General features: G+C 60.0%; 52 protein-coding genes and 1 pseudogene (1 of these 53 running past the window's edge). 21 read left to right on the top strand and 32 right to left on the bottom strand.

Features of this window, described 5'->3' with window-relative positions:
• The 10 genes from AC5WEY_RS00265 to AC5WEY_RS00220 form a co-directional block, all read right to left on the bottom strand.
• Positions 1-549, bottom strand: the 5' end (the start) of a protein-coding gene (locus tag AC5WEY_RS00265; RefSeq protein ID WP_495644200.1) for a hypothetical protein. 1,626 nt of this gene lie to the left of the window's left edge; only the first 549 of its 2,175 coding nucleotides appear in the window; the start codon lies at positions 547-549; the stop codon falls past the left edge of the window.
• 8 nt (positions 550-557) lie between these two features.
• Positions 558-1,292 carry a DUF8175 domain-containg protein gene (locus AC5WEY_RS00260; protein WP_495644199.1) on the bottom strand — a complete coding sequence of 245 codons (735 nt, stop codon included), beginning with the start codon at positions 1,290-1,292 and terminating at the stop codon, positions 558-560.
• Between the two features lie 72 nt (positions 1,293-1,364).
• The gene (locus tag AC5WEY_RS00255) at positions 1,365-1,778 is read right to left on the bottom strand and encodes a hypothetical protein (RefSeq protein WP_495644198.1); all 414 of its coding nucleotides are present in this window, start codon (positions 1,776-1,778) and stop codon (positions 1,365-1,367) included.
• A 58-nt stretch (positions 1,779-1,836) separates the two neighbouring features.
• Positions 1,837-2,427, bottom strand: coding sequence for a hypothetical protein (locus AC5WEY_RS00250; protein WP_495644197.1), 591 nt, complete (start codon positions 2,425-2,427; stop codon positions 1,837-1,839).
• On the bottom strand, positions 2,424-4,121 hold the full coding sequence (locus AC5WEY_RS00245) for a peptidoglycan DD-metalloendopeptidase family protein (RefSeq protein ID WP_495644196.1): 1,698 nt from the start codon (positions 4,119-4,121) through the stop codon (positions 2,424-2,426). The genes AC5WEY_RS00250 and AC5WEY_RS00245 overlap by 4 nt, the downstream gene beginning before the upstream one ends.
• 142 nt (positions 4,122-4,263) lie before the next feature.
• Positions 4,264-6,366, bottom strand: a complete 2,103-nt coding sequence (locus AC5WEY_RS00240; protein ID WP_495644195.1) for a cutinase family protein — start codon at positions 6,364-6,366, stop codon at positions 4,264-4,266.
• A 38-nt stretch (positions 6,367-6,404) separates the two neighbouring features.
• Entirely contained in the window at positions 6,405-7,694 is a 1,290-nt protein-coding gene (locus AC5WEY_RS00235) for a MinD/ParA family ATP-binding protein (RefSeq protein ID WP_495644194.1), read from the bottom strand.
• Positions 7,694-8,350 carry a hypothetical protein gene (locus AC5WEY_RS00230; protein WP_495644193.1) on the bottom strand — a complete coding sequence of 219 codons (657 nt, stop codon included), beginning with the start codon at positions 8,348-8,350 and terminating at the stop codon, positions 7,694-7,696. The genes AC5WEY_RS00235 and AC5WEY_RS00230 overlap by 1 nt, the downstream gene beginning before the upstream one ends.
• A gap of 55 nt (positions 8,351-8,405) precedes the next feature.
• The gene (locus tag AC5WEY_RS00225) at positions 8,406-8,999 is read right to left on the bottom strand and encodes a DUF8176 domain-containing protein (RefSeq protein ID WP_495644192.1); all 594 of its coding nucleotides are present in this window, start codon (positions 8,997-8,999) and stop codon (positions 8,406-8,408) included.
• 48 nt (positions 9,000-9,047) lie between these two features.
• Positions 9,048-10,241: a hypothetical protein gene (locus tag AC5WEY_RS00220; RefSeq protein ID WP_495644191.1), complete on the bottom strand. Its 1,194-nt coding sequence runs from the start codon at positions 10,239-10,241 to the stop codon at positions 9,048-9,050.
• A gap of 1,178 nt (positions 10,242-11,419) precedes the next feature.
• On the opposite strand from AC5WEY_RS00220, the gene AC5WEY_RS00215 reads away from it, so the two are divergent.
• Positions 11,420-11,872: a helix-turn-helix domain-containing protein gene (locus AC5WEY_RS00215; RefSeq protein WP_495644190.1), complete on the top strand. Its 453-nt coding sequence runs from the start codon at positions 11,420-11,422 to the stop codon at positions 11,870-11,872.
• 95 nt (positions 11,873-11,967) lie between these two features.
• Here AC5WEY_RS00215 and AC5WEY_RS00210 read toward each other — a convergent pair whose 3' ends face one another.
• From AC5WEY_RS00210 to AC5WEY_RS00190, 5 genes are all read right to left on the bottom strand, one after another.
• The gene (locus AC5WEY_RS00210) at positions 11,968-12,972 is read right to left on the bottom strand and encodes a GAF domain-containing protein (RefSeq protein ID WP_495644189.1); all 1,005 of its coding nucleotides are present in this window, start codon (positions 12,970-12,972) and stop codon (positions 11,968-11,970) included.
• A gap of 54 nt (positions 12,973-13,026) precedes the next feature.
• Positions 13,027-13,842: an SDR family NAD(P)-dependent oxidoreductase gene (locus tag AC5WEY_RS00205; protein WP_495644188.1), complete on the bottom strand. Its 816-nt coding sequence runs from the start codon at positions 13,840-13,842 to the stop codon at positions 13,027-13,029.
• Positions 13,843-14,103: 261 nt separating this feature from the next.
• A complete protein-coding gene (locus tag AC5WEY_RS00200; protein ID WP_495644187.1) occupies positions 14,104-14,277 on the bottom strand; it encodes a hypothetical protein in 174 nt (57 codons plus the stop codon).
• Between the two features lie 369 nt (positions 14,278-14,646).
• Positions 14,647-16,047 (bottom strand): ApeA N-terminal domain 1-containing protein, encoded by a 1,401-nt coding sequence (locus tag AC5WEY_RS00195; RefSeq protein ID WP_495644186.1) that lies wholly within the window; start codon positions 16,045-16,047, stop codon positions 14,647-14,649.
• A gap of 45 nt (positions 16,048-16,092) precedes the next feature.
• Positions 16,093-17,868 carry a hypothetical protein gene (locus AC5WEY_RS00190; RefSeq protein WP_495644185.1) on the bottom strand — a complete coding sequence of 592 codons (1,776 nt, stop codon included), beginning with the start codon at positions 17,866-17,868 and terminating at the stop codon, positions 16,093-16,095.
• Between the two features lie 656 nt (positions 17,869-18,524).
• On the opposite strand from AC5WEY_RS00190, the gene AC5WEY_RS00185 reads away from it, so the two are divergent.
• Positions 18,525-18,719: a hypothetical protein gene (locus AC5WEY_RS00185; RefSeq protein WP_495644184.1), complete on the top strand. Its 195-nt coding sequence runs from the start codon at positions 18,525-18,527 to the stop codon at positions 18,717-18,719.
• A 52-nt stretch (positions 18,720-18,771) separates the two neighbouring features.
• On the opposite strand, the gene AC5WEY_RS00180 is transcribed toward AC5WEY_RS00185, so the two are convergent.
• Complete coding sequence (locus tag AC5WEY_RS00180; RefSeq protein ID WP_495644183.1) at positions 18,772-19,251, bottom strand: DUF4429 domain-containing protein; 480 nt, start codon at positions 19,249-19,251, stop codon at positions 18,772-18,774.
• Between the two features lie 944 nt (positions 19,252-20,195).
• Between AC5WEY_RS00180 and AC5WEY_RS00175 the strand changes: the two genes are divergently transcribed.
• Positions 20,196-20,537 carry a type IV toxin-antitoxin system AbiEi family antitoxin gene (locus tag AC5WEY_RS00175; protein WP_495644182.1) on the top strand — a complete coding sequence of 114 codons (342 nt, stop codon included), beginning with the start codon at positions 20,196-20,198 and terminating at the stop codon, positions 20,535-20,537.
• Positions 20,538-20,792: 255 nt separating this feature from the next.
• On the opposite strand, the gene AC5WEY_RS00170 is transcribed toward AC5WEY_RS00175, so the two are convergent.
• Genes AC5WEY_RS00170 through AC5WEY_RS00150 form a run of 5 tightly spaced genes read right to left on the bottom strand, consistent with a single transcriptional unit; the run spans position 20,793 to position 25,056 of the window.
• Complete coding sequence (locus AC5WEY_RS00170) at positions 20,793-21,506, bottom strand: thioesterase II family protein (protein WP_495644181.1); 714 nt, start codon at positions 21,504-21,506, stop codon at positions 20,793-20,795.
• A gap of 60 nt (positions 21,507-21,566) precedes the next feature.
• Positions 21,567-22,163 carry a 3-isopropylmalate dehydratase small subunit gene (leuD, locus tag AC5WEY_RS00165; RefSeq protein WP_495644180.1) on the bottom strand — a complete coding sequence of 199 codons (597 nt, stop codon included), beginning with the start codon at positions 22,161-22,163 and terminating at the stop codon, positions 21,567-21,569.
• On the bottom strand, positions 22,160-23,599 hold the full coding sequence (gene leuC / locus AC5WEY_RS00160; RefSeq protein ID WP_495644179.1) for a 3-isopropylmalate dehydratase large subunit: 1,440 nt from the start codon (positions 23,597-23,599) through the stop codon (positions 22,160-22,162). The genes leuD and leuC overlap by 4 nt, the downstream gene beginning before the upstream one ends.
• A 12-nt stretch (positions 23,600-23,611) precedes the next feature.
• Entirely contained in the window at positions 23,612-24,631 is a 1,020-nt protein-coding gene (locus AC5WEY_RS00155) for a 3-isopropylmalate dehydrogenase (protein ID WP_495644178.1), read from the bottom strand.
• Complete coding sequence (locus AC5WEY_RS00150; protein WP_495644177.1) at positions 24,631-25,056, bottom strand: cupin domain-containing protein; 426 nt, start codon at positions 25,054-25,056, stop codon at positions 24,631-24,633. Before AC5WEY_RS00150 ends, AC5WEY_RS00155 begins: the two co-directional genes overlap by 1 nt.
• Positions 25,057-25,228: 172 nt before the next feature.
• On the opposite strand from AC5WEY_RS00150, the gene AC5WEY_RS00145 reads away from it, so the two are divergent.
• The 5 genes from AC5WEY_RS00145 (at position 25,229) to AC5WEY_RS00125 (ending at position 31,146) form a co-directional block, all read left to right on the top strand.
• Positions 25,229-26,971 (top strand): 2-isopropylmalate synthase, encoded by a 1,743-nt coding sequence (locus AC5WEY_RS00145; protein ID WP_495644176.1) that lies wholly within the window; start codon positions 25,229-25,231, stop codon positions 26,969-26,971.
• Positions 26,968-28,548, top strand: a complete 1,581-nt coding sequence (locus AC5WEY_RS00140; protein ID WP_495644175.1) for an amino acid adenylation domain-containing protein — start codon at positions 26,968-26,970, stop codon at positions 28,546-28,548. The genes AC5WEY_RS00145 and AC5WEY_RS00140 overlap by 4 nt, the downstream gene beginning before the upstream one ends.
• Before the next feature lie 42 nt (positions 28,549-28,590).
• The gene (locus tag AC5WEY_RS00135) at positions 28,591-29,526 is read left to right on the top strand and encodes a chlorinating enzyme (RefSeq protein WP_495645492.1); all 936 of its coding nucleotides are present in this window, start codon (positions 28,591-28,593) and stop codon (positions 29,524-29,526) included.
• Between the two features lie 39 nt (positions 29,527-29,565).
• Positions 29,566-29,799, top strand: a complete 234-nt coding sequence (locus AC5WEY_RS00130) for an acyl carrier protein (protein ID WP_495644174.1) — start codon at positions 29,566-29,568, stop codon at positions 29,797-29,799.
• A 63-nt stretch (positions 29,800-29,862) separates the two neighbouring features.
• Entirely contained in the window at positions 29,863-31,146 is a 1,284-nt protein-coding gene (locus tag AC5WEY_RS00125; RefSeq protein ID WP_495644173.1) for an aminotransferase class I/II-fold pyridoxal phosphate-dependent enzyme, read from the top strand.
• A gap of 3 nt (positions 31,147-31,149) precedes the next feature.
• Here AC5WEY_RS00125 and AC5WEY_RS00120 read toward each other — a convergent pair whose 3' ends face one another.
• Entirely contained in the window at positions 31,150-31,977 is an 828-nt protein-coding gene (locus AC5WEY_RS00120) for an AraC family transcriptional regulator (protein ID WP_495644172.1), read from the bottom strand.
• A gap of 34 nt (positions 31,978-32,011) precedes the next feature.
• Between AC5WEY_RS00120 and AC5WEY_RS00115 the strand changes: the two genes are divergently transcribed.
• From AC5WEY_RS00115 to AC5WEY_RS00095, 5 genes are all read left to right on the top strand, one after another.
• Positions 32,012-32,443 (top strand): DUF2000 family protein, encoded by a 432-nt coding sequence (locus tag AC5WEY_RS00115; protein ID WP_495644171.1) that lies wholly within the window; start codon positions 32,012-32,014, stop codon positions 32,441-32,443.
• Between the two features lie 31 nt (positions 32,444-32,474).
• Entirely contained in the window at positions 32,475-33,443 is a 969-nt protein-coding gene (locus AC5WEY_RS00110) for a DMT family transporter (RefSeq protein ID WP_495644170.1), read from the top strand.
• A 124-nt stretch (positions 33,444-33,567) separates the two neighbouring features.
• Positions 33,568-35,268: an AfsR/SARP family transcriptional regulator gene (locus tag AC5WEY_RS00105; RefSeq protein ID WP_495644169.1), complete on the top strand. Its 1,701-nt coding sequence runs from the start codon at positions 33,568-33,570 to the stop codon at positions 35,266-35,268.
• A 52-nt stretch (positions 35,269-35,320) separates the two neighbouring features.
• Positions 35,321-36,616, top strand: a complete 1,296-nt coding sequence (locus AC5WEY_RS00100) for a cation:proton antiporter (RefSeq protein ID WP_495644168.1) — start codon at positions 35,321-35,323, stop codon at positions 36,614-36,616.
• A 131-nt stretch (positions 36,617-36,747) separates the two neighbouring features.
• Positions 36,748-37,533, top strand: coding sequence for an IclR family transcriptional regulator (locus AC5WEY_RS00095; protein ID WP_495644167.1), 786 nt, complete (start codon positions 36,748-36,750; stop codon positions 37,531-37,533).
• A gap of 191 nt (positions 37,534-37,724) precedes the next feature.
• Here AC5WEY_RS00095 and AC5WEY_RS00090 read toward each other — a convergent pair whose 3' ends face one another.
• The 7 genes from AC5WEY_RS00090 to AC5WEY_RS00060 form a co-directional block, all read right to left on the bottom strand.
• Positions 37,725-38,942, bottom strand: coding sequence for a hypothetical protein (locus tag AC5WEY_RS00090; protein ID WP_495644166.1), 1,218 nt, complete (start codon positions 38,940-38,942; stop codon positions 37,725-37,727).
• 81 nt (positions 38,943-39,023) lie between these two features.
• Positions 39,024-40,043, bottom strand: a complete 1,020-nt coding sequence (locus AC5WEY_RS00085) for a transaldolase family protein (RefSeq protein ID WP_495645491.1) — start codon at positions 40,041-40,043, stop codon at positions 39,024-39,026.
• Between the two features lie 159 nt (positions 40,044-40,202).
• Positions 40,203-41,516: a cation:proton antiporter gene (locus AC5WEY_RS00080; protein ID WP_495644165.1), complete on the bottom strand. Its 1,314-nt coding sequence runs from the start codon at positions 41,514-41,516 to the stop codon at positions 40,203-40,205.
• A gap of 142 nt (positions 41,517-41,658) precedes the next feature.
• Positions 41,659-43,119, bottom strand: a complete 1,461-nt coding sequence (locus AC5WEY_RS00075; RefSeq protein ID WP_495644164.1) for an FAD/NAD(P)-binding protein — start codon at positions 43,117-43,119, stop codon at positions 41,659-41,661.
• Positions 43,116-44,042: a DMT family transporter gene (locus AC5WEY_RS00070; RefSeq protein WP_495644163.1), complete on the bottom strand. Its 927-nt coding sequence runs from the start codon at positions 44,040-44,042 to the stop codon at positions 43,116-43,118. Before AC5WEY_RS00070 ends, AC5WEY_RS00075 begins: the two co-directional genes overlap by 4 nt.
• 106 nt (positions 44,043-44,148) lie before the next feature.
• A complete protein-coding gene (locus AC5WEY_RS00065) occupies positions 44,149-45,387 on the bottom strand; it encodes an ATP-grasp domain-containing protein (RefSeq protein ID WP_495644162.1) in 1,239 nt (412 codons plus the stop codon).
• Positions 45,388-45,580: 193 nt separating this feature from the next.
• Positions 45,581-46,834, bottom strand: coding sequence for a benzoate/H(+) symporter BenE family transporter (locus AC5WEY_RS00060; protein WP_495644161.1), 1,254 nt, complete (start codon positions 46,832-46,834; stop codon positions 45,581-45,583).
• A 373-nt stretch (positions 46,835-47,207) separates the two neighbouring features.
• On the opposite strand from AC5WEY_RS00060, the pseudogene AC5WEY_RS00055 reads away from it, so the two are divergent.
• The 8 genes and pseudogenes from AC5WEY_RS00055 to AC5WEY_RS00020 all read left to right on the top strand — a co-directional run.
• Positions 47,208-47,447: pseudogene (locus AC5WEY_RS00055) on the top strand (GntR family transcriptional regulator); the annotation flags it as partial.
• A gap of 6 nt (positions 47,448-47,453) precedes the next feature.
• Complete coding sequence (locus AC5WEY_RS00050) at positions 47,454-47,900, top strand: GntR family transcriptional regulator (protein ID WP_495645490.1); 447 nt, start codon at positions 47,454-47,456, stop codon at positions 47,898-47,900.
• Between the two features lie 50 nt (positions 47,901-47,950).
• Positions 47,951-48,913, top strand: coding sequence for a chlorinating enzyme (locus tag AC5WEY_RS00045; protein WP_495644160.1), 963 nt, complete (start codon positions 47,951-47,953; stop codon positions 48,911-48,913).
• Positions 48,910-49,176, top strand: a complete 267-nt coding sequence (locus tag AC5WEY_RS00040) for an acyl carrier protein (RefSeq protein WP_426374249.1) — start codon at positions 48,910-48,912, stop codon at positions 49,174-49,176. The genes AC5WEY_RS00045 and AC5WEY_RS00040 overlap by 4 nt, the downstream gene beginning before the upstream one ends.
• Before the next feature lie 2 nt (positions 49,177-49,178).
• The gene (locus AC5WEY_RS00035) at positions 49,179-49,958 is read left to right on the top strand and encodes a thioesterase II family protein (protein ID WP_495644159.1); all 780 of its coding nucleotides are present in this window, start codon (positions 49,179-49,181) and stop codon (positions 49,956-49,958) included.
• Positions 49,933-51,519, top strand: a complete 1,587-nt coding sequence (locus tag AC5WEY_RS00030; protein ID WP_495644158.1) for an amino acid adenylation domain-containing protein — start codon at positions 49,933-49,935, stop codon at positions 51,517-51,519. The genes AC5WEY_RS00035 and AC5WEY_RS00030 overlap by 26 nt, the downstream gene beginning before the upstream one ends.
• Entirely contained in the window at positions 51,516-51,989 is a 474-nt protein-coding gene (locus tag AC5WEY_RS00025) for a YbaK/EbsC family protein (protein ID WP_495644157.1), read from the top strand. The genes AC5WEY_RS00030 and AC5WEY_RS00025 overlap by 4 nt, the downstream gene beginning before the upstream one ends.
• Complete coding sequence (locus AC5WEY_RS00020) at positions 51,986-53,155, top strand: acyl-CoA dehydrogenase family protein (protein ID WP_495644156.1); 1,170 nt, start codon at positions 51,986-51,988, stop codon at positions 53,153-53,155. Before AC5WEY_RS00025 ends, AC5WEY_RS00020 begins: the two co-directional genes overlap by 4 nt.
• 1,544 nt (positions 53,156-54,699) lie before the next feature.
• On the opposite strand, the gene AC5WEY_RS00015 is transcribed toward AC5WEY_RS00020, so the two are convergent.
• From AC5WEY_RS00015 to AC5WEY_RS00005, 3 genes are read right to left on the bottom strand one after another with little or no spacing between them, the layout of a single operon-like run.
• Complete coding sequence (locus tag AC5WEY_RS00015) at positions 54,700-55,479, bottom strand: thioesterase II family protein (RefSeq protein WP_495644155.1); 780 nt, start codon at positions 55,477-55,479, stop codon at positions 54,700-54,702.
• Between the two features lie 5 nt (positions 55,480-55,484).
• Positions 55,485-56,693 carry a cytochrome P450 gene (locus AC5WEY_RS00010; protein ID WP_495644154.1) on the bottom strand — a complete coding sequence of 403 codons (1,209 nt, stop codon included), beginning with the start codon at positions 56,691-56,693 and terminating at the stop codon, positions 55,485-55,487.
• A gap of 23 nt (positions 56,694-56,716) precedes the next feature.
• The gene (locus tag AC5WEY_RS00005; protein ID WP_495644153.1) at positions 56,717-57,031 is read right to left on the bottom strand and encodes a phosphopantetheine-binding protein; all 315 of its coding nucleotides are present in this window, start codon (positions 57,029-57,031) and stop codon (positions 56,717-56,719) included.
• Between the last annotated feature and the right edge of the window lie 640 nt (positions 57,032-57,671).

The raw sequence follows: 57,671 nt of genomic DNA, 5'->3' as shown, positions 1-57,671 counted from the left end.
CGCCCAGGCGAAGCCCCACGTGCCCCATTCCTTGGTGCCCCACCGGGCGAGGTCCTCGGCGCAGGTTCCGGTCGGTGGGTGAAAGCTGGTGTCCCCGGCCGGGAACACGGTCGGCAGAGCGTCGGCGGGTGGTTCGGTCCCGTCGGCGACGGCCTGACGGGTGATCTCGGCCGTGGCCTGGGCCTGAGGGTCGCTGCCGACCGCGCCCGGACCGCCGAGCATGACGGCTTTGTTCTCGTCCGATGCTGTCCAGTACAGGAGCCGGTTTTCGTTCGTGAGTGCTTGGGAGATATAGGTTCCCAGGTCGCCGCCGTGGTCTGCGCAGTTCCCCGTGAACCAGGGCCCGCTCCGAAATTCCTCGGTACCGCCGATGAATTTCTTGAGATCGTCCGGGAAGTGCGCGGGCAGCCTCGATGCCGGTTGTTGGGCGGTGACCGCCCCCGGTGCGGGAGCGGGAACGGCGGAAGGCTGGGCGAGCGCAACAGCGGGTGATCCGAACAGAGCCACCAGTGCGGCGGTGACCGCGATGAGAACGAGACGGCGAATCATGTTCTCTCCTAGTCGATGTAGAAGGTGTAGTACCCGGCGGTCAGTTGACCGCCGAGCGCGGAATCAGCGGCCGGGTAGGAGGCGTCCTCCGGTCGCGGGCCCTGGCGGTAGGACCAGTCCTTGGCCTTCCAGTCCCCGTCCTGCCAGACCAACGAGATGTCGGTGGTCGCCCACAGAGTGCTCACAGCGACGGTGCCGGTGTTGTTGATGTCGGACTGGGTGGTGGTCATCGACCACACCGAGATCTGCGCGGCGTCGGTGCTGAACGAGGACACGTGCACCGCGGCCGGCAGGGTGTTCATCACGTCGCTGCTCTCGTCGCGGTTGCTGCCGAGTTCGATCTCGCGGGCCAGTTCGGCACCGGGGTCGGTGGCGATCATCGTCGAGCGGACATCGTTCATGTCGATGCGGCCCTGGCTGGCCTGATCGAACGCCTGGAGCACGTTCACCGCGGCCGTCGATGCGCCTTGGGTGTCGCGGGTGTAGCCGCTGGGGACACCGTTGTTCACCGTCGTGGGTCCGTGTACTGCGCGGATGGCATCGCTGCCGCCGGTCTCGTCGGAGCCGCCCGACAGACCGACCACGATCACCGAGACGACGGCGAGGATCGCCAGGGCGATGGCCCCGAGAATGATCCAGCGTTTGGACCCGGACTTGCTGTCGGAGTGCTGATCACCGGAGACGGTGCCGGTGTTGGGAGAGCTGGGGGGTTCGGCGCCGACGTTGCGGTAGTCGATGGCCATGATGAGTGCTCGTTTCTGCGGACGGTGCCGCGTCGGGGAGGAGGGGAGAGTGGTGGTCAGATCCGCGATCGGCTATGCGCCGGGCTGGACGAGGAGCAGGACCGCGCCGACGATCGGAGAGACAGCGGCCACACCGCCCAGAATGATGAGCGAGAGCTTGAGATCCTCGCCCGCTTCGCTCAGATCGCTGGACATGTTGCGTTTACGCGCCTTCCTGGAGCTGAGGAACGAGGTCAGCACCCACAGGCCGGCGAGGGCGATGCTGGCTCCCCAGATCGCCGCGAGCAGGCGCTTCCACGTCTGGTTCAGAGCGGGACCGAACAATCCGATATCCGGGTTGACCCCGTCGAACGGGTTGACCGCCTGAGCGGAGGCGACTCCGCCGGCCAGCACGGTGAACGCGGCGGTGAGAGCGAGGACACCGAGTACACGACGAGCTCGGCGTGGGGTGCGGGTCGTGGGTATGGTGACGGATTCTGTGTCCATCGGGGGTTCCTTTCCGAAACGTGTTGTTCTGCAGTGCCAGTGGATAGATGAGGCGGAGCTATTTGTCTTGAATGCGGCTCACCTCCCAGCCGCCGGACCCTCGCCGCAGGATCATCGCGACGACCCGCTCGCTCACCGGCACCCCGACGATGTGTTGGGTGACGCGGTAGGAGCGGTAGGCCGTCGAATCGGTCTGCGGGGGAACGGGTTCGTCGTCGACGACGAGGTCGGGGGTCAGGACCGCGCCGCGCGCGGCCCAGTCCAGCCACTGCGCACCGGGACTCGATTGCGCTGTGGTGGAGGTGATCTCGCGCGCGTACTCGGAGGTGAGCAGCGGTGCGGTGCGGGCTGCGGCATCGTTGGGTCCGGCGTCGACGGAGGTGTTCCAGGTGAACCAGACCGTCAGCGCCGTGGTGGCCACCGAGTCCGGGTCCTGCCGGTCCACCCCTGCAGCGATGTCGGGCAGCGTGGTCGCGGCCGCCGGCGGGGTGCGGGTGGGATCGCTGCCGCTCGGCGGGGGCGTACCCGGTGTCCACTGCTGCGCCGGGATCGACGGGGCATCGGTGCTGCCGGTGTCCTGGCCACCGCACGCGGTGAGAACCGCTGCGGCGACGAGCAATCCGGTCAGGGCGGTGCGGGTGGTTCTCATCTGAATCTTCGTGCTGTCAGGCCGCTCGCGGGCGGGGTCCAGTCCGATACCTTCACGACGTCGCCGGACTGCGGTGCCTCGACGACCTTGTTTCCGCCGAGCCAGATGAAGATGTGGCCCGAGTGGGGTTGGATGATGTCGCCGGGAGCAAGCTCGCCGGGGGTGGCGATCACGCGGCCGCGGCTGTCGGCGATCTGCGCCGAGTCCTGGTGGGGGAGCACGATCGCGCCGCCGGAGGCTTGTGCGACGGCGTAGAGGACCAGTCCGGAGCAGTCGAAGCCGACCTTGTCGAAGTCGCCGATCATGTCCGCGCGGCCGCCGCCGTCGCTGACACCGCGGGTGGGTCCGTTGCGGTCGCCTCCGCCCCAGGCGTAGGTGGTGCCGAGCCAGCGCATCGCGGCCGCGACGACGTTCTGACCGAACGGGCCACCGGGGACGATGCCCGGTGTGGCCTGGGGGACGGCGACGGAGAACGCTTCTGCTGCGCGGCGGGGAATCTTCGCGACGTAGTCGAGGGTTTCGGCGTTCTGGCACACCCGGCCCTGCGAGAGGGTCGCGCCGGGCCCGCAGTTGTACATCGACAGGTACAGCTCGGTCAGGTCGCCGCTGACCTTGCCGGCGGCGAGCAAGTCCTTGGCGATGCCCGCCAGCTCGCAGTCGTAGGCGGCTTGGCTCATCACCGCGTCGGCGATGCTGCGGGTGTCCTTGCGGCCGTCTCCGTCTCCGTCGACGCCCTTCGCGGCCCAGGTGGCGGGCATGAACTGCGCAGGCCCGTCCGCGCCTGAACCGTTGTTGTGGGCGTTGACGTCGAAGCCGCCCTCTTGTTCGAGCTGCGCGGCGACGACCGGGGCGGTGACCTCGGGGCACACGGTGCCGGCCTTGACGATCCACGGCTCGAAGTCCGCCGGCACCGAGCCCGGTCGCAGTCCGGTCGATCCGGCCGGGACTCCGCAGCCGGGTTTGATCGCGGCGGCGAGTTTGACCGATCGACTCGATACGCCCTGCGCCGCGACACCGGTGGTCGGGGTCGTGGGGGAGGTGCCGGCCGGTCCTGTCGCGAGGACGTCCGCGGTGGCGGTCGGGGCGGTGGCACCGGCGGCGGCGAGCCAGGCAACGGGATCGACCGGGCTCGATCCGGATGCGAGGCGCGTGCCGGGCCAGACCTCGAAGTGCAGGTGGGGGCCGGTGGACTGTCCGGCGTTGCCGACGGTGCCGATCGGGTCCCCGGCTTTGACGGTCTGGCCCGCGGTTACCCCGACGCCGTCGTCGTTCATGTGGCCGTAGACCGTCGAGAGCGACTGGCCGTCGACGGTGGTGTCGATGATGATCCAGTTGCCGAACCCGCTGGCGTGTTCGGCCTTGACGACTGTGCCGTCGGTGGCCGCATAGATCGGGGTCCCGGTCGGGGCGGAGTAGTCCTGGCCCTGGTGTCCTTCGGCGTCGCCGGTGACCGGGTTCGTGCGGGCACCGAAACCGCTCGTGGCCTGATACGTGCCTTCACGCAGCGGCATCACCACTGTTCCCGAGTGCGGAGCCACCACGGCCGCGCCGGCCGGTAGACATGTGCCTTCGTCGGCCGGCGGTGTGCGATCGCCCGAGAGGACACCGAACATGCCGATCGCAGCGACGGCGGCGATCAGCAGCAGGCTCAGTGCGCCGGCACTGCCCTTGCTGCCCTGCTGTGATGCTGCCATCGGTGCATGTCCTCACGAATCGAAAAGATGATCAGTGCCCGCCCGGACACCGGTGGTGTTACGCGTAGTTCGGTTGTGGTGCTGTAGTTTTCGGCTGCTCTGCGTCATGCCCGCCCGGCTGCAGAGCCTGCTCGGCGGCTGGTCAGCCCCCGATCTTCTGGGTGAAGAAGTCGATGAGCCATTGCAGGGCGCTGCGGCCGGTGGAGTCGACCGTGAAGTCGCCGTAGGACTGGTGAGCACCGGAGGCGAAAAAGGTCGCGGCGTCGATACCGGCACCGACGAGCTCGGCCGCGTCCCCTGCGCCTGGTGAGGAGGCCAGTGAGACGAGACTGCCTGCCAGACCGGCGAAGTCGCCGCTGGAGGCTTGCTGGCCGATCGCTGCGGACTGTCCGGTGACCTGGGTCTGCGCGCCGAGCTGGTCGGGGCTGGTCTTGGAGGATCCAGTGAGCACTCCGACCGCGACCGAGGCGAGGTCGAGCCCGATGGGCAGCAGCTCGGCGGCGGCCGCGAGGTTGCCGGTTTCGAGGATCTTCCACGCGACTTCCTGGATCGCGCCGACATCGTTGGCCAGGCGGATCACGTCGACGTTGCCGAGCAAGCTCAGCACCAGGGAGGCGATCTGCGCCGATCCGCTGGGGTCGGGGATCATCGCCACCAATGCCGCGAGGGTGTGCAGGTCCACCCCTGCGGCCATTTTCACGATCGGTGCGAACTGGTTGTTGAGGTCCCCGGCGATCTTGTGCGATCCCGCGACGTCGAGTGCGGCGACCTTCTGCGGCAAGGCGATCAGGTTGTCGACGATGCCTTGGTAGTCCAGGCTCGTGAAGCCGGTCGCGACGTTGACGACCTGGTTGACCACCGTCTTCGGCTTGAGCAGCGAGAGCACCTGCGTTGCCGAGGTCAGCGCATCCGGGGACACGGACTGCAACGGTGCGACCTGCCCGCTCAGGGTCGACGCGGTGCCGGCGAGGCCGGCGGTGGTGCCGGTGCCGCCCAGCACCGACGAGGCGGTGTCGGCGATCGAGGTCGCGGTGCTCAGGACTGCGGGAATGTCGATCTGGTCGAGGGCGTCGAGCACCGTGGAGGTCTTCGCTTCCGGTGATCCTTCCGGTGCGGTGTCGAGAGTCGAGCGGATGCCGGGGTTTGCGGCGATCACTGACTGCACATCGGCGACCGGTTCGAGGGTGTTGAGCAGAGATGTCGCCGAGGCCCCGACGCTGGCGACCTGCGACTGAGTGCGGTTGGTTCCCACCGAGTCGGGCAGGGTGGCCACCCGCTCCCCGAGGGTCGATGCGGTGTTCGCGGCTCCGGCCAGATCGACGCGGGAGAAGTCAGAGACCAGCGACGACGCAAAATCGCTGACCGAAGCCGACTGCGCCGGCGTCGTCCCGGCACCGGTGACGCCGCCCTGCGCCGTCGTCGACGGCGCTGCGCTACTCGACGGTGCTGCGGTCGTCGAGGGAACGGCGGTCGCTCCGGACGCGGTGAGGCCGGTCTGCCCGCTTACGGTGGAAGTGGCCGGGTCTACGGGCTTGTTCGCCAAGACTTTGCCGAGGCCGGCGAGCAGACCGTCCTTACCCGCGTTCGTCGAGCAGTACAGGTCGGTGGGATTGCACAGCTGCTTGACCACCGGTGCCAGAGAGCCGAAGCCTTCCGGCCGGACCCCGCCGATGCCCTGACCGTCGACCTTCGGCCCGACGACGGTGCCGCCGGCGGTGCCCTGGTGCGGATCGGCGACCAAACCGACACCGAGAATCCGGGCCGCGGGAACGACGCCGCGTCCGTTGCCGATCTCGGCGGCGATGTCGCCGGCGGCGTCCGCGCCTTGGGAGTAGCCCGAGAGCAGGAATTTCGATGTCGCGCACGCCGAGGTGAGGATGTTGTTGATCGCGCTCTTACCGGTCTCCTTGCTGTCGGCGTAGGTGCGGCCCTTGTCGAACGCCGACGCCGCGTACGCCGGGTAGTAGACCTCGATGTCGTTGCCGTACTTCTGTTTCAGGGCGTTGCCGACGGTGGCGAGCATCCCGACCGGGGTGCTCGGATTAGCCGCGGCATTGGTCTCCCACGTACCCGGGGCCATGATGGCGACGTAATTCGCGCACGAGGTCGCCGCCGTCGCCGCCGGTGCGGCGTGCGCGGGGACGGTGCCCGCGGCCAGGACCACCGCGGAGACGACGACGGTCAGCGCCGACAGTGTCCGGCGTTGTCCTCGCCGCGGGGTGGTGTGCGTTCTCTGGCCGGTCATGGTGTTCTCCTCGTGTCCTCGAGCGGGGTGGGGACGGGTCAGGCTCCGCGACGGTCGCGGCTGCGCCGCTCCCACTGCGAGAGCTGTGGGGGTGGTGCGCTGTCGGGCTGGCGGTTCACCGGCTGCGGCGAGTACGGATCGGTGAACTGATAGGCCGCGCCGGCTCGTGCCGCGGCGACGTTGTCGGCGACCAGGGCGGTGACATTGGTGTAGGCCTCGATCGTGGCGGGCGGGAGGTCCTTGTAGACGATCCGATCGCCGCGGGCGAGAGCTGATTCGTACGGGGCCTGAATGAAATTGCTTTCCTGGACACCGAGATTGCGCAGGTCCTCGAAGACCGCCGACGCCAACTGCGGGTTGGAATCCGGTGTTGCACAGGTCACGACGATCGTCGACGCCAACAGGTGCCCGTAGCCGCGGGCGATGATGCCCTCGAGCATTTGATAGACCTGCCGGGCGATGTCGAGGCGTAGCGGGAGCGGAACGACCAGGGCATCGGAATGCTGCACGGCCCACTGCCAGCTCTCGGCCAGGGGATTGGCGGCGGTGTCGATGACGATCAGGTCTCGGTGTCGGCGCAGCACTGCCATCACCGCGGCGCATTCGTCCCACCCCAGGTTGCGCTCGCGGTCGGCCGAATTGTCCGCAGCGAGAATGTCTTCCATCATCGGTTGACGCCGCAGGAACGCAGTGAGCGATCCCGACACCGCCGACGAGGATGCCAGCTCGTGTGCATGGTCGAGCAGGTCCCATACCGTGAGCTCTGGATCGGTGGTGCGGGCAGCGCGATCGCCGAGACTGCCGAGCGATTCGCTGGCGTCGAAGACTGTCACCCCGTGGCCACGGTGCTTGCCGAACGTCGAACCGAGCATCACCGATGTCGGAGTTTTGCCCGCTCCGCCCTTGGGGTTGATGACCGAGACCACCGAGCATCCGGGAAGTGGCTGCTGCACAACGCGAATCGACTGACGCAGTCTGACTTCGGCCGATGTGGGCTTGGGCTTGAGGTGAGTTCCCAGGGCGGCGTTGATCCGGCCCCTCAGGCCTGCTTCGGCGGGCTCGGCGGTCGGGTCTTCTTCCTGGCGGTCGAACAGTCGTGCGCGGTAGAACGCTGAGGGGTCGACATCGGGTGTCTCGACCGCGGCCAGTGCGTCCTGCCCGACTCCGTACGGGTCCGGTGCGGTGTCGTCGGCCGACTCCTCTGCAGGCTGTTCGTCCGGTTCGGATTCGGGTCGGCGCAGGCGCTGAGCGCGGAGGTTGACGGTGTCCTCGGCTTCGTAGCCCGCGACGGGGTTGTCGTCGTCCGGGCGCGGGTGCTGTTCGGCCATCAGCCGACCTCCGCTTGATCGTCGACGAGCAGATCGGAGAGCCGGATGGCCTGCCACGGACGGTGCCCGGGAACCTCGCACCACACGGTGGCCGGGTTCTCGTCGTCGATCTCGAGGCGTTCGAGGTGCACTCCGTAGCGCGCGGCGAGAGCTGCGAGCCGCGCGCCGTCGAGGTGCGGGTTGGAGATATGCAGTATCAGCCGGATCGCGGGGGCGTCGAGCTCTTCGCGTAGCTTGCCGGCGAGAAAGGCTGCCTTGCCGGCCGCCGAGTCGTCGGCCGAGGTCTGATCGCCCTGCCGGAACACCGCGTCCTTGGCGTGAAATGTTCCGTACCAGGCTGTTTCGTCACCGTCGCCGACCACGGCGAAGCTGCCGCGCTCGTCGCCTGCGGCGTAGAGCTCGACCAGTGGTGCGGCCGACGCCGCAGAGGCGACCGCGTCGGTGACCTGCTCGGCTTCGCTGGCACGCAGTCCGTCGTAGTCGAGGTCGAGCTGCTTGTAGAGCTCGCGTTTGACCTTCTGCCACATCGACCAGCCGGACAGGCCCGCCTGCTCTGCCCAGGCGCGGATCTCGCTCGCGGTCGACGCCTCGAGGGTCTCGTGTGCCTGTCGTACTGCGGTGGCGGCCTCGGCCCATTCGCTCGCTGCATCGCTCATGTCCTGGCGTTCCTTTCGTGGTGGCTGTTCGCCGCGGTGCTGCGGCGGCGGGTGTTCATGCCTGCTCGATGGCGGCGATGACGTAGCGACCGTCGACCTGGTCGGTGGTGATCCGTTGGCGGTACTGCGTCCCGGGCCCGTTCGGTCCGCTCTCGGTGAGGGTGAGGGTGTAGGAGCCGGTGCGCAGCGGGTCGATGTCGAGGCAGTAGGTGGTGCCGGCCGGGACGGTGGCGATACCTGCGTCGAGGTTGGCTTCGACGGTGAACGGTGCGCTCGTCGGGGCGTTCGGTGAGACCAGAGCGTGCGCGGCCGCACCCGATCGCTGGACGTAGTAGGCGTGCTCGAACGCGGCGATGACCCCGGGGCCGCTGTTCTGGTCACCGGTCGGCATCGAGCAATCCAGCCCGGCGGCAACGGTTGTCGGTGCGATGGAGGAAGAGACGATCGTGTCGGCGGCTGTTGTGTCCGGCTCGGAGTCGCCGCCGCTGAGCAACACAGCGGCGGCGACGCCCACGAACACGACAGCAGCCCCGGCTGCCGCGACCGCGCGTCGGCGCAATCGCGGCACCCGGGGCGAGCTCGACGGCACCCCTGATCGGGCTGGGCCGGTGGCACTGGCAATCGGAGATGTCGTCGAACGGCGGATCATCTGGATAGGTCCTTCCTGGCTGGTCCAACTGGCTGGCTGTAGGGCGAATTAGGCGGGTGCGAACGCCGCCTGCAAGCCACCGAGAGCGGCAGTGGCCTGATCGACCAGAGGAGCTGCGGCGGACTGGACGGCTACGACGGTCTGCGCGACCTCCGGCTGTGCGAGCGCGGTGGAGATGAATCCCTGTACGGCGTGATACGTGGGTTCGGTCCACGCCTGGGCGGCGGTAGTTGCCTGCTCGACGGTGGTGTCGATGGCGTTATGGACACTGAGGGCATCGACGGTCAGCGGCGCAGCCGGAGGAGCCGGGACGCTGTCCGGTGCCGGAAGCGGTGCAGGCTCTTCGATGATCTGCTGCTCGCCGCCGAGAACGGTGGCACCGAGGGCGCCGCCGATGACTGCTCCTGCGCCGGTCAGACCCAGCACGATGGGTGCCGACAGGGCAGCGCCGACTCCTGCTCCTGCGAGCGCGGCTGCGCCGGGAATGAACACCCAGCCCACCGGCCCGCCCCACACGACGGCACCTGTTCCGGTCGTAGCGGCGACACCGAGTCCGCCGCCGATAGCAGCGGCGGTGCCGGTGATGACTGCGGCCGGGACCACGGACGCGGCGAGGCCGACAGCACCACCGGTGATGACACCAGTGGCGGTACCTGCCGCGATGCGGTCGGCGCGAGGAGCGTCGGCGAATCCGTTGTCCACCAGCCAGTTTCCGCCATCTGCTTGTATTGCCTGGGTGGTGTTGTTGAACTGCTCGACGAAATTGCGGTCCACAATGTTCGGGTCGTAGGGAACGAGCTCACCGCCGACGAGAAAGTAGCCATCAGGTGCGTCGATCGGGGCGATGACCTTGCGCTGCACCGTCGGGACCGGCGGCGGGGGCGGCGGAGCCGCCTGCAATCCCGGGGGCGCTTCGCTCGGGGCGGCCTGCGGAGCAGGGGATTCGTAGTAGGTGTTCCGGTAGTACGAGGACTGCTGGTTGCCCGCCAGGTAGTCGTCGTAACTCCGTGACGGGGTTTGCTGGACCTGTGGTGAGGGCTGGTAACCGGGCAGGTACTGACGCTGCTCCGGTGCGGCCGGCGGCAGGGTGGCTGGTGCCGTTTGTGGTGTGCTCGTGACCCCTGGTTGTGATCCTCGGGGGCTGGTCACTCCTGGCTGCGATGGTGCAGCGTGAGCGGGAGCGGCCTGCATGGCCAAGCCGGCGATCGTCACCGCCGCTACGGCGGGCAGCGATTTGATCACCCGCCCTCGCGTCTTGGTTGAGCGGTGGTATCTGGTGCCCGGTGTTGCTGGCATTGGTGTCGATCCCTTCCTGGTGAGACCCGATGATCGGGTCCTGCTGGTGAATGCGGTTGCGAAGCAACCGTTCTGGCGACAATTGGTTATAGGTGGCGAGAGGGTTGAGAAGTGGATGGGTGCGTGCGATCCATAGGTTGTGGGCCAGTCACACGCACCCATCACGTGCTAGGGCCTCAGAGCCAGCCGAAGACCACCGGCCAGAACCAAGGCTGCTGGAAAATCCACATCGGGTATCGAAATCCTCTCTGTGAGAACGGGTGTGAGTTTGAGGGGTGATGTCCCGGCGGGGTCGCGCAGCGCTGAACATGATGAAATGCGCTCGCTGCGTGACCCTCGCGCCGGTCCATCGGTCGAGCTACAGGGCGTCGGGGGGCCTGTAGCTCACGAGCGGGACTATCGGCAGAAGCCCACTCGGGTCGAGTTGCAGTCTGAACTGCCAGGTCTACCGCTTAGGGGTAGGAATGGATCGCTCGGTGCGGGATGTGGGTGGACCCCACTCGGCTAGCAGCGCTCCATCGTCGCCGATGAATTGGTGGCGACCGGAATGCCCTTGGTCGAGCGAGCATGCAATCAAGTCGCCATGTGTCCGATTTACGACGATTGACGCGCAGAACTGATTCAGTGAGAGGAGACTTGCCACCATCGCATCCCGTGCGGCACTCACTTTGATTCGCCCCAGTAACCTCGGGGAAAGCGGCGATGTCGGGTGAATGCACCTGCCGTCGCATCTCGTCCGTGATGGTCCAATGCTGAACTTCGATGATGGTAATTGCTGGTCTCAGCCGTCGATGGTAACTGCGATGCGGCAAGGGCGAGCGACGCGAACATGTAAAACTCCCGACAGGAATGATCGGACGGATTCTGTAAACAGACCGACCTGATGTCCCGCGCTACAAGCGGTGCCGAGATAGGCAAGCACCGAGGAATCCCTTTTGGGCGCGCATCAGGACTGTAGAACAGGTTCGGTACACCGCGCAATTGGTTCAGCGTAGCGGAACTCAAATCTGACTGAGGCATGACTGCGACAATAGTGCGCAACTATAAAACGCACAAGAGATCGCGGTCGTCGTCGATCGAGGAAAATGGGGCTGTCTTGCAAGATCGACAGGGAGTTGGGGACAGTGCCGCGAAGCGGAGTTCGTGGATTTCGCGCCGACCGGTTGCGCGAGCTACGGGTGCGCGCGGGGTTCAGTGCCGACGACCTCGCGGCTAAGGTCGGCGCGACCAGGCAGGCGGTATCGACCTGGGAGACGGGGCGCTCAACGCCTCCGCCTGCGACGCTCGGCCGAATTGCGAACGCACTGCACACGTCGGTCGCCGCGCTGGTTCCGATCCCGGAGTCTCAGCTGAAATTGTCCGACCTGAGGGTGCACGCCGCGCTGTCCCAGGGCGACGCTGCGCAGCTGCTCGGGTTGTCGACCACCGTTCTCGCCGACATCGAACGGGGGCGCAAGCCCGAGAGCGAGGAGCGCATCGAGTCGTTTGCCGGTACGTATGGGGTGTCGCCTCAAACGGTCGCAGCTGCGTGGAGTCGAACTCGCGAAGCCCGCACGACACGCGCAGAGTCATTGTAAAACTACGCAACTATAAAACGTAGTTAGGTCCTAAGGGATTCCATCCCCTTAGTCCGCAAAGGTCTCTGTGGATCCATAGGGATCCGCGAGATTATTTACTCCTCGCACAATTCGGTCAGAGTGACGAGTGCGGCCGTGGTGTGCTGATCGAGTGAAACTAAAACCGCGTCGATTGTCATCGGCTTCCAATTTCTGTCAATAGTTCTGAAGCGAAGCACGCCGTTGGCGCGTTCGCGTGCGAGTGCGTTCGACATTTGCTTCGCAATTGGTACGTCGTCCGGATGAATTGCAGGTACCGGTTCATCAGGAAGGTTTTCCCAGCAGATATCCGGTGCGGGGTCAGAGTTGTACCAGCGCAACAAGTTGAGCGTTCTGAGGTTGACCAGTGCGCGGTACTCGCCCTCCTTGGTGGAAGCCTCCAGAACGCGATGCTCAAGAATCGTAGGTGGGGGAGCGATGTTGATTTCCCCTGCGGGGCCGATGTCGTGGGTGATACCCCTCAGGATGACTTCGGTGCCCGAAACCCCGTCTTCGGCAATCATCCGGCACGAGAAGTGCGCGGCCCGAAGTTCACCGTCGTCCCGCCTCACCGTCCAGACCGCTTGGTGAGTGGTGCCCGGCGCTGATTGTACGATCTTGGCCATTGCTTCGCTCTCGTCACGGTTGGTGACAAGTCGGGTGAACGCGCCCGCGAGTGCACGCTGGGTCTCGCGCTCGTCTTGCGGAACGCGGTAGAGATCGAGCAGGTCGTTGCTACCACTTGCTGTGCTCTTGGTGAGGTTGAACTGCCACGCCCCGGCGGCGTCTCGTGGTGGTGGAGTCTCGTCGCGCTGACCGAGCCACACCCACGCACCGTGCGTACGGCCAGCAAACGTTCGCAGTGGTTCGGCCAGTACTCGCCTGTTGCCGTCTTTGGATAGCCGATCCACCATGGCTTCCGCAGAAAGTGCCTCCGCTACCGCGGCCCCTGCCTCTTTCCGGCTGTCGGAGCTGCGGAGAACGTTACGAGGAGGAACAAAGGATTTGGGTGAAGACCCAACTCCGATCACGGACGGCTCTGCGTCTCCGAACGCCTCGATGAGAATCCAGCTGTTCGACATGGTCGACCGACCCCCGCAGGTCTAGGTAGTTGCTTGTCTGTGTGCGATGGCTTGTCAGTGTCTTCGCAATGCCTGGACCGCAGGCAGAATCTTGGTGTACTGAGGGCCGAGCACGCGTGCGGTAAGATCCACGAGTCGAGCGTCCTGTCCGATTGTCACTTGCGACTTGCCTTTCCACGCTCCCGCGATGATCTTTCGAGCAGCGTCTTCGGGTGCAGTTCGGGCTATACGGCTGTCGAAGAGCTCGGCAGTGCGGCCCTGGTCGACGCTTGGTGCCGACCGTGCTGTTCTGGCGATCGATGTCTTCAGCCCGCCGGGGATGACACATGTCGCGCGGGCGGTTCGTGATGCCAGCCGCAACTCCTGATTCAACGCCTCGGTGAAGCCTCGAACGGCAAATTTGGACGAGTTGTATGCCGAGTAACCTGGTGCGGACACAACCCCGAATGCAGATGAGACGTTCACAATTCGACCTCTGCGCGACTTCAGAATGTCTGGCAGGAAGGCACGAGAGCTACTCACCACACTCTCGAAGTTAGTTGCCATGACGAAATCGAAGTCAGCTGGGGGAGTATCGATGACGTCGCCGCTGTAAAGAACGCCTGCGACATTGAAGACAGCATCGATACCGCCGAGTGCATTGCGCGAAGATGCCGCCCACGAGTTGATCTCGGCCCGGTCGGCGACGTCTACATGGGCCGCGCTTGCGATCTCGGTTGTAGCGGCACATCGAGACTGCGTGTCCAGGAGTGCGTCGTAGTTGTTGTCCGCGAGAGCAAGTGACCAGTTCTGGCGCGCTAGCCGCAGTGCCACTTCACGGCCCAGTCCCGAACCCGCGCCGGTAACCGCTGCTTTCCATGCCCCTGGCATCTGCCTGCGCCTCCCGCATCTCGCTACCCTCAGTAACTAGGCACCGTAACGAACAGCTCGCGGCTGCGCTAGCAACCAGCTGGTCTGTATTCCCATTTGTACCGGTCTGTCGTGATTTCTGGGTTGCGAGTGTTGGTGAGCGGAATCGAAGCGCCCGGCCGCGCACCTTCGGTCAGCTAATGCACCGCCCGGTCATGATCGCAGGGGGGGTCGCCACGCCTGAGGTGGCTGAGGTGAATCCCGACTTCCGCTGCGGATCGCTCAGCAGGCCTCCATCGCGAACTCACTCGCGCCAACGGGACTGACTGCGGTGAGCGCAACAAGACCCGTTCCCTGCACGGCTTCGTTGCACAACAGCACTGCGCGACGGACTGCCAGCGTCGCTGTGATGAGTGAGCCCTGAGCCAGTTCGATTCCACCGTAATCTCGTCGCATGGTGCTATCACCACTGCGTGGTAACCATAGTGGTGTCTTCGACCGTCGAGGCGTGCCAACCGACGATTTCTCGAAAGGAGCAGCCGATCACGAACGCTGCCGATGGTCCGGTGTAGTGAAGGCGGTGACCCATTGCCGACTCGCGCCCTCATACAATGTTTCCTTCACAAAGAATTGCAGCGGAGTCAAGACCGGGCCGCTTCGGTGGCAATTCTCGGATTTGTCAACGAACCTGATTGGGAGATGAAGCTATCGGGTCAGGCATGGCCAAACGTCGCGGCGTGAGGAGCGGTGGAGTCAGTGGACCTGGCGTGGATTGCGATCGATACCAACAAATTCTACGATGTGCGACCGAGGCGTGCACCTGAATCAGCAATTGAGTGTGCTACGGATATTCGCTCGGTAGTACTGGAACTCAGCATCCCTAATTACAGACCTCTCAACGATGAGGGGGTGTATCCCGGATTCGTTCAGCAGCAGAATTTTTAAGACCCAATCCAGCGACATTGACACCGAAATGAGTAGCCTGTAATGACGATCGCGATGTCGTTTTCCCACCAATCTGCTTATCTGATGGGCCATTGTGTTTCGTGCAAAAGTTACAAGGTCCTGCCATGATTCATGTGGCGCAATGTCAGACCCTGAAAAATCCGAGATTATCCCTGGAGCTGTTGTAGCAGCTTTTGTCGCCAAACGGTTCATCCTGTCAGAAAAGGTCATTCTGCCGAAACCCGCCAAGCTGTCGGTCAGGCTTCGCTCGATGTCCGCGCGAGCGGCAGGCGTTCCTAGATCGTCGAACGCGCGAAGCCCTGCGGACCGGGCCGACCTGCGGATCGTCTTTCGCTGGCCCTCCGTCAAAACGAGCTGCTCATTGGTGTCGCCGAAAAGACGGTTGTCCAGGCCTTCGGCTACAGCACACAGAACGAGTACATTGGCCTCAACCACATCATCTCGGCCAGCGATAACGGCATCACCCAAGTTTCCGATTTTCTGCCAGACGGTCAGCCAGTGAACCAATACTTCTACCGTAAGTGCCTCTAGAGGTATAAAAGTCCGCATTGGGCGGGACTCAGTTTCGCGTTCCTCGGTCAGCTTGACTGCTAGCAACGGCCCGTCTATATCGGCTGAGACGGAGATTGAGGAAACGCGCGGTTCACGTCGGGTACATAATTGCACCAAGCCTGCAATCGCGTTTGAAGCGCTCATTCTCAACTCAAGCAATGATCGGGGCGAGCTGGAAACGTACTCGAAAAGCAGACGCCCGGCGGTGTCTTCGATGAATGTGAACGAAATACCCTCAGCAACAGCGTATTTACCTGACCAGTCAGCGGCCAGGTGGTCCCAACCCCCAGGGATGTCTACTGAGAAGCGAATCGAGTGAAATTGATGTTCCGGACCAGTCAGATGCGCACCGCGCACAGTCGTTTGTACTGTCGCGCGTTGCTGGGGCGACCGAGGTGGCCACAGCGGGGACGACATAATCCGTGTATCGAGGAGGGTGAGTGCGGTTCCGTCCTCGAGAGTCCCGTGAACTGTCACCGGCTCAAAGTCAGCGACGGCATCATCAGGATGGGGTGCGCGAATGGTGGTTGCGCTGGAGCCGGTTGTGTGCCGAAGCTGGGACCGGCCGGGTGTGATCTGCCCGTCGACGGTCAAGAGTGCGTCGGTGCCGTCGCGGTATTGCAAGCTGGCGCGTACCGAGTTTAACGAATCGCTGGCCAACCAGAAGGTCCCTCTGAGTGGCGGTGGGTCAGTGTCGTTGTCGCTCATGGCGGGTCCTTGGATAGTGGGTGCAATGTCTGTCAGCGATGAGACTCAGTCTCCGACTGTATCGACGGACTTATTCTGCGGTAGCTTGAACCCGTACTGGCGATGCCGGTGTCCGCTTCTCCTCCACCGAACCGAGAATGCCACGAGAAGGAAGGCTGTAAGCGCGAGTGCGCCGAAATATATAAACAGCACCAAGGGCCCACGTCCTCCTAGTGTGTCCGACGCAAGTGAAACCAAATCCTTTGACCATTGGCTCTGTCTTTCAAACGTTCGGATCGATTCACTTATGCGAGGCATTAAAAACATAACTACTACGAGGAAACCGGACGATGCGATTGCGATCGAGCGTCGAGTCTGCATTCTAGAGTAGCGCGTAGAAACTATGCTCTCAAGAATTTTGACGCGGTCAAGTAATCTTTCGTAAAGAGTGTCAGCAGAATTTGAGGAAAGTATTGCATTTATTATGTTCTCGTCATCCGGCCCGTTCAGTAGATTTCTTCGATACTCTTGGAGGCCTACTGCCAGCATTCCCTGTGAGGCAAACAGTTTCTTGTCGCGAACCGTTGCCGTAGATGTCTCGCGATCGACCTGCTGCAGCTGGCGGATTTGTCGAATGGCTGATTCGATCGGAATGAGTTGCATTAAGTCTTCCCGATAGTCCGGCTCATTCGCGGCCCAGTTTGCATAGATTGCGCTACCTGCAGATACCCAAAGCTCTCGGTCTGAGACCTTGAGTTTATTCGCGAGTAATTCTGACACTGTGTCTGCGTTTAGAGGTACAGCTGACGTCGCCCTGAGCGCAGTCAGTGCTAAATCGTGGCGATGTCTGTCCTTTGCGGCTTTGCCCTCGCACGCACACACCGGTGCCCCTATCGACAACATGGTGTAGGAGCTCCAATCGTTGCGCCCACCACTGCCAAAAATCGATCTTATCGCATCGCGATAGATCTCGAACACCGAGTGAAAAGTCAGCTGGGCTGCGTCGCTGGTACTAAGGTCAATCCAGCCGACACCTTCGCGCATGAGATCATTCGATTTGGACCGTTGGACTCCGTTTGCGCTGCAATAGTGGTTGTAAATTGGCGCAGCAATGTTGACGGTGTCGATTCGGTTAAGATCGCTCACCATGCAGTTTCGCATTGCTTTAAGGTCCAGGGCGGTTGATACGGCAGACGCAAGAGTGAGAATGCAGACGCCGGACGTGTGGAGCAGTAGCGAGACTTCGATGACGTCTTGGCCGACTAGAAAGCTCGTGTATGGGACCTGTCTCATCTCGACCCGGATGTAAGGGATCTTGTCGAAATAGCGTGGAGCGTATCGATCACGTTCCGCGACGTTGCGTATCGATGCCCACGCCTCAGATCGTGATTGACTCAGGCGCAGTTCCTCTTGCGATTTGTCCAGTTCAAGGCTCAGATCCTCAATTTCGTCGGTTGTCTTTGGCGTTTCCTCGGTTGCGTTTCCTGATCTGAGCTTTTGCAAGTATCCCGAAGATGCAACCTTGAGAGATAGCCAAAAATATCGGCGAAAAGTCGAAAGTGTTGACAAGTCTCCAGATTTGAGCGCGTGTTGCAAGGTCTTGATTGATTGAATATCACGTAAAATTCTTTCCGTCTCAATATGGGACTTGCTGAATCTGACTTCATCCGAGATTGGTGATGCCGCGCTTTTGCCCAGGTTCTTTAAAAGAAGTTGATCGGCCAATTTTTCTACATTCAGACCAGGGCCGAGGTCGAACGAATACGAGTAATACACAGCCCGACCTCGTATCACGATGTCGTGGGGTCGTCTTCCCGGTTTGACGAGAGAGGATATCTTCATCGGTTGATCGTAGTCGACTGCTGTCAAGCAGCGGGGTAAGTTGGGGAACTGGGGTGGGATGGTGCATACGTTTTTCGCGAGTTGCTTGGCTTTGAATGTTCTGTACAGTCGCTGAGGGGTGTGCGGGGCTTCCCTGGCTTTGGTTAACATCTGATCTGCGAGGATCGTTCCTCACAATGGAAGGATTTTCCCGTGCTGAAAACATTTCCCGAGGAGTTCCGCCGCGACGTCATCGGCGTCGCCCGTAAGGGCGAGGTCCTGCCACGTCAATGGCGGTCCGCGTTGATCTATTGGAGCTCTTGACGCAATGAGCGTGTTTGCACCGCACTGTAGTCACTGAATCTACTATAGATTGCCTAGCATTCGACGAAGGGGTGTGCCGGAGTGTTATTGTTGACCGAGCCGATTTCATTCCCCGAACGATCGGCATATCTATAGTTATAACGAGCTCAAATCCTAGCGAAAGAGTTCGCCGGTGGTTCCAAGACCAGTTATCGCCCGCATCCAGATCGGCACGCAGGTTTACGCGTCCCCAGCCGTCTATGTAAAGGCCAGAGTGGTCGCTCACGCGGACGCCTGGCCCGTCGACGTCCACGCCAATCTGACTGACCTGCAGTGTTGGCCTAAGCGCACCCCAATTCGCAGCATCCCACTCGGTGCTGGAGATCGTCCAGGACCATCGGCAGTTGTGGAGCATCACCCGGTCGTTTGCCGAGATGAAGAGACCCGCGTGGAGATTACGCGGGCGTTGGCGACGGCTGTGGTGGCTGTGCCGACGCGGCATGATCCGGCGTTGGAGTGAGCTGACCGGGCCGTTCTTCGTCGAGGCCCCCGAGATGCAGCAGGTATGAAACACAGGTAAGGGCTTCGGCCGGACCGATTCGGTGATGTATACGTTCTGCTCTACCCCGCTGGGGCTGTGTGAGTGGTCCACATCTGGCCGTCCCAGTATCGGAGACTTCCGTTGCGATCGGGGTTCGGGTACCACCCCGCGGGTACGTGCGGGGGAGGCGGTGGAATTGGGTTCGATGTGGCAGGGGGAGATGGAGTGGGTGCCACCAGTGCGTCGTCTATCGCTTGGCGTAAAGCCAGCATGTCGCGGACATGCCTGCGCTCCAGGGTGACGGCGTTCTCGCTATCACCCGTTCGTCGAGATGCCGATGTGAAGCGTGAATTCACCTCGATGCCACCTGGAATAGTGAATTCGATGTACCCGAGGACGAACGGTGTCGGCTTCTTGAATTGAATTGCTTGTATGGAAGACAGTGCGATTCGCTTCTCTCCGACCCCGACCGACAGTCTGGCCATCAACCCGCTTCGCTCGATGGTGACGTATCGACCGTCGAAGCGGACCACGCCGTTGAAGCCTGCTGCAGCGATCATCGGAACGGGCTCCTCTTCGTCCGCGGGCGACGGCTTCCAGCTTGTCGCCCTGTCCGTGGCTCAACAGACAATACCGACAGAGCCAGGTCGCTCCGGTACGAACCGATGTCTTCACGACGTGACCGTGCCGATTCGATCGTAAGGCGGAAGTGTGGGCTTGGTTCGCTGAAGAGTGTCGAAGCAGGGGGTCGGTGGACTGAATGGTGGCCAGAACTCGTGACAGTGCTGACTTTGTCGGCGCGTTCTATCCGGCACGTCTCTGAGGACCGGGTCTCGCTGTCACACGGGTGTCACAAGTCGGTACCTACAAGAGTGGGTTCGGATGGTCCCGCTTGGACGGTCGACCCAGGACAGAGCCCCTGTGTTGGTTCCATGCGGACGTATCTGCTTGTCTCGCAACATACTTGTAAGCGGCGGTCAACGGTTCGATCCCTTTAGGAGGCTGCACGAGACGGCCTCGACCAGCGAAAATGGTTGAGTCCGTGTCTTTTTCGCCTATTTCCGACCGCTCGTTTCTTACGCGAGCCCGGTTCGTCCACCTGGGTTTATGTGTCGACCGTGAACTGGGGTTTTGCCGGTTCGGCGGCCCGATTCGGCGTTCGGTGTCACAGAATGTCACAACTCGTTGCTAACTCATCGGTGAGCATTCGTGTGGATGCAGGTGGATGCACTCGGACTGAGCAGCTGGATTGCGGTGTTGGAGTCAGTGTCGGGTCTGCAGGCTTGGAGCCGACGTACCCGATTCCTGACGAAGGTGCAGGTGGATGCCGGGTTTGGAGGCAGCCGGCGGCCGGTATCGCGGTTGCGGCGTACGGCCCCGATGACGCGGTGGTGATGGGTGTCAGCGCGGCCCGGTTGCACGGTGGGATTCCGCGGGCGTTGGCGACTGCTGTGGTTGCTGTGCAGACGCGGCAGATCCGATTTGTTCAGAGGATCGTCAGGCGGTGGTTCGGTTCGTGGTGCGTGCCACGGCGCGTCTGGATGCGGAGCGGATCGATACCGAGTTGGGTGTGGTGTCGGTGACTACTGCGGAGCAGACGGTGTTGGATTTGGTGAAGCGTGCGGGTCTCGGTGATGCCGAGGGCGTTGTGCGGCCGGCGGTGGAGCAGTTGTATCGACGGTGTGACCCGAATGTGGTGGCCGAGATCGCTGGGGCTCAGAAGATGCGAACGACGTTGGTGCGGTTGCGCGATCGGTTGGGGGAGCAGCGGCGAATGCAGACGAGTTGGCCTCAGTGGCCGCGCAATTCAGTGTCGCGCGTGCTCAAGTCGAGCGGGATCACCTGATCTCGCACCTGCTCGGCTATCTGAGTGCGCACTTCGCGGATCGGATTGTGTTCATCGGCGGGACAGCGTTGGCTCGAACCCATCTGGGCGATAATTCCAACCTCATGGTGGTCGGCACCCAACGCTCCCCCTTCACAAAGGGTACTGCGAGTCCACGCCACTAGCACCCTCGCAGGTGGTGTCTGACCCGAGCAAGCATGCCGAATTCGTGAGGAGTAGCTACTTCCGAAGAGTCGGGCCCGACAGCCATTGTTGCTAGTCGATTCTCATCGACTTCGTGATGGTAGCGATGAGCTCGTCTTCACTTAGTCGTGGATAGTGGTGCCCGCCCTCGAATCCATGCACGACCAATGGATGTCGAGTGGCGCGGCTCCACGAATCGAGTTCGTCGATTGAACAAGTGACGTCGGCCTTGCCGCCCATGGCCACGATCGGGGCATTGAGTGGGGACAGTTCGGTGGGACGATGACCATCCAACAGACGTAGGTCCGACCGTAGCGGCGGCAATATCAACGGCCAGAGTTTCGGCAGGTCGTACACAGCATCGTCGACATCGCTCAGAGTCCGCATCGCCTCGACCAGCTCTGCGTCAGTCAGCAGATGTTTGGTTTCGCTCAGGAGGGAGCTAGGAGCGGGGCGCCCGGAAACGAAGACGGCGTCGACCAGGTACGTGTCTAAAGACTCCAACGCCCGCGCCACTTCGTACGCAACCGCCGAGCCCATACTGTGACCGAAAAGTGTGAGCGGGAGTTCGGCGAGCGCTGGCATCTCGGCAACTATCCCTGCGACCAAGTCGCCCATTTCCTCTATGCAGGGCTCACTCAGTCTGTCTTGGCGCCCAGGGTACTGAACCGCTACTACTTCGACCGATGACGGGAACTTGTCTGTCCAGGACGAATAAGAATGTGCGGTTCCCCCAGCATGAGGAAAGCAGACGATCCGCTGGGTGACCTCGACCGGTCTGGCCACCTGGCGTCTGAACCACCGCGAGGTGGTCGAAGTCGAGCCGTGAAGTCCAGGAGCCACCGGTCAACCTCCCGTCGTCAAGGTGGGCAAAAACGACGGGCGCCGTTCTTCGTAAGCTGCAACAGCATCGGTGTGCCGCAGACTTACGCCGACGTGGTCGAGGCCCTCCATGAACCGCCATCGGGTGTAGTCGTCGATAAGAAACTGGGCCACGAAATCGAGGTGTTTAATCGTCCGGTCACGCAGATCTACTGCGACGGGGACAGTCGGATCCACCTCCAATGACTTCCAGAGCATCTCGACGTCTTCGGTAGCGAGTTGCGCGGCTAGCAAGCCGGCATTGCCCGCGTTGCCGCGAAAGATGTCGCCGAACCTCGACGAGATGACGACGCGAAAGCCGAAGTCCTGCAGTGCCCACACGGCGTGTTCGCGTGAAGATCCTGTACCGAAGTCAGGGCCGGCAACCAAGATGCTCCCGCCATCGTAGGGATGCCTGTTGAGTATGAAGTCGGAATCATGTCGCCACGAGGCGAACAAACCGTCTTCGAACCCAGAGCGCGTGATGCGCTTGAGGTATTCGGCAGGAATGATCTGGTCGGTGTCGACGTCCGACCGAAGCAGCGGCACACCGATTCCAGAGTGGGTGATGAATTGCTTCACAGCGATGTCCCGTCTGTTGGGAGTAGGTCCCGTGGTGCCGACAAGGTTCCACGAATTGCGGTGGCGGCCGCTACCGCAGGCGAAACCAAGTGCGTGCGGCCGTGTTTGCCTTGTCGCCCCTCGAAGTTGCGGTTTGAGGTCGAGGCCGAGCGTTCGCCTGGCTTGAGTCGATCAGGGTTCATCGCCAGACACATCGAGCACCCGGGCTGACGCCACTCCGCCCCCGCCGCCGTGAAGATCTCGCCCAATCCTTCAGCTTCGGCCTGCTCACGTACCTGGTGGGACCCTGGAACAATGAGTACGCGCAAACCGTCGGCAACTCGGCGTTCGTTCAGGATCTCCGCGACGACGCGCAGGTCCTCGATGCGTCCATTGGTGCACGAACCGATGAATACGGTGTCGACGGTCACCTCGCGTAAGGGAGTACCAGGCTGCAGGCCCATGTACTCCAGCGCTCGTGTCATCGCCCCACGGTCGTCGTCGTCAAGGCATTGCGCAGGGTCGGGGATTGCCTCACCGAGCGGAAGACCTTGGGCGGGCGTTGTTCCCCACGTGACGAAGGGGGTCAATGTGCTGGCATCGATTCTTATCTCGCGATCGAATCGACTTCCCTCGTCGGTCGTCAACGCCCGCCAGTTCGCAACTGCCTGGTCCCAGTCGTCCGCGCTCGGTGCGTAGCGACGCGCACGAAGGTAATCGAAGGTAACGTCGTCCGGTTCGACTAGCCCAGCGCGGGCACCCGCCTCGATCGACATGTTGCACATGGTCATTCGTGATTCCATCGACATCGCTCGAACCGCTGCGCCTCGGTACTCGATAACGTGCCCCTGTGCTCCACCGGTGCCGATCGCGGCGATGATCGACAGGATGAGGTCCTTGCTGCTGACGTCTGCAGGAAGTGCACCGTCGATGGTGACAGACATGGTCCGGAACGGCCGCAGTGGCAAAGTCTGGGTAGCCAAGACATGCTCGACCTCACTGGTTCCGATCCCGAAGGCGAGTGCGCCGAAGGCCCCGTGGGTCGACGTGTGGCTATCTCCACAGACGATTGTCATGCCGGGCTGAGTCAAGCCGAGTTGTGGACCGATTACGTGCACGATGCCCTGGTCAGGGTCACCCATCGAATGGAGAAGGATCCCATACTCAGCACAGTTCTTCCGGAGAGTCTCCACCTGAGTACGCGAAACCACATCGACGATAGGATGGTCGAGGTCAGTGGTCGGCACGTTATGATCCTCGGTAGCGATCGTCAGATCGGGCCGTCGCACCGATCGCTTGGCAAGCCGCAGACCGTCAAAGGCTTGGGGACTGGTCACCTCGTGCAGCAGGTGTAGATCGATGTAGAGCAGATCTGGCTCGGCTCGATCGTCGGCGCTGCCGGGAATGACAACGTGAGCATCCCAGATCTTTTCGGCGAGTGTGCGGGGTGGTGTCACTTGAGATCTCCTTTATCGTCCGGCGGCAGATGCGAGGCGGTCGCCTACATCGCGGGTTCCGGGACGCAAACCGGGAGTTCGACCGCGAAGTTCACACCGAACAGCGTTCTCCACCTTTACGGCGGACTCACGGTGACCGAGATGCCCGAGCATCAGTGCGACCGATTTCACCGCGGCTACGGGGTCCGCCACGAACTGTCCGGCGATGTCGGGTGCGCTGCCGTGCACGGGCTCGAACATCGAAGGGTTGGTGCCGGAACTGTCGATGTTCCCGCTCGCGGCGAGTCCGATTCCGCCGCTGATCGCCGCGACGAGGTCCGTGATGATGTCCCCGAACAAATTGTCCGTGACGATGACATCGAATGCTCCGGGATTGTTCACCAGGTGCACCGTCGTCGCATCCACATGCTGGTATCTCACGGTAACGGTGGGAAATTCGAGTCCGACCTGATCGACGACCCGTTGCCAAAGCGATCCTGCGAAGGTCAGGACGTTTGTCTTGTGCACGAGAGTCAGATGTTGTCGTCGGTCGAGGGCTGCTCGGAAGGCAAAGCGGACGACGCGTTCGATACCGTACGCAGTATTCGTGCTCGTCTCGATGGCTATCTCGTGAGGCGTCCCTACTCGAATGGCCCCGCCGGTGCCTGTGTAAGGTCCTTCGGTTCCCTCTCGGATCACGAGAAGGTCCATCGGGGGATTGCCTGCCAGAGGGCCAACGAGGTCGGGTTCCGTTGTGGCCGGCCGAAGGTTGACGTGGTGGTCAAGAGCAAAACGCAGTTCAAGCAGCAGGCCGCGCTCCAGAATGCCAGGAGCAACGTCGGGGTGACCTATCGCCCCGAGGAGAATCGCATCGTGCTGGCGAAGCTCCTCGAGGACGGTGTGAGGCAGCAATTCCCCACTGGCAAGGTACCGCTTCGCGCCCAAGTCGTACATGGTGCAATCGACGTCCGGTTGGACCACGTCGAGAACCTTCAGGGCCTCGGCCGTGACCTCTGGACCAATCCCGTCGCCGGGTATCACCGCGAGCTTCATTACCCCTCCTGTGCCTGTGTAGACGAGTCCAAAGATGCCAACGGCACTCCAGACGTCGACGGAATGTGACTGGGAACGTCCTCTTCGTCGCCGATGGTGATCGTTCCGCCATACTCGAGCATCAGCACCGAGGCACCCCCTTCACTGACTGGTTTGTGGCGGCGTCCGCGACGAACCACGAACAGGGAGCCGCGCGGCAATTCGACCGCGCTTTGCACTCCGTCCTCAGAAAGAAGCTCGATTTTCAGACGGCCATCGAGGACGAGAAACAATTCATCCGTATCAGCATGTGAATGCCAGATGTATTCACCGTGAAATTTCGCTACTCGCGCCTCGTGATCATTGACTTTGGCGACGATTCGAGGGTTCCAGAGGTCATCGATTACTGCGAGAACACTCTCCAGATCGATTGCGACATCAAGCATGGGAAGACCATTGCATGAATCACGAAAGGCCGAAACCAGGCACGGCGCATCCTTTTTTGATCCTTTTATCTTCCTGCACTACTGCCACTCGACGCCGTGACGTGGGCGGGACACGGTGCGGCAACGTGGACGCGGTCAAAAGCTTTCCGGATGCTGAAAGTACGGAGGACGAGTGAGCTTGGTCATGTCACCGGCAATGGATTCGGTGCCGCATTGGAACGCACAGGCGTCGTCCCCGATGCCTTTCGGTCGATACGGGAAAAATACTCATGCACAGCGGGTTTCGGATATGTGGCCGGTGCCTGAGGTTCTGCGGGCACCTCTCTGGAGTTCCGTCGACCTCAGAGACGGAAATCAGTCGCTCCCGAACCCGATGGATCGTCGACGCAAGCAGGCTATGTTCGACCTCCTGGTTCGCATCGGATTTAAAGACATCGAGGTAGGGTACCCGTCGGCCAGTCGGGCAGATTTCGATTTTGTTCGACATCTTATCGAGAACGACCTCATCCCTGATGATGTCACGATTGGTGTATTCACTCCCGCGAAAACGGAACTTATCGATCGAACGTTCGAGGCCCTAGCCGGCGCGTCGAAAGCGATGGTGCACCTTTGCAACGCCACTGCTTGTCTGTGGCGCGAAGCCGTATTCGGGATGACTACAGCCCAGGTACGAGAGATGGTCGACACGTCGGCAACCCACATGATGCGCCGAGCGAACGCGATCACGTCGACGAATTTTCGATTCGAATATTCGCCCGAAACGTTCAATGTGACGGAGCCGGATTTCGCATTGGAAATATCTGACCGCGTCGCCTCGATTTGCGACGCCTCGGTGGACCGACCCTTGGTTCTGAACTTGCCGACCACCGTCGAGACAGATACACCGAACGTCTTTGCCAATCAGATCGACTTCATGAATCGAAATCTCGATCGCCGGGATTCGATCATCCTGTCCGTTCACCCTCACAACGACCGCGGTACAGCGGTCGCCTCTGCTGAACTGGCCATGATGAGCGGTGCGGATCGAGTTGAAGGCACTCTATTCGGAAACGGCGAGCGCACGGGCAATGTGTGCCTGGTGACGCTGGCACTGAACATGTTCAGTCAGGGCATCGATCCTCAGTTGGATTTCACCGATATCGACTCTGTGCGCAGGACGGTGGAGTCCTGTAATCAGATGGAAGTACACCCGCGGCATCCATACGTCGGCGACCTCGTCTACACGGCGTTCTCTGGAACTCATCAGGACGCAATATCCAAAGGGATGACCGCGGTGACATCCCTGGCGGACCGGACAGGTATGTCCAGGGATTCCGTGCCGTGGGACGTGCCTTATTTACCTATTGATCCGATGGACGTGGGCCGTACCTACGAATCAATAGTTCGAGTCAACAGCCAGTCCGGGAAAGGCGGGATCGCGCACGTTCTGGAGCACCAGCACGGACTGCGACTACCGAAATCGATGCGGCGCGAGTTTGCAACAGTCGTCCAAGCGGTGGTAGACACCAGCGGGGCCGAGCTCGAGGGGTCAGAGCTCTGGGCACTTTTTCGGGAAGAGTATGTCGACAAGCAGGTTCCATTCCTTTTCAAAGAGGCCTTGGTAGACCGTTCTCGGACCGGAGGTCTCGTCACGATTACGGTGCATTTGGCTGGCGGCGATGGCGCAGAAGTTGTGGTCACCGGCGAGTCGGACACCGTCGAAGCTGCCTTCGTAGAGGGACTACGCGATCAAGGTTATGCCGCCGAAATCGACGAGCTCGTAGTCGACTCGTCCGATGAAGGCCGGAATTTTGCATACGCCCGCTTGACGGTGAACGGGATCCAAACAATGGGAGTTGGCATCGACGACGTCGCCGAGAACGCAACCCTCAAGGCTCTCGTCGTCGCTCTCAACAGGGCGGAACTTAGCTCATGACCACCTCGACGGCGCTGCAAGGCTTGACTATCACAAAAGCTACCGAGCCTTTTGTCCACCACGAGTTCGAGCGGCAGGCCGCACGATTCCCGAATCGAACGGCCGTAACTGCGGGGGAGCGCAGCCTGACCTATCGGCAACTCGATGATCAAGCGAACAGACTCGCCCACCTACTTCTCGGGCGCGGAATAGGTCGCGGAGACGTGGTAGGAATCTGCATGGACAGGACCCCCGCACTGGTTGTGGCCTTGCTAGGGGTTCTCAAGGCCGGTGCGGCGTACGTTCCTTTGGATACCAGCTATCCGCAAGATCGATTGCGACGGATGGTGGAACAGCTGCCCGGGCTGTCGTTGGTGTGCTGCACTGCCGACACCGAAGAGATGACACCACGGGACCGCGACACTCTGGTGATGTCTCTCGACGGCTCGTCGAATGACATCGAAGCCCACACCAGCGACAAGCCGCACGTGATATTGAGCCCGGAAGACCTTTGCTATGTGGTCTTCACCTCTGGTTCGACTGGAACTCCCAAGGCAGTGTCAGTTCGCCACCGCGGTTGGCACAATCTGCTCACGTGGCTTGTCCTCGAGTACGGACTCGACGACACGGCACACAACTTGGTCGTCAGCTCGTTCGGCTTCGATATCACTCAACGAAGCCTGCTCACTCCGCTCTTCTGCGGAGCACGCCTTGACCTCCTCCCGAGCCGCAGCTTCGATGCCGCGATGGCCTACCGCATCATCAGCACCTCACAGGTGCGGACTCTGCACTGCCCACCGAGCACGCTGTATCTGTTGATCGACAGGGACGGTAGGAGGGAAGAGGATGGGCTCAGGTCACTGCGCTACGTCTTCATCGGCGGTGAAGCACTTACGATCGCCCGTGTCGAGAGTTGGGCGAAGGGCCGCGGGCACCAGTGCACCTTGTTGCACCAGTATGGAGTATCCGAATGTACTGACGTTGCTACATCGCATGTACTGGCTGACTATGACCGATACGCCGACGGCCATGTTCCAGTCGGAACGCCGGTGTATAACACTGCGATTCACATTCTCGACGACGACCTCCGCGACGTTGAGCGTGGCGAGACCGGTGAGGTGTGCATCTCGGGAGCCGGCGTCGGAGCAGGCTATCTCGGAGCCTCTGAAACGTCGTCAGCGCGCTTCACTGTCGTTGATCGCGAGGGTGCGGCTCTGCCGATCTATCGCACTGGCGACCGCGGGTTCGTCACCGCCGATGACGAGCTGGTGGTCGTCGGCCGAATGGATTCGCAAGTCAAGATTCGGGGGAACCGGATTGATCTCGGCGACGTCGACTACGCATTGCGTCGAAGCTCGGCAGTGCGTGACGCCGCGGTCGTGGCAGTGGCCAACGATGCCGGCGAGTTGGACTTGGTTGCTTTCGTCATCTCTGCAGACTCAGACTTCGACCCTCGGCGACTGCGCGAGGATCTCCATTCATCGATTCCCAAAGCCATGATTCCCGCAAAATTCATCGAAACCTCTGAATTCCCAATGACTCCCAACAACAAGGTCGATCGCAAAGCTCTCGTCGACGCCGCCTCTGTGCGGTTCTGACCACCGTTACTACCATCACCAGCAGGAGAATCCGTGACCGAAATGTCAGCAACCACCCCGACTTCGCACATCGCTCCCAATGCCGTCGTTCCGGAGGACATCAGGAGCGACATCGAGCAGTTCACGAGAGACGGCTTCCTCGGACCGATCAAGCTGTACGAACCCGACGAGGCTGCAGAACTGATTCGTGAGATCCGCATTCGGAACTTCGACGGATCGAAGGCGCTCTACCAGAACAGCGTGAACTACGATCGCCACTTCGACATCCCTGAACTCACTCGACACGTCGCCCATCCCACGATCCTCAAGTACTTGACTGCGATCCTCGGCCCGGACGTCCTGTCATGGCGAACCGAATGGTTCCCCAAATTCCCCGGCGCAAAAGCCACTGAATGGCATCAGGTCCGCGACTACAGCTACGCGAACGGCAAAGCTCAGCTCGAGCCGACGCAGTCCGACTGGAATGCATTCATCGACATCACTGTGTGGACCACTTTCACGCCGGCCACGTCCGAAACGGCTTGCATGCGCTTCGTACGGGGGTCGCACCGTGACAGGATCTTCGACGAACACAAGCCAACCACTGCGGGTCGCACAGACGACTACGACGTAGCGCGCGCTGACACCGGTTTCTTTGGCTATGACTTCGCGGACTTCAAGATCGACGCGAACTGGGAGCCAGACCCCGAGGACGTTGTCGAGATGCCGATGCAGCCCGGTGAGGCCGTGATCTTCACGGCTTCGTGTGTCCACGGTTCGTTGCCCAACACGACCGAACGTGAAACCCGGTTTGCGATCGCGGGCCGCTACGTGCCGACTCACGTGCGTGTGTACCCCAATCAGAGCGCTTTCACTGCCCACGGCGCAACGTTCGATCTACAGAACTACGGCAGTGTCCTAGTCGCTGGAGAGAACCGCTTCGAGCACAACCGAATCCGCTCCACGAACAATCATGGCGAGCGCTTCGAATTCTCCTGATCTACCCCCCGAACTCTTACCGAAAGGTTCCCGTCAAACATGACCATCGACGACGTTCGCGACATCTGGTCGCGAAACCTTAAGCTCGATCAGTCCGCCATCGGAGACGACGACGACTTCTTCACACTCGGAGGTCACTCATTGATCATGGCGGAGATTCAGAACGAGTTCGCGGACAGCTTCGGAATCGAAGTGGCAATGGACGATCTGTTCCGTCGACCCACGGTAGGCCAGATCGCTGCCTACCTCGATACTCAGCGATCGGTTGCATAGCGTGAGGGCTCCGCACCGGAGGTCGGCAAACGGGTCTGCAGACGCATCCGCCCAGGTCCACTGATGCGTCTGTCCGATCGCGGCGAGAAGATGTCGCAGCTGTCCGGAATTCGGGAAATTCTACAAGACATCGCTCTGGCAACGGCCGGCGAAGATCGCGACGAATGGGTCGATCTGGGCGCAGGCAGCCCTGCGCGGATTCCCGAAGTACTGAGCGCGGTGGAAGGATTTGCTCGAACGGCAGTCGAACTCGATCTCGATAGTTCCAGCACCGCGTACGGACCCTCAAGAGGTTCCAACGTGCTGCTCGACGCAATTGTCGAGTACTTCTCCTCCCGATTCGGATGGTCGTTGGATCGAAACAACATCGTGGTCGGACCCGGTAGTCAGATGCTCCTTTTTGCGGCGACTACGGTCTTCACCGGGCCGGGCCCGGACGGCCACAAGGTGCTGGTGTTGCCTTGCCTGCCCGACTACACCGGCTATCAGGGACTCGAGTTGGACGTCAACGGAGTAGTCGGTGTTGCTCCGGAGATATGCCTGTTGTCCAACAACATGTTTCGGTATGCACTCGATACAGATGCGGTGAATGCCCGCACGGATGTAGGCGCGCTATTGCTGTCCGATCCGCGTAATCCCACTGGTGACAGCTTGACAGCTACCGAGTTCGACGAGCTGTTGCGTATCGCAGAGACGAAGAAGGTGCCGCTGCTGGTTGATCATGCCTATGGGGAACCCTTCCCAAAAGTGGCCGGGTCGCGTGCCTTGCCGCGATGGCACCCGAACGTCGTGCACTTCTTCACCTTCTCCAAATTCGGGATACCTGGAGAACGATTGGGGTTCGCAATCGGGCCGTCGTCCCTCATAGAACCGCTGTGCGCGTTTGTATCGAACACTGTGTTGCATGGGCCGCAGCTGTTTCAGGCCGCTATCGCCAGGGCCCTGCGCGACGGCAGCGTCGACGACGTAGTACGGGACCGAATTACACCCCACTACGAGCAGAAACGACGAGACACCGAAGCCTTGCTGCACGATGCGTTCGATGACGAGATCGATTGGCGGCTGCACGTCAGCGATGGAGGAATGTTCTGCTGGCTGTGGATTCGCGAACCGTGGTTCCAGGTCGGAGAGTTCTACCAGCTGCTCAAAACGTACAAGGTCTGTGTTGTTCCCGGGAACAATTTTTTCGTCTTGGGCGACTCCAGTGACGTAGCCAACGACCATGCACATCAGTGTGTGCGTATCAGCCTGAGCCGGGACGTGGACACCATTGCCCGGGGCATCGGTCTGATGGTTGTGGCGTTGCGAACCATAAGAGACCGGACAACCGACGCTGGAAGCGAGTAGAAGCTAATCCATGGGTGTGGAGAGCAAAACGGCGTCCCGCGCGAATCGAGCCGGAGTTGTTCCGACCATTCGCTTGAAGTGCCGATGCAGGTGAGCCTGATCATGAAAACCTGCTAGCGTGGCGACCTGCGATGCCGGAACGCCGGCCAGGAGCATTCGCCGGGCGGCCTCGATCCTTCTACCGATCAGATATCGGTGCGGTGCGATGCCGAACTCGTGGGTGAACGCGCGAACCAAGTGAGTCGGTGACGCATGCATTATATTGCTGGCTTCCTCGAGTGTGACCCCGGACTCTATTCGCGAGTCGATCAGATCTCGAAGCCGACGAGCGAGCGAACCATCAGCACGAAAGACTGGGGGACCGCTCTCGTGCCGCAGGTGACCTTGTAGCCGTTCCACGACAAACGCCAACCTGCTCTGCGCCTCGAAACGCTCGAGCGGACAACTCAGTGATCGGTGGAGTAGATCCACACGATCACGGAGGGCATCGTCGCGGATGCTCGGGGTGTCCACCGCTGAGCCGATATTGGTCAGTACGTCCGGAGCCAAGTAGATGACACGCTTACGGAAGCCTGTGTCGGTGACCGTCCTGCCGTCGTGCGGAACATGCGGGGGAAGCAAGGTCACCGTGGACTGCACCGACCCATGCTCGTGCCCAGCCATGTCGTAGCTGATCGCACCAGAGTCCACGATCAACAAGGTCCACGAATCGTGAGTATGCAGGGGGTATCGGTGCTCGACGAAGCGGGCATGGAACACCTCGACCACCCCGGGGACACCAGGGTTCCATGCTGTGATCTCGGGTTTGTCCACTACGTCAAGAATGTACAAGACTCAGCGGTCTCCTGCCGGACAAACTTGGATCATGGATCCAGAAAGTGCACCAGTCAGGTTCGACACCAAGATCGCAGTTCTCTTGAGAGACGACTTGGAAAGCTGGCAACGACTGAACGTGTCCGCCTTTCTCGTCAGTGGAATCGCCGCCGCAAATCCTGACCTCATCGGACAGCCGTACGCCGACGCCGACGATACTCAGTATCTAGCTATGTTCCGCCAGCCTGTACTTGTCTTTTCGGGCTCGAAAGAAGATCTAACAGCTGCTCACACACGAGCTGTTGGTCGCGGGCTAGCGATCTCTGTATTCACCGCCGATCTATTTCATACGAACAACGACGATGACAACCGTGCAGCGGTGCGCGCCGTCGCCCGTGAAGAACTGGACCTGGTCGGACTGGCTGTTCACTCCAAAAGGAACGCGGTGGACAAGATTCTCAAGGGCACCCGTATGCATCCATGACCACGCCGACTCCACAGAACTGAGGACCATCGTGACTACCGAAACCCGTCCAGCTGCGGACCGAACCGCGCAGCTCGCGTACTTGAATCTGCTCATCACCATGGCCTTTTTTGGTAGCGCATTCGCCAGCTCGAAGCAGGTGGTCGGTGAGATCCCTCACCAGGTGGCAGCCGTACTACGCTTCGGTGGTGGTGCGCTGGTACTCGTCGTAGCAGTGCTACTCGTCGCGCGAGGTGGATTCACTCTCGATCGCGGAACAGCGATCCGTGCCGGCGCGGTCGGATTGCTCGGTGTGTTCGCCTACAACGTCTTCTTCTTCTGGGGCCTCTCGTTGGCTCCGTCGCTCGACGGCGCGGTCATCGTGCCAGTCATGAGCCCAGTTATCACCATCGCTTTCATGGTGGTCACGAGACGCGAACGAGCGTCGAGAACGAGAGTCGCCGGCCTCGTGGTCGCAGTACTCGGAGCGGCTCTGTTCTTCATCAGCGTCGGCGGGGCAGACGGTGGACTCAACAGCACACGACTCGCGGGCGATGCCATCTTCGTTGCAGGCGCAGTGTGCTGGGCGGCATACACCATCACCTCCAAAAGCGTCCTCAAAGGAGCTGACCCACTGCAGGCAACGACAGTGGGCACGGCGGTCGGCGCTCTCGCGCTCGCAGCCGTCGCAGCGCCCGCAATCCCGAACGTGGACTGGGCGGCGGTCTCGACGACGTCCTGGCTGAATGTCGCCTATCTTGCGATCGGGCCGACGGCGCTTGCCTACCTCCTGTACTACCGGGGGCTGCGTCACGTCGCGCCAACCACTGCGACCATCATGATGTTTGCTGTTCCAGTGTTCGGAACTATATGCGCAACTGCATTTTTGGGAGAATCGTTCACTGGAGTTCAATTGCTTGCATCGGTGATTACCATCGGCGGAGCTCTCTTGGCCGTCACAGACGGCCGCCTCCGCTCGACCGGTGGCGACAAGCGTTCGGCGAACCCGGTAGACAACTGAAACTTACATGAATTGAATCGGTGGGGGAATCTTGTCGCTTTTGAACGTGCGTTTATTGGGCCCACTCGAGATCGGCTGCAACGGTATAGATCTGCCGCTGAAGGGAAGGAGGCAGAGGACGGTCATGGCATTACTCGCTCTCGCCCACGGCGAGGTCGTACCGTTGAGCAAACTGATCGACGCTTTGTGGGAAGAGTCCGACCCTCCTACTACTGCCGCAAAACAAGTGCGCAACACAGTCTCAGAGATACGGGGCATTCACCCGAGTATCGCTGCAGCAGTAGAGACGGCGTTTCATGGGTACCGCCTCCGATTGTCGCAGTGCTCGCTCGACATCGATCGATTCTGCACACTGGCCGACACTGCGCGGACCGAAGAAGAATCGAACTGCCAGAGTGCAATCGATCACTACCGTCAAGCGATCGACATGTGGCAGGGAACCGCGGTCGAGGGTGCAGGGAACACCGCAATCGAGGCACGGACCCGGCTGCTCGATGATCGTCGACTGGAGGTCACAGAGCGTTGGCTTCAACTTGAAATCGACCTCGGTACCATCAATCTCGGTCAGATGACCGTGGTGTGCGAAGCACTTACCTCTAATCCGTACCGCGAGCATCTAGTTACACTTGCGATGCAAGCATTCACTGCGTGCGGGTCGCGCGAGCGCGCACTAAGCTTGTACAGAGCAACTGAAAGTGCCATGTCGTCCGAGCTCGGTGTTGCGCCCGGTGCCGCCTTACGGCGAGCAATGGAACAGATCACGTCCAGCGTATACGAACCCGTCGTCCGGAAATCGGTCCCAAGACTGAGAACCGAAGTCGTTCAACGGCAAAACGCACCGATTGTTGGACGAGACTCACAGCTCGATGATGCGGAGAAACAGTGCACGGATCGTGCTGGTGATGCACACATTTACGCCGTGGACGGCATGGCAAGCGTTGGTAAAACCGTGTTTGCCGCCAATCTGGCGCGGCGTCTCGCGACCAAGTACGCAGACGGTTTCTGCATGGTCGACATACGCTCTCACTCTCCAACCACCGCTCCGATGACAACGAGTGAGGCGCTGACTGCCCTGCTGGCGCAGTCCGGCGTCGCAGGTGTCGAACTCCACGCGTCGTTCGACGTGCGCCGCGAACTGTGGTTCCAGCTGCAGACGCAACGGGCGGTCGTATTTGTTCTTGATGACGTCGTAAACGAAGAGCAAGTCAATGCCCTTGTGGCACCAAAGAGTTCCTCGATAGCAATCGTCACCAGTCGCACACGACTGACTGGCCTGGACCTTGTGCGGGCGATGACTCTCGAACCGCTGGACGTCGAAGCCGGTGCGCGACTGTTCGCTGTGATCGTCGGTGACGGACGGCCCGAGTCCGATCTGCCCGCCACGCAGAGCATCGTAGAACTCTGCGGCGGGATCCCGATGGTGATCTGCGCCGCCGCCGCACGAGTCAGACATAGACCTGCATGGACGATCCGCGCCTTTGCGGATCACTTAAATCAGGATCCGTCTCGCCTACTTCATATCGGACCCGAGCGGAAGTCGCTGGCGGCGGCGCTAACGGTGTCCGTTATGCGCCAGGATCGAGAGCACTTGGAGATGCTCCACTCCGTCGCTCATGAGAGTGACCTCGCGGCTACCACTACTAGTGCGTCGTTTGGTGCGCGTCGTGAGCGGTTGCTCGAAGACCTCGTCGATGCAAACCTATTGGAACACGGAGATCCGGGCCGCTACCGACTTCATGCGCTCGTGCGCCGCTTCCTCCAGGACACAGACGAATCGAACATTTTACATTCCACCGGATGCCCGAATCTGCCAACCGCCATCTGACACAACAGATCTCTGTTCTGTCTGTTCACTGGATCAACCATAGGATGCCGAGATGCAGCCAGTTCCCTTTCTGTCGGGGCATGTCCTTTTCCTCTTTCTCTTCCAAGTCGGCCTGCTCCTTGCCGTCGCAATAGGTCTTGGTCGACTCGCACGGCATGTCGGGCTCCCGTCGCTCGTGGGGGAGATCGGAGCAGGGATCATCCTCGGACCCTCAGTTCTGCAGAATGCATGGCCGGGTTTCGCGTCCGCTGTCTTCCCGTCGCAAGCAGAACAGTTTCATCTACTGGACGCCGTCGGGCAGCTAGGCGTCCTCTTGTTGGTCGCCTTCGCTGGAACCGATCTCGACATGGCGGCCGCGCGCCGCAACTCAGGAACGACTCTCACGATCAGCGTGTTCGGACTCTTGGTCCCGCTCGCCGCCGGCGTGGCGGTAGGTTTCGTCCTCCCACAATCTCTGCGCGGCAACGAGTCCAACGATTCCTCGTTCGTCCTGTTCGTCGGCGTCGCGCTGTGTGTGAGCGCGATCCCGGTGATTGCAAAGACGCTGACTGACATGGGCCTTATGCACCGCAATGTCGCTCAGTTGACACTGGGCGCGGCAATAGTGGACGACACGGTCGCGTGGTTTCTGCTTTCGGTGGTCGCCGCACTCGCCATCGGTGGACTCACTACGGGAACTGTCATCAGCGTGCTCGCAGCTCTGCTGGGCACGCTGCTGTTTGCCCTGCTGATCGCGCGTCCTCTCATCAAACGGTTGATGGGTTGGGTGACCAGTAAAGCCGATCCGGCTCACGCCTCGGCGGTTACGGTAGTTCTTGTGCTGCTGTCGGCAGCAGGCACGCACGCCGTCGGTCTCGAAGCTCTGCTTGGCGCATTCCTTTGCGGGATCCTGATCCGCCGATACCTTCCAGCCAAGGCTGCGGTGATGGTGCCCTTGAGAACTGTCATGACTGGAGTCCTGGCACCCGTCTTCTTTGCAACCGCCGGTCTTCGTATGGACCTGACAGAACTACTGGAGCCGTCGGTAGCTTTGGCCGCAGCCACTGTGCTTTTGGTTGCGATCATCGGCAAATTCGTTGGTGCCTACATCGGATCCAGGTTGAGCCGACTCGGACGATGGGAGGCTGTAGCTGTCGGATCGGCCCTCAACGCACGCGGAGTTGTCGAAATCGTTATAGCGATGACAGGACTGCGACTGGGTGTCATCTCTTCGGAGATGTTCACAATCATCGTGTTGGTCGCGATCGTAACGTCATTGATGGCACCACCGCTACTGCGCTTTTCGATGCGCCGAGTTTCACTGACGGAGGACGAGAGCAAACGAAAGTCTGAATTCTACTACGCGTAAACACACCCTACAAGCAGCAGCCTCGCTGTCGACCAAGAAATGACAAGAGGTGATTTAGATTTACGTAACCGAAATGTCACCATGCATCCAGAAGATAAGAATCTTGCACCACACCGGTTCCAGGCGGAAGAATGCCCACTGACTCAAACCTGGCGGCGTCGCCACTCCTTGTGTTGGGAAAGATTTCCGAGATTCTAGAAACATTCACATTGCAGCGTCGAGCGTTAACCCTCAGTGAGATACAACGAGCAACCGGAATGCCACGGTCCACGGTCCAGCGCCTGGTAAGCAACATGGTGTCCCAGGGTTTCCTCGACAAGAGTGGCGACCACGTTCTCGTTGGAACCAAAATGACGCTTTGGGCAGCAGCAGCTACAAGAGGTATGGACTTCCTTACAACTGCGAACTCGATCCTTGAAGAAATTAGAGATTCAACCGGAGAAACAGCATCTTACGTCCGACCCGAGCAGAACTTTTGTGTTGCTGTCGCCGTTGCCGAAACACGACATTCGTTGCGCCATGAAATGCACGTAGGCAAGGTGACCCCACTAGATAACTGCCTCGCAGGCAGGGTTTTTCTGGCCTACGCACGTCATTCGGCATCCAAAGTTCTGGGCGGCGAGATGCAGATGGTGACGGGCGAACTGGACACTACGTCAGAGTCCGAATGCAGGACCACGTCAAAGATACGGTCTGATGGGTACGCAACAACTGTTGGCGGGTGCTCGTCAGACGTATCCGCCCTGTCTGCACCAATCTTCGATTCTGCGGCTGACGTCATCGGCGTGCTCACTATCAGTGGGCCTACCTTTCGCATGCCCCAGGAACGATGCGAGGCGTGGGGAGAGCTGTTGGTTTCTCGAGCAGACAGATTGATTCGGTGCCTTGGCGGACGCTATCCAGATGGTACGCCCTGACTCCGGCCACACTAGCCCACACGAACCTCAAATCGACCAGCGCAATCTGCCATCTTCCACGGAATTTCAGACCACGACAATGACCGATCCGAGCTGTCATGCAACAACTCATGCGCTTCTGCCGTTGGATCTCGATCCCGTGGACCCCGCGGACATTACTGATTCCAAATAGACTTCCTGGTCATTCGTTTCTAGTGATCAGACAAAGTATTATTGCTCGTCCTTAGCAAATCAACGAAGCTACCGCGAAGGGATTTTGAGATTTGCCATGCCCGTGAAGGTGAAATATCGCCCCATGGATAGTCCAAGTGATGGCGCACCCGCTCGAGATTCGCCGCCGCTAGAGTTGCAATACCCGTCAATGAATCGATGTCGACAATTCCATCGAACTCTTGCCCACGGCGGTTGACATCCACGAGCTCTTGGACAACATGACCGGGATGCACTCGAATTCTCCATCCGTTTTTGTCCATGTCGATCGGATAGCCGCCTGGCAGACCTCCTACTCCGGGCGAGTGCACTATCCGCGAAGAATCACTGAAGCTTGCCGCTACGACCGCCAGAACTGAGCTTGCGGTCAAAAATTGTCCGTTGATTCCGCCACGGCGGCGCCCGGTCGTTGCGACGTCGTTCAGCACCGTTAAGAGATCGTCTCCTTCGACCGAGCGATAGTCACAGCAGCCCACGAATGCACCCAACAACATTGGAGCGCCGCCACTATCGCCATATCGCGGGACGCGGTGACTGACGTAGTGCTGAGCTGCTAGTAGAACTTCAACCTGCCGAGGGTCAACCGCCCAAAGTCGTGCACATGCGAATCGGAGTGCGGGGATCAAGTTGCTGGCATTGCCAGCTCCTAGCGCGCGGCAAGATCCATGTACAGCAGCAAGTATCGGATTGACTGCGTCTGGGAACCCGCAATTTACCAGTACAGCTGGAGATCCACTTGCGAGGTATGCGTCGTACACCGCCAGAGCAGGTGCGAGATGCATCGGCAGCCACGGCCCAAATTGCGCCTCGTCGAGAGAGTCGAAGACACCTTGAGGGAGCTCGGTCAAGCGTCGCCAGCTCTGAACCGTGGTGCAGTTGACAATTATGTCGGGGTTTGTCGTCACAATGCAGTCGGAGAGATGTTCGGTGTCCGTGGCGTCGCACGCATAAGCCACAATTTCCGTGGCAGATCTTGCATTAGCCGCCGTGTAACGACACAAGTTGACGTCTCTGATCAGAGACTCCTCGTCCCGACCCACTGCAACAATTCGCTTAACATAACCTTGCTGCAAAAGAAGAATTGTAAGCTTTTGGGCCAAATCTCCGAACCCAATTATCATCACGGTCCCTGATAGCCGACCACGACCGAATTCGGCTTCGGTTCTGAAGTCTGGCACTGAACGATGGGTCTCAGTCATTGCTACTCACCTTTCAAGCGAGGATAAAATCTGATGAAATAGATCGATTTAGTCGCAGAAACCATTAATTAAGAGTACTAATCATGGCACAGCCTGACGAACGCCGTTCCAGCGACGGTGGATAGATGAATTCAACGCTATTTCAGACCGGACTTGAGCAAATTGCGGAGTCGAGGAAAACTGCTTAATCGGAAGCGCGTCTTCGTCGAGATGCATTTGAATTATTTCAACTGGTATATCCGGAAATGCTTCGTGCGACAGACTCAAGTCCGCACGAATCGAGTTTATACCCTCAAGTATGTCGCCCTCGACGAAGTTGGATTTTAGCGCCCCAATTTGGTGGATATGATCGGGCTTCAAAGTGAAAATAACCTTTGTAGATTTAAAAGCCTCGATATGAATGGGAATTCTATGTTCCTGATCCATGCGTACAGAAGATAGAAGCAATGTCGTTTCGGGATCCACCGTCGCCAATATTTCCTGCTCATGGCGGCCTATGGCACATTCGAACCGCCGCAATTGCACGGTGTCTATGTTAGCGAGAATCGAGGGGTGGATCCCATCGCCCACTCGGCCTATCATGTGCGTTACGACCGATTTTGGTTCCAAACTGCCCGGCCTAAGACGCCGCCTGCCGTGCGAAACTGCTGTTGCGAACGCTTTCACCTGCGAAGCGTAGAAGGTCATGGTCCCGTTGACCGAAATTCCACGAGAGACAAGTTCTTCGACGGCCTGGATTCCTTCCCGATGGCAGGGCACTTTAACCATTACGTTCGGAGCGATCGACGAATACAGTATTCCTTGTTCGACTATCGAACCGGCATCACCCATGATTTCAGGCGATATTTGTGCCGATATCCATCCATTCTCACGACGGGACTGGGAATGGAGGGAGAGTAAAGTAGCTGCTCCCGCACGGATCACCTCCATCATTCGCTCCTCCGTCGTGGACCGGTTCCAAAATTGGGGCGCCCGCTGCACGAAGTCGGCCACAATACTCGGGTTCGTTGTAGCGCCGACTATGGGAAACCCCGTTTTCGGACCGTCGGCAGTTATCAATCTGTGGGTGTCACAGGGATGTGCGTCCAACCAAAGGCGCATCTCATTTGTAAAGAAAGCATTTATTGACATCTCTGTCGATCAGCCTTTCTTTTAAGATAGTGGCATGCGTTGATGAATGACAATGCCGTGAGATGGTCTCGCGCCGTTCGACGGGCACAAGCGAGGCACGGGCATCAATTGCCCACTCGTTTCCTGACATTATGGGATAGATGGTTCGTCCATGGCCGCATATTTCGCGTGCTTTCGGCGTTCTTCGTCAGTCACGCGGATTCGAGCAACTGCGGCTCGAAGGAGGGGCGGTGCCATCAAAGATGTAACGACGGCGACGACCACGATAATAGAGAACATCTCCGACGAGATGATTCCAAGCCGCAATCCTGCCATCGCAATGATGATCTCGACCACTCCTCGTGCGTTCAAGGCAGAGCCGACGGCAACCGCTTCCCAGTGCCCCAGTCGACACAACCTTGAGCCGAGGTACGCGCCGAGGAACTTACCCACGATGGCTACCACCAGCACGCTGATCGCCGCGAAAGCAACAGAGGGTTTCAGTAAGTCTGTCAAGTCCATTCGAAGTCCAGCCGTTGCGAAAAAGATGGGGGCCAGTACCCCCATCACCACAGTGCGCAAGGGGAGGAGGGCTTGACTATTGCGTGGGAGATAGCGGCGGATCAACATTCCGCAGATGAACGCGCCAAGCATTGTTTCCAGCCCGATCGCCTGGGTTCCTGCCGCAGATACGAGGACGAGGGCTACGACAACTCCAGAGGCAAGTGCTGGTTCGCCTGAATGCCTAATCCAGCCAACGAGCTTCTTCACAAGGGGACGCGCAACGAGAAGCGTGAAGATCAACGTACCGACTAAGGCTCCACCCGCGGACAGAAGTGTGGCACCGGTGAGGCCGCCGACGGCGAGTGCAGAGACGACAGATAAGAGAAACCATGCCGCAGTGTCATCTATGACCGCTGCACTGAGTGTCAATTGAGCGAAATTTCGGTGCATGAGATCCATGTCGGTCAGGGTCCTGGCGATGACTGGGATCGCGCTGACGCACAGCGCCACACCCAGGAATAGCACGAAAGTGTCCGTAGTTGACTCGTTTCCTCGTAGCGAAAGGGGTAGGGCGAGCCCTATTGCAACACCAGCACAGAGAGGAACAAGCAGACCGCTCGCGCTGATGAACACGGTCGATACCGGTTTTTTCTTTACCGTTGAGTCGAGGTCAGTTGCCGCGAAAGCGACGAGCAGTAGCACCCCTACTTGCCCGACTGCGTCAAGGAGATGAAATTGCTCGGATTGTGTTGGGAAGACCGTAGACGCAAGGTCGGGCCATATGTTTTGCAAGACGGAGGGACCTAACAACACGCCGGCAGTTATTTCGCCGACGAGCGATGGGAGACCGAACCGGCGCGCAAGCCTTCCGAGTGCTATCGCAACGGATATGATCAAAAAAATTTGGAGAAGAAACAGGAAGAGGCTGTGACCGGACAGAAAAGGAATTGGCTGGTACATCGAAAATCGTCCTCATGGTTGGCTCGGATTTCGGCATATTCTGGGGATTAACATTCCTCTTTGATCGCAGATGGTAACGTGAGACAACAGTGCGAAATTGCGCCCCAATCAATCGGGCTTGCCACTACGTCTGCCCGCGACATCAGTGCCCCGACCTGACTGCTGGTGTCGCCAATTTGAGTTCCCTAGCTACAGAATCGGCCTGGAGAACTGCCGTCCGGACATAGTTGACAATGGGTACCCGGGTGAATGACGCCGTACCGATCAACATGACATCTTCGGATGTGAGCGATCCTGGCAGACGCAACCGCAGGTCTGTCTCAAGCACGGGTGGTGTACCCCCTGTGCTTTCTGGCGACGAGAACGACAATCCTCGTGCAGTGACGCTCATTGTTGGAGGTTGGAATCCCGCGGCACAGACGATTGCATCGTAGAAGTCCTGCGTTCCGTCGCGCCACGTGCACCGCCAGCCATCATTGCCAGTTCGGGCGATTTGAATCGGCACGCCCGATGCAACTCTCGCTTGGCCCGCGTCGATCAACTCCATGAGCAAACGCGCGTTCGTTGTGGAGATGGCCGAGATATAGCGATTCACCAGGCGACTGCCGCGTTGCATTGCCACACCACGAACGCGTGGATCATCCACGCGGGACAGGCGATCGTTGATGACATCGATCAGTTGCGCAATGGTTTCCTGCCACAACGTTTCGCCGGCGTCCGCGAGCGCTAGTTCTTCGCGCATGCGCAATACCGGGTCGACAGCCGAGGAAGTCTGCCGTGCTAGTGGAAGGTCGCAGATGTCGCGCGTGGCCCTGCGAATCAGACGCAAGAGCGCGCTGGGTAGGTGCTCACTGTCGATCGACAGCGACTCCAGGGCATTTGTATCGAGTGTCGCAACGAGGTTGTGCCGCAACGACGTCCGTACTGCGGGTAGTTCACCCGAGCGCGATGTCAAGGTGACCTGGTGGCCGGCGGCCCCAAGGGTGAGTGCCGAGTCGACAGCCGACAAGCGCGTGCCGATGACGAGGATGCGGGAGCGAGCCGACAGTGTGTGAATTACTCTATCCACCGGGTAGGGGGTCGCGAAGAACGTCGGCGAACCCACGAAGCCTCGTAGAGAGAGGGGCACGGTCGGAGGGCCTACTCCTGGGGCGACCAGGACATGGTCTGCAGTTGTCGATCGCCCGTCATCGAGTCCGATTCGGTACCCTCGACCGTTTACACGCGGAGCGACCCACATTGCCCGCGCCCGCTGGTTGTCAACCGACAGGCCCCGGTTTGCTGCAGCACTCCGTGCCTCGCGCAAGCAGGATCTGATGTAGCCCCCGAACAAGTGTCGGGGAACGAATTCGGAAGGTTCAGAAGGGTCTCCGGTACGACGTAAGTACTCGACGAAGTCGTCGACGTCGTCGGCTCTGAGCGACATCACCCCGGCCGAAGTGTTGCATCGTAGGAGAGTGTGTGCCGCGTCGAAGACCCTGCCACGGCCGGGCTCCAGCGGATCGATGATCTCGATCGACTCAGCGGCACCGTGGCGAGCGACGGCCCATAGCACCGCCGTTCCGGCAGCGCCCGCACCGATGATCGCGACGTGCCCAGTCATATCGGGTTCTCCACGCGCTTCGACGCTTGCCTCGTAGTGAAAGTTACTGAGGCTGAAACCACGCCCACAATCAGCAACAACGATATGGCGTCGGCGCTCTGCCCTGCGGCCAGCTGGGCTAACCAGGTCATAGCTGGCAGCATCGCGACGAGAGTAATCGCCGGAAGCGAATCCGCCCGCTGGAACCCGACTTGCAGCAGAAACAGAGGGATGACGACGGCGAATACACCGAAAACGAACAGTGTGACCAGTTCACTCGCATCGGGGACCTGCGGTTCGCTGGCTAGCCACGCCAGCGCCGCGAGAACGTATGTCAGATGAAATCTGTGAGCGGTGACCCAGACTGGGCTTGTGTTGGTGCTGCCGAAACTCTTCGACAGAAGCACAACCACTGCCATGCCACTGCCGGCTGCGACGGCCAGCACGAGACCGATCAGCGCCGCCGCTGACCCGGTACTCCGGTCTGATAGTTGCCACGTCCGGCCGGCGAGGAGCAGCCCGAAGACCATCATGATGGATATCGACCACAGGTCGATTCGCCCCTTCCATTCTCGGCGCCGGAATACCACCAGTGCTATCAGGATGAGCACTACTGGTCCCAAAGCCGCCTCGATCGAGCTGGTCGTCGAGGCCGGGATAATGCTGATAGACATGTAGTAGCTGAGGAAAGTGACAGCCGTGGCCAAGTTCATCCAGGCCATCGCCACACGCGTATCCCGCGGAGCTGGTGTTGTCCGGCCCGAGCGCACTCGGTGAACCACACCGAAAATGCCTGCGGTAGTGGCGAATGCCATGATCGAGAACACCAAGCTGTCCGACGGACTGATCCTCTCCGTCATGAAGCCTTGGACCGTCGCTTGCATTCCGACCGATACGAGGATCAGCAGCAGGTACCGGTTGTGAGTAGTCACTCTGCCGGCCATTTGTGCTGCGGCTCGTTGGCCGTCGGGTCGTGTACTGGTAACGCTCCGCGGACGGTCGACCCAGTTTGTTCAGTGTCCTGTACCTCGTCAAACTTCTCGCCGTGCATCATGCCTTCCTGTCCAGTCGGTCGTCGGGAACGATGTCGAAGAGCTGTCCGGCGTTTTCGAGGTCGTGAATAGTCGCCAACGACTCGGTCAGACGGTCCCCGTCGTCATCGACGAGGAACGCAATTCCAGTGAAACCGGTAGTCAGCAGCCGGTCGCGGACAGTGGTGCCGGCACCGGGGACGCCGACAACGGTGTGCAGGTTAGGAAGTCGGCGTAGGGCCGCGAGGCCCGGAACAGCCGCTATCGTTCCCTCGCTGTGCGCGCGCAAGAACACCTTGGCGAGGTGCTTCCGGGCTCGATACGGCACCTCGAAGCGTGCCCTGAACGCCTCCGGATCGAGGTATCGCTCGGCCGTCGCGTGCTGGTGCGTCGTTCCCAATGCGGCGAAATATGGATCAGGTTCCAGGCATGGACCCATCACGCGCGAATTGACCTCCACCATACGCGGGCCGTTCGACGTCATCCGAACCTCCGAGTGTGCGGCCCCCTCCTTGATCCCTAGTGCATCAAGGCATCGAAGTGTGTAGCGGATGACGTCGTGGTCTCGGTCGTCCAACAGCTGCGGTGCCCTCATATGTCGATACACCGGGGCACCTTCCTCGACTTCGTCGATGCGACAGTGGTAGTAGTCGGACAGCAGATGAGTCCCACCGATGCTCACCGTGTTGACGACGTATTGAGGCCCGCTGAAGTACTCCTGCAACAGAACTCGATCATTGTTTCGGCCCAGGAGATTCCGGTTTCCCAACAACGCTGCACCGGCTCTGTGCGCGGCCAGACGGTCGGGGCAGACCCTGCACCCGTCACTTCCGGCACTGTCCACCGGCTTGACCATGATCGGAAACTCGCACCCATCCAGCGCAGCCGTCATTTCCGCGATTGATTGCACGATGACTGCATTGCCGATTGGTACTCGTGCTTCGTTGATGGCGCGGATCATCAGGTACTTATCACGACGTGCCCCCGACAGAAGCGGATCGTTTCCGGGTAAGCCGAGTCGATCGTTCAATTCATCGGCAAGCGTTACGCCGTATTCGCTGGCCGCAACTACATGACTTGCGCCCGCCCGGGCGAGTGTCACGCAGGTCTCTTCTAAATCTTGGTGTACGAGTGTCCTGTCGCCATAATCAGCTGGAACCAGTTCTGGTGTGTAGATGCGCAGCGTATCGCTGGTTCGCTCGTCGAACGCCCGAGCCAGCGCAGTTCCGCTCGATACCGGGTTGGTAAGAACAATCATCGAATGAAGCTCCTCGGTAGCTCTTTGGCAATCGCCCGTCGGGCATCGTGACTACCAATCGGTCCAGTCCAAAGCTCGGTCACCGCCGCCGCCGCCGGCCGAGTCGAGCAACACCTGACAGTCGCATTACGTTGCAGTGCTGCATTTCTCGTACCTCTGGACTGTCCTGTCACCCGTGAATCAACGGCTCTACTCATGCGACGCTCTCTTCGGCGGTGTGGGCACCGGTGCTGGTGTGGCCCTTCGACCCGCCAGGACGCCGCCGAACGAATCCGAGGGCGTGAACTGCGAGGCCGGCGATGAGCGCCCAAAATGCTGAGCCGATCCCTGCGGCACTCACCCCCGATGCCGCGACTACAAATGTGATCGCTGCGCTATGTCTGTCAGCATCGCGGTGTAAGGCGGAAGTCAGTGCTGAAGCTAGGGTGCCGAAAAGAGCCAGGCCTGCAATGGTCTCGACGATTCCGGCCGGGGCAACAACAATGAGGGCCGCCAGAGCAGCGGAACACCCTCCTAGCAGGAGGTAGGCCCACCCCGCGGTGAGGGCCGCAATCCATCGCTTGCGCGGATCTGGATGGGCTTGTTCGTCGGCGGCCAGCGCCGCACTTATCGCAGCAAGATTGATAGCGTGTGCGCCGGCTGGAGCGGCTACCGCCGTACCAATGCCAGTCAAGACCATCGACGAACGCCAGGGAACGGTGTAACCGTACGACGCCATCACCGCTGATCCGGGAACGTTCTGCGATGCCATGGTGACGACATACAAAGGCAGCGCCAGAGCAACAGCTGCCTGCCATGTCCACTGCGGCATCACCAGTTCTAGACGTGGCACGATGCTGCCGAAGGAGACCGAGTTGTTCGAGGTAACTCGGTCCACAGCAATAACAATGGCCGCGACTGTGAAAGCTGCCAGAACTGACCAACGTGGGTAGAAACGTTGCAGGATCAACCATGTGATGACCACTGGCGCAATCGTTTGAGGTGTGTGAACTACCGCCGATACAGGGGCAGTACACAACGGCAGGAGTATGCCGGCCAGCATTGCTTGTGCGAGTGAGACTGGGATGGCGGCAATGAGAGTGCTGAGTTTCGGTATGAGACCGGTGAGAACGATCGCGACGCCGACCAGAACGAAGGCTCCCAACGCCGCAGGCCAGCCCCCAACGACCGAACCAGCGCCCGCTAGCAGCGCTGCTCCCGGAGTGGACCACGCCAAAGTGATGGGTATCCGGTATCGGCTTGCGAGGAATACGATCCCCAAACCCATCACTACACATAGGGCCAGCAGTCCCGATGCCGCCTGGGTGTCGGATGCGCCGACTGCACGTAAACCGGTCAAAACAACCGCGAACGAGCTGGTGAACCCCACGAGGGCAGTAACAATCCCGGCTGTGACCGGCTGCGCACGAGAAGCGTGTGGGTAGTGATCAGAGTTGACAGGGTCCACTTAGTTCCTCGCCGTCGACATGAGAAGGGCGTGGTGCGCCGATTGCTCCTCCGGTTCTGGAGGTCCATCAAGATCGCCCCGAGTGGAGAACCCGTCCAGCTGCAGCGGCATTTGCCATCGCTTGGAGGTCGGAAGCCTGCTCGGCGACTGAAAGACCCACGACGAACACACGCAGATTTCCATCAACGCGCACCTTCCTTGCCTCACCGACCAGCATGTTGCACTGACCGGAGGGGCTGTATCGGATGTCTTGACACATTCGTTCGGCATACTTAGAGTCAACTTGGATCCAGGATCCGATTTACTACACCGCATTCGCTAGCAACAGTCAAGGGGGATGATTAAGCAACATTTCGAATGATTGGAGTTCTTGATGACCTCTCGACCGACCCCTGTTCTCGACGTTCTGGGAACCGTGACGACCGAGCCTCACCTCGCAAGAGCGTTGATCGAGGAGACGCTTGCATCCGCCATTCTCGACGGGCGAATCCCGAGCGGAACCACCCTGCGTCAAGAGGAGCTGGCGCGCGTGTTCGGGGTGAGTCGAATGCCGGTCCGAGAGGCACTCCTGCAGCTTCAATCACATGCGTTGGTGACGATCGTGCCGAACAGGGGAGCAATGGTCACCCAGGTCACCGCGACCGATGCGGCTGAAACCTATGAAGTGCGCCTCGCGCTCGAACCTGCAGCGTTGAGGAAATCCGTACCGCACCTGACAGTCGACGACCTCGCAGAAGCGGAGAGTCATGTGAGCGCCATGGAGCAGACGACCGACTTGCATGTTCTCGGGCGAGAGAACGCCAAATTTCACATGTGTTTGTACCGTCGCGCCGGAAACACCAAGCTCCTGCGAATGGTCGAGAGCGAGCTGCAGGACGAAGAACGACTGCTTCGTTTTCATCTGGCGGCGCTGGGGATCGAGGAGCTGGCCCAAGACGATCACAGGGCACTCATCGAGGCAGCGAGAGGACAGGCAGTCGAGGAAGCAGTTCGTGTGCTCGAACGCCACATCAGCTTCGCAGCACAAACCATCCAGAACTACCTCAACAGAAGAAGCACCAGCTGATCAGCAGTCCGTGTGGCGTTACTGCCTTCGGAGTGAACGAAAGGAAAACCGTGCAACAGCAGACAATTGACTTCGCGCTCACCAGCGCCGAGCTGGAACAGTTCCACCGAGACGGCTACATCGGGCCATTCGACCTGTATGAGCCCGACGAGATGGAGCAAAACCTTCGTGCTCTTCGCCCGAAACTCCTGAATACCAAGAATGCGATATACAAGGGCGAAAGCGCAGTCTCTGGGGTCACGAATCTGTCGAACTACGACCGCCACTTGGATATCGACTTCCTTGCCGACCACATCACGAGACCCGAGATAGTCGACCGAGTCTCGAGCATTCTTGGACCCGACACCTTGTGCTGGAGAAGCGAATTCTTCCCGAAGTATCCTGGGGACGAGGGCACCGACTGGCACCAGGCCGACAATTTCTCCAACGTCGCCGGCTCCAAGCACCCACAGATCGTCTGGCCGGACGACGCTGAATTCGGTGGAACAATCACCGTCTGGTCGGCGTTCACCGAAGCCTCCATCGACAACGGCTGCCTGCAGTTCATTCCAGGGTCACACAAGACGATGAACTACGACGAGTCGAAGACCATGGAGTACGACGCCGACTCGGTAAACAAGGTCGAGAAGGACGGAACCCGGCGAGGATTCTTCGGGTACGACTACCGCCAGCTACAAAAGGACCCGAACTGGAGTCCCGACGAGTCGAAGGCCGTATCCCAGGTGATGAGGCAGGGTCAGTTCATTATCTTCTGGTCAACGTTGATGCATGCATCGCATCCGCACAGCGGCCTCACCGACAAGATGCGGCTCGGGTTCGCCGGACGCTATCTTCCGACCTCGGTACGGGTCTATCCCTACTCCGATGCGCTGGCCGAGTTCGGCGGCGAAGCAAGCTTGGACAAATTCGGAAACGTCTTGGTCTCGGGACGGGACGAGTACGGCTACAACAAGTTTGCCGACAGCACGGTCAATGGACATCGCTTCGTTCCACGGGGAGGGGTTCAGGGATGACTGTCAGCAGTAGTTCCACTACCGAAGCGTGGGTACTCGAAACATGCATCTCACTCGGGCTTCCGATCACGGAAACCGCAAACGACATCTTCGCAGTCGGGGCAACCTCTTTGACAGCACTGAAGTTGATTGCTCGTGCGGAGGACGCCTTCGGTGAAGACGCATTGCCGCCCGACGACCTGTTCGAGCGGCCCACCATTGCAGAGATCGCCGCGACCATCGCTCGATCGACGACCAGGCTCGACTCGGCAGACAGTCTCTGACTGTGGCGGAAGCGGAGGATCGCTGGATTGCCCAGTTGGGCACTGTTGGCGGCCAATCGAAGACGACGTTGGTCTGCTTCCCGTACGCCGGCGGAACCCACGACATCTTCCGACCCTGGGCGCAGCTACTGCCGGCAGAGATCGAACTGCTCGCAGTTCGCCTCCCAGGCAGGTCCACCCGTATATCCGAACGGGCACACACGGAATGGCCATCCCTGATCGAGGATGTCACTACCGCAATCACGCCCTATCTGGACGGTCGCTACGCCTTCTTCGGCCACAGCTTTGGTGCGAGGCTGGCCTATGAGGTACTTCACGCCCTGGCTGTCCGCGGCGTTCACTCCGCAGACCGTCTGTTTGTGTCAGGCTCTCGCAGTCCCAGAACGCCTCAGCGCCTTCCCTTCATGCACACCCTCGATGAAGACGAATTTCGCAAAGCTCTCCGGCTTCTTGGTGGAACACCACCGGAGCTACTGGCAAACAAGGTACTCATGGACGTGCTCTCTCCTACGGTCCGCCGTGACATCGCGCTGGCAGAACAATGGGGCGATCGACACGCGGGCATTGCGCTCGACACGCCTATCACTGCGTTCTACGGGCGTGACGACTCCATCGACAGCCTTCGCGCCACACAGGGATGGCGGGAACACACCACAGATGAGCTCGAAACCGTCGAGATTTCCGGCGGTCACTTTTTCCTCAACACCCATAGAACCGATGTGTTGGCGATGATCACCAAACGATTGGAGACAGCGAGTGCGCACGGTATCGACGTCCCCTGACGCCCTCTCGTTGCACGCATACGTCAACGACACGGACGCCCCCTATCTCGACGACTGTACGATTGCAGACGTCTTCGATGCGCAGGTCACTGCCACCCCTGACGCCATTGCGGTGGTCCACCGAAAAACAGTTTTGACCTACCGCGCACTCCACGAGCGCGCCGAGCAGATGTGTGCTCACATGCGCACACAAGGGATTCAACCTGGCGAGGTGGTTGCTGTCGACGTCGCGCGGACACCGGATTTGATCACCGCCCTATTGGCGGTAATCAAATCCGGTGGCACCTACCTCCCGCTCGACAATTCCTGGCCCGACAACAGGATCGAGTCCGTAATCGGCCTGGCGCAATGCTCCGCGGCGATCTCGGATCACCCCGACATGTTGAGTGCCCGGTTCCGGCAGCTGCGTGTAGTTTCCACCGAGGCACCGAAACTCGACGAAAGCGATGGAGGCCGCCGGCGGACGGGTGCTCAGGCTGACAGCGTTGCCTACATCTGCTTCACCTCGGGATCCACCGGAACACCTAAAGGCGTCCCGATACAACACCGGTCTGTGATGAGGCTCGTGCAGAACGCACGGTACGCAAGGCTCGGACAGGGAAGCGTCCTGCTCCACCTGGCACCTGTCGTCTTCGACGCAGCAACATTCGAGATCTGGGGTGCCCTGCTCACTGGCGGCACCTGTGTGCTTTACCCATCCAAGTTCGTACGGCTGATGGAGCTTCGAAGAGTCTTGGCAGACAACTCGATCACCACCCTGTTTCTGACGACGGCTTTGTTCAACCTCGCCATCGACGAAGACCCTGCGATTTTCTCCGGCCTCGACACCATCTTAACCGGGGGAGAGGCTCATTCACTCAAACATATGGACATGGCGGTACAGGCTCTCGGTCCGGACAAGATCGTCAGCGTCTACGGACCCACCGAAGCTACTACGTTCGCCACCTACTACCCCGTCAGACGTATCGAGTCGGGAACCACTGGGCTCCCGATCGGGCGACCTCTGCAAAACACCCGTGTGTACTTGCTCAGAAACAACCGGCTCTGTGGCATAGGAGAATCCGGGACTCTACATCTCGCGGGACCAGGTCTCTCACCTGGATACTTGACCGATCCCCGAGCCGCACCAGACGATGCGTTCTTCGAGGCCACCATAGACGGACGGCCTGAACGCCTCTACCGTACGGGGGACCGCGCGTACTTCCTCGATACAGGTGACCTAGTTTTCCTCGGGCGAGACGACGACCAAGTCAAGATCAACGGCCACCGAATCGAAATCGGCGAAGTCACACATCATTTGGATCTATTCGACTCAGTCAAACACTGCTTTGTCACCGTCGACGACACCGCACCCGACAGACGATTAGTCGCATTCATCGTCCCGCACACCGCAGAGTGCACCCCCGACTGGATCAAGAGCCAACTTCACGCCGAACTTCCCCCGTACATGGTGCCGTCTGCAGTAAGACTTTGTGACGACTTCCCTTTGACGCCGACAGGCAAGATCGACCGGCGAACACTCTTACAGACCATGTCACCGTCGAAAGAGCTGATCTCATGACTTTGGCCAAACGTGCACAGCAATTTCAACAGACACTCCAGGATCGCGGCCATGACTTTCAGGTAATCGAACTCCCCGCATCCACGCGAACAGCAGATGACGCAGCATCTGCCCTTGGCTGTGCCAAGGAACAGATCGTCAAGTCGCTCGTCTTTCGAGCGACGGTGGCGAACGACCCGGTACTTGTGCTCGCAAGCGGCCCGAACCGGGTCAACGAACGAGCACTCGAACGTCTGCTACAGGTCAAAATCGCCAAGGCGGATGCGGCGTTCGTCAAGGCCGTGACCGGATACGCAATTGGGGGTGTACCCCCGTTTGGCCATCTGCAACCCCTGACTACTGTCGTCGACGAGGACTTGCTTCAATACTCAACTACTTGGGCTGCGGCCGGAACTCCGAACGCCGTCTTTCAGATCAAGGGCCCTATTACCGCAGTGTTGCCCCCACACGCCGTCAGCTCCATCGCATGACTGCAGTCAATACTCTGGCACTGCGAAACCACCACGAAGCCAGTGCAATTGGCACCCTTGATGTCTTCCGGGACGAAGTTCGGCAGATCTTCGGGGAAGTAATTCTCCCTCACGCTGACGAATGGGAGGCGGATCGCCGCATGGACAAGTCCGTGTGGCGGTCCCTTGCCGATCATGGGCTTCTTCAGCATGGTTTGTCTGGACCCAATTTTTTGTTTAGTGCGATATTGCTCGAAGAGCTCGGCCGAACAGGCTACGCGGGAATCAGAGCAAGTATCGGTGTGCACGCGTACATGGCTGCGTCCTACCTTGAGATGTTCGGTACACCGGAACAACAGGAGCGTTACCTAGAGCCTTGTCGTCGGGGCTCCCTCGTAGCGGGATTGGCCATCAGCGAACAGGGATCAGGTTCGGATCTTCACGCACTCTCCACAACCGCCGTCGCAACCGGAGCGGGCTACAACGTTTCTGGCACTAAGACCTACATCGCCAACGCGACCACGGCCGATGTCTTCATCACGCTGGTGAAAAGCGGTCAATCGACCGCCACACGCGGTCTCGTAGGTGGATCGCTGCTGATCATCGATGCGCATCACGAGTCGGTGGAACGAGTCCAGACACCCATGCTCGGATGGCACAGCGCCGATATCGGCACCATCACCTTCCGCGACACACCGGTACCAGAAGGAGCACTCATCGGACGTCAGGACAGGGCCATCCTCCATCTGATGCGCGCGCTTGATTTCGAACGCCTGGCGGCCGCACTTCTTGCACTTGGCGGTGCGAGGCACTGCATCGAATTACTCGACGCCTTCACTCGCGCCCACAAGATTAACGGAGCTCCTTTGGGCGCTAAACAGTCAGTCAGACAAGAAATTTCTAACCTACACAGCGATCTCGAAACGACTCGTCATTACACCTATCACGCTGCTCAGCAGCACATCTCAGGGACCTTGAGTACCCGCACCGCATCGATCGCCAAGCTTCAGGCCACGGAGCTCGCGCGCCGCGCCGCCGCCGTATGTCTGCAGTATCACGGAGCTCGCGGTTATACCGAAGATGCCGTGCCCTCGCGTATCTACCGCGACGCCGCCGCGGGCAGTATTGCGGCAGGGCCAAGCGAGCTGCTTCGTGACCTCATCTACGAATCGAGCACGGCCCCTTAACGGCCGAATGAACTCAAGGCAGCCTTCCTCCGATATCTCGGAGGCTCTCGACTACCACTGAAACCACAGAAGATAGCCCCGGTGACGCCCCCTCGAACGGACGGCTGTAATAAGACTCCCCATAGCACTGGACATTAAGCGATCCCACTTCATAGCGTGTCTCGCGGCGGCGTGCATGAATCGGGGTAACTGCCCTGCGGCCTCGGCTAGACGCCGCAAACCCCGTCCCGACTACCTGCAAGTAGCAGCCATCCAGGATGCGAGTAGTGCCATTCGAAGCTGACTTAACGGCAAACTCTACCCAGTAGTACTGAAGATACTCGTAAAGGCCGCAACGAACCATGCGACGATCGCCAAGCCAAAGCCAGCGATTATCCCAGGTGACTCAGCTTGATTGAACACATAAGTGACAAGTACGAGAGTACCTACGACGATGTAACAGACGCATCCCGCGGTCAGAAGGACCGACACCGAAAACATAGACCTAAGAGCCGACGACAGGCGCCCACCCAGGCTCAGTTGTCCGTATGTTTGAACATCGTTTTCCGGTAGCTTAAAGCCCAACACATTTGCAGACCCTGTGGCCACCGCAGTGGCCAGCAGTCCTGCTAACGATGCGTTGGCTGCGCTTACAGGCAACGTGGGTGCCGTCTCGGTCGCAACATACTGCCAAGTCGAAACGGAAAGCCAGACCCAGACCAGAGCATAAATAGCTAGCACAAGGAATGATATTCCTACTCGAAACATGTTTTTGAGTTCTGGCGTCATTATCAGTTCTCCAATGCGGCGAGGTAGTGCGTTTGCCATCCACTGATTCTGTGCGTGGACCTTACACCCCATGCGATGGCTTGGAAGAAGTTTGACCGATCCTCTTGCAAACTTCGATGGATTTTCTGTCGCATAGCGGCGACGTGATTCGCAGCATCGGCAATGCTTTTGCCTTCTTCATGCCATACGTGCTCCACCGAAGGCTCGCGAAAGACGTTGCTGAAAGGAATATTTGGGACATACCTTCCAGTCGGATCTAAGTTGAGCGGAGTTCACTCACCTGTCACATCGCCGTAAGCCGTCACCGACGAGGTCTCGCAGTGTCTTGTGAAATACGGAGGAGTGCGAAAATGCACTTTGGAAGTCATTGCCCAGAAGCTCGGCTGACCCACGTCGATGCGATCACCTGCGGTACGCACTCTGCGCGTTCGCGCCACCGGCTGACATCGAGGAGCCGGAGGTGGAGCCGGCCGTGTTGAGACCGGCTTGCGACACGGCCATCCTGGACTTCCGGCGTCGGCACGTTCGCGCGAAGGACCAATTTTGCACGGACATAGGAGTGCCGAGGACGTGAGCCCGTCCGATCGGAGGGCCTTGGTTGTCCCATGCCGATCTCCATTCAGCCGACCCTGGCACCAGTGCTGCTAACGCCCGATGAATCAACTGATCGAGACGCTGGTCGATCCTGTCGGCCAGGACATCGGCGGCTCAACGATCACACATTCTGGCACCGGAACTCTTCCTACCCCGCTAGCGGGACACCGCTTTAATGACGGTCACCATGTTTGGAGTAAAGTTTGCAGCTTCTCAGAGAGATCGATGAACTCGTACTTCCCACCCTCAAGTTCGTGCATGTCGACATTATTCGAGTATCGGTTCCATTCCTTGAATGCCTCATGATCAACGTCAGCGTCGTCGCGCCAGCGCAGGACTGATATCGGGCAGTTCAGCTCAACTGGAGCAGTGCGCTGATACGTCCGCACAGCTTCGATGTCTCTCCACAACACTGTGAAACCGAGCTCGATCATGTCCGGTCTGGGTTCGACCCCTCTACTCTTCAATACAGTGGCCAGGTTCTTACGCAATTCGAGCTCAGACATCTTTAGCATCGGATCGTTGTCCGAATAATGCGGGGCGGCCTGGCCTGATGCGAACAGCCGACGGGGTCGTGACATGCCAGCTTCGCTGAGATAGATCGCTGTCTCATAAGCCGACCATGCACCCACACAGTGTCCAAAGAATGCGAATGGGCGATCAAGATGCGGATTTAGGGCTTGCGCTATACCTGCGGCGAGTTGGCCGTACGTAGCGGCGTTCTGCTCTCCGAGACGATTCTCACGTCCGGGAAACTGGAGTGGATATATCCCAATTCCGCCTAAGTGGATGGGCCAGGAACTGAAAACCGAAGCTCCAGCGCCTGCATGGGGAAAGCAAAATAGGCGCGCCGTGTCCTCATCCGCCGGAGCCCGGACCAGCCACCGAGTGTGTGTTTTAGAGTCGGCCCCATTTGCGGCAGAGGACGATCTATCGAGAGCTGGACGAGAACCGACGACCATGTCATCTACTTTCTGGCAACAATTGGAAGGTTAGCCAACCCGGCTATGAAAAATGACCGCAAGTGACGAGGCTGGCCACCGAGATCAACCGACACGAATCGGGTAGTTAGCTCTTCAAAGAAGACTCGAGCAGTTAGTCGGGCGAGCGGTGCACCGATGCAATAGTGCGGACCAAACCCAAACGCAATGTGCCTGTTGCTGGTTCTTCTGACATCGAACACGTGAGGGTTCAGGAACTTCTTCTGGTCCCGGTTTGCCGAGCCGATCCACGCAACGACGGCACCGCCCGCAGGCACCGTTCCACCCCCGATTTCGGCATCCGTGACGGCATAGCGCATAAAGTTGGTCGCTGCCGAAGTCCACCGAAGACCCTCCTCGACCAACCCGGGAACCAGGGCGTGGTTTGCGCGAACCATGGCGAATTGGTCGGGCCGATTGACGAGAGCGAGAACCGTGCCCGATACAGTGTGAGGAGTTGTGGCATTGGCACCCAACAGCAAGCTATATCCGTCGAAAGCAATTTCGTCATCATTGAGCGGAACATCGTCTATTTTTACGCTCATCAGATGATCGAGCAAGCTCCCGTCTTCGCCACCAACGGCTCGCTTTTGCTGTACCCAATCGGTGATATAGCTGATTATCTCGTGATGGGCGATTGTCAATGTCGCGGACTGGCTGCCACACTGAAATTCCGGGTCAGCGGGTGCGGCGACCATACCGCTCAGCGTCACTAGTTCCCGCCAATCGCGTTCAGGAATCCCGAGGAGGGGGCCCGCAACCAACATTGGAAGAAGCCGCGCAGCTTCGGCTAGATCCCAGATCTCCCCACTAATCGCAGGATCGAGGAAGGTCGCGATCGACTGCCTGAGTCGGTCCTCCATCGGCGCAACTGCACGGGTGGTGAGGCGCTCGCCGATCGCTCGACGGACCTGCGTGTGCCGAGGGGGATCGGTGGACGTCATCAACTGGCCCGCGGCGATATCATTTTCGCCGAGGTGGGTGACAATCGTGCCGCGCTCGGAAGTGAACCGACGATGGTCACCGAGCACAGAGCACACATCGTCGTATCGTGTTACCGACCAGAATTCCCGACCGTCAGCCATCGCTTGGTGATGCAGTGGTACTTGATCGCGTAGAACGCTCCAGACCGCATGCGGGTCACCAGCGGTAAAGAGATCAAGGTCGAGCAGGTCAATGCCGTCAATGTCTACCATCGCCTCGGCTCCGGGCTCCAACCTCACTTCTGGGCCCGACCCATCTCAACCAGCTCAGCGACTTTCGCAGGTGTCTGCGCCAGATAGAAGGCTCGCACCGATAGCTCCACGCCGTAATCTTGGAAAATTCGATCGATGATCTTGATTCCGATCATGGAGTTGCCACCGAGCCCAAAGAAGTCATCATCCACAGCGACATCGCTCCCCTTGAGATGGCGAGAAAAAATCGCAGTCATTTCCTGAATGAGTTCAGAATCAGTCTTCAGCGGCCGCGCTACTACCGGTAGTGTTTCGACGTCATCAGGCTGTTGGAATTCCCCCGCCGAACTTGTTGCCATCGTTGTCTCCCGTGCCGATCGATCAAGAACTGATTCGCTTCGCCGGACCTTCGCGACGCCAGGAAACCTCCTGACTGCCCCTACGCTTCCGCACCTAGTCCCGCCCCCGTCACGGCTTCCACTGGGGTAGCCCAGGACGATCGAAGGATCGCAGGTATGCACCCCGCGTGGCTCAGGTATCGCCTCTCGTGGACTGGCGTGATGCGATTTTGCGACCGGTCATCAACGCCCTTCGGTACGAATACCTGCGACGCTGAGAATAAGGGGGTGTCCAGACTGGCCCCCTCGTCTCCGATCTGCCTGCATTCCGACGCTGTTTGTTGTGATCATTGTCGCGACCACCAAGCTCTAGAATGCTCGTGCGGACCCACCCGGGATCTGGAACAGTCGAGCCATGTCGGACTCCGCAGACACCGTTCTTGACCTGGCATGGTTCGACAGCACCATCACACCACGTTGCCTTGGTATAGGAATTCGGCTGCCAGTCCTAGTGCCAATCAATATGCGAATCGACGTCGACATCGACAGCGAGCGGCGCTCGTGGCCGATACCGAGACATGCCCATCGACTATGAATGGCTGCAAGTGTCGACGGTCTCGTAATTCCCCAGGGGTAGTTGTCACGTAATTCCCCAGGTCCG

The sequence above is a fragment of the Rhodococcoides sp. S146-33 genome (assembly GCF_059489205.1).
Note: the sequence above shows the minus strand (reverse complement) of the source record. Positions and strands in the feature narration are given on the sequence as shown.

What these genes read in the sequence shown, in the direction of transcription:
- AC5WEY_RS00080 (WP_495644165.1), bottom strand. Translation starts at nt 41,516, where the DNA reads ATGTACCAGCCAATTCCTTTTCTGTCCGGTCACAGCCTCTTCCTGTTT.
- AC5WEY_RS00115 (WP_495644171.1), top strand. Translation starts at nt 32,012, where the DNA reads ATGGATCCAGAAAGTGCACCAGTCAGGTTCGACACCAAGATCGCAGTT.
- AC5WEY_RS00070 (WP_495644163.1), bottom strand. Translation starts at nt 44,042, where the DNA reads ATGGCCGGCAGAGTGACTACTCACAACCGGTACCTGCTGCTGATCCTC.
- AC5WEY_RS00260 (WP_495644199.1), bottom strand. Translation starts at nt 1,292, where the DNA reads ATGGCCATCGACTACCGCAACGTCGGCGCCGAACCCCCCAGCTCTCCC.
- AC5WEY_RS00010 (WP_495644154.1), bottom strand. Translation starts at nt 56,693, where the DNA reads ATGGTAGACATTGACGGCATTGACCTGCTCGACCTTGATCTCTTTACC.
- AC5WEY_RS00130 (WP_495644174.1), top strand. Translation starts at nt 29,566, where the DNA reads ATGACCATCGACGACGTTCGCGACATCTGGTCGCGAAACCTTAAGCTC.
- AC5WEY_RS00190 (WP_495644185.1), bottom strand. Translation starts at nt 17,868, where the DNA reads ATGAAGATATCCTCTCTCGTCAAACCGGGAAGACGACCCCACGACATC.
- AC5WEY_RS00255 (WP_495644198.1), bottom strand. Translation starts at nt 1,778, where the DNA reads ATGGACACAGAATCCGTCACCATACCCACGACCCGCACCCCACGCCGA.
- AC5WEY_RS00135 (WP_495645492.1), top strand. Translation starts at nt 28,591, where the DNA reads ATGTCAGCAACCACCCCGACTTCGCACATCGCTCCCAATGCCGTCGTT.
- AC5WEY_RS00225 (WP_495644192.1), bottom strand. Translation starts at nt 8,999, where the DNA reads ATGATCCGCCGTTCGACGACATCTCCGATTGCCAGTGCCACCGGCCCA.
- AC5WEY_RS00075 (WP_495644164.1), bottom strand. Translation starts at nt 43,119, where the DNA reads ATGACTGGGCACGTCGCGATCATCGGTGCGGGCGCTGCCGGAACGGCG.
- AC5WEY_RS00095 (WP_495644167.1), top strand. Translation starts at nt 36,748, where the DNA reads ATGCCCACTGACTCAAACCTGGCGGCGTCGCCACTCCTTGTGTTGGGA.
- AC5WEY_RS00210 (WP_495644189.1), bottom strand. Translation starts at nt 12,972, where the DNA reads ATGTCGAACAGCTGGATTCTCATCGAGGCGTTCGGAGACGCAGAGCCG.
- AC5WEY_RS00015 (WP_495644155.1), bottom strand. Translation starts at nt 55,479, where the DNA reads ATGGTCGTCGGTTCTCGTCCAGCTCTCGATAGATCGTCCTCTGCCGCA.
- AC5WEY_RS00020 (WP_495644156.1), top strand. Translation starts at nt 51,986, where the DNA reads ATGACTGCAGTCAATACTCTGGCACTGCGAAACCACCACGAAGCCAGT.
- AC5WEY_RS00050 (WP_495645490.1), top strand. Translation starts at nt 47,454, where the DNA reads ATGGTCACCCAGGTCACCGCGACCGATGCGGCTGAAACCTATGAAGTG.
- AC5WEY_RS00200 (WP_495644187.1), bottom strand. Translation starts at nt 14,277, where the DNA reads ATGCGACGAGATTACGGTGGAATCGAACTGGCTCAGGGCTCACTCATC.
- AC5WEY_RS00155 (WP_495644178.1), bottom strand. Translation starts at nt 24,631, where the DNA reads ATGAAGCTCGCGGTGATACCCGGCGACGGGATTGGTCCAGAGGTCACG.
- AC5WEY_RS00150 (WP_495644177.1), bottom strand. Translation starts at nt 25,056, where the DNA reads ATGCTTGATGTCGCAATCGATCTGGAGAGTGTTCTCGCAGTAATCGAT.
- AC5WEY_RS00230 (WP_495644193.1), bottom strand. Translation starts at nt 8,350, where the DNA reads ATGAGCGATGCAGCGAGCGAATGGGCCGAGGCCGCCACCGCAGTACGA.
- AC5WEY_RS00195 (WP_495644186.1), bottom strand. Translation starts at nt 16,047, where the DNA reads ATGAGCGACAACGACACTGACCCACCGCCACTCAGAGGGACCTTCTGG.
- AC5WEY_RS00140 (WP_495644175.1), top strand. Translation starts at nt 26,968, where the DNA reads ATGACCACCTCGACGGCGCTGCAAGGCTTGACTATCACAAAAGCTACC.
- AC5WEY_RS00245 (WP_495644196.1), bottom strand. Translation starts at nt 4,121, where the DNA reads ATGGCAGCATCACAGCAGGGCAGCAAGGGCAGTGCCGGCGCACTGAGC.
- AC5WEY_RS00065 (WP_495644162.1), bottom strand. Translation starts at nt 45,387, where the DNA reads ATGATTGTTCTTACCAACCCGGTATCGAGCGGAACTGCGCTGGCTCGG.
- AC5WEY_RS00240 (WP_495644195.1), bottom strand. Translation starts at nt 6,366, where the DNA reads ATGACCGGCCAGAGAACGCACACCACCCCGCGGCGAGGACAACGCCGG.
- AC5WEY_RS00040 (WP_426374249.1), top strand. Translation starts at nt 48,910, where the DNA reads ATGACTGTCAGCAGTAGTTCCACTACCGAAGCGTGGGTACTCGAAACA.
- AC5WEY_RS00025 (WP_495644157.1), top strand. Translation starts at nt 51,516, where the DNA reads ATGACTTTGGCCAAACGTGCACAGCAATTTCAACAGACACTCCAGGAT.
- AC5WEY_RS00005 (WP_495644153.1), bottom strand. Translation starts at nt 57,031, where the DNA reads ATGGCAACAAGTTCGGCGGGGGAATTCCAACAGCCTGATGACGTCGAA.
- AC5WEY_RS00085 (WP_495645491.1), bottom strand. Translation starts at nt 40,043, where the DNA reads ATGCGCCTTTGGTTGGACGCACATCCCTGTGACACCCACAGATTGATA.
- AC5WEY_RS00090 (WP_495644166.1), bottom strand. Translation starts at nt 38,942, where the DNA reads ATGACTGAGACCCATCGTTCAGTGCCAGACTTCAGAACCGAAGCCGAA.
- AC5WEY_RS00105 (WP_495644169.1), top strand. Translation starts at nt 33,568, where the DNA reads ATGGCATTACTCGCTCTCGCCCACGGCGAGGTCGTACCGTTGAGCAAA.
- AC5WEY_RS00125 (WP_495644173.1), top strand. Translation starts at nt 29,863, where the DNA reads ATGCGTCTGTCCGATCGCGGCGAGAAGATGTCGCAGCTGTCCGGAATT.
- AC5WEY_RS00100 (WP_495644168.1), top strand. Translation starts at nt 35,321, where the DNA reads ATGCAGCCAGTTCCCTTTCTGTCGGGGCATGTCCTTTTCCTCTTTCTC.
- AC5WEY_RS00250 (WP_495644197.1), bottom strand. Translation starts at nt 2,427, where the DNA reads ATGAGAACCACCCGCACCGCCCTGACCGGATTGCTCGTCGCCGCAGCG.
- AC5WEY_RS00205 (WP_495644188.1), bottom strand. Translation starts at nt 13,842, where the DNA reads ATGCCAGGGGCATGGAAAGCAGCGGTTACCGGCGCGGGTTCGGGACTG.
- AC5WEY_RS00180 (WP_495644183.1), bottom strand. Translation starts at nt 19,251, where the DNA reads ATGATCGCTGCAGCAGGCTTCAACGGCGTGGTCCGCTTCGACGGTCGA.
- AC5WEY_RS00235 (WP_495644194.1), bottom strand. Translation starts at nt 7,694, where the DNA reads ATGGCCGAACAGCACCCGCGCCCGGACGACGACAACCCCGTCGCGGGC.